The organism is Neotabrizicola sp. VNH66, assembly GCF_049445895.1.
Lineage (GTDB): Bacteria > Pseudomonadota > Alphaproteobacteria > Rhodobacterales > Rhodobacteraceae > Pseudogemmobacter.
Map to the genome: position 1 here is coordinate 329576 of NZ_JBMSDW010000001.1, position 54664 is coordinate 384239.

Here is a 54664-nt window from a genome sequence, read left to right on the forward strand (position 1 = left end):
ATCGCCGCCGAACTGGTGCACTGGTCGCTTTATGTGGCGCTGGTGGCCGTGCCGCTGTCGGGCTGGATCCATCATGCCGCGGTCGAGGGCTTTGCCCCCATCCTGTGGCCGTTCGGACAGGATCTGCCCTTTGTCCCGAAATCCGAGGCGGTGGCCGGGATTGCCGGTGCCGCGCATTGGCTTTTCACCAAGCTCCTGCTGGTCTCTGTCGCGCTGCATGTGGCGGGGGCGCTGAAGCATGTGATCTTCGACCGCGATGATACGCTGGCCCGGATGACCCACGGCCGGGTGACGGCGGAACCGGCAGCGGCGGCCCATCCCCGGGTGCCCGCGCTGGCCGCGGTGCTGGTCTGGCTGGCGGCCACAGGCCTTGCCTATGCCGTGGCGCGGCCCGATCCGGCAGAAACCGCTGCGGCGCCCGCCGCCGCCGCCGTCGGAAACTGGCAGGTCGAAAGCGGCAGCCTTGGCTTCTCGGTTCGTCAGATGGGCGCCGCCGTTTCGGGCAGCTTTCCGAACTGGACCGCGGAGATCACCTTCGACGAGGCGCCTGTCGACGGGAAAAACGGCAGCGTGACGGTGACCATCGACACCACCACGATGACGCTGGGCTCGGTCACGGCACAGGCGAAGGAGGCCGAGTTCTTCGATGTCGCCGCGCATCCGACCGCCGTCTTCCGCGCCGACATCCTGCCCGAGGGCACCGGCTATGTCGCGCAGGGCACGCTGTCGCTGCGCGGCACGGAAAAGCCGGTCAGCCTGCCCTTCACCCTGATCCTTGAAGGCGACACCGCAAGGATGACCGGGGAGACCACGCTGGACCGCCGCGATTTCGGCATGGGCGCCAGCTACGGCGACGAAAGCTCGGTCGGGTTCCCGGTCACCGTCACGGTGGAACTGACGGCAAAGCGGGCGCCCTGAGCGCCCTCACCACAGGTGCATAAGAAAAGGGCCGCCGGTCATCCCGGCGGCCCTTTCTGTTCCGGCTGTGCAGGGTCAGCCCGCGACGCCTGCCTCAACGTTGATCGTCAACGGAACCTCGTCGCTGATATAGGGGGTGAAGGCGCCCAGACCGAATTCCGAACGCACCAGCGTGGTCGTCGCGGTGAAGCCCAGCCAGGCCTTCTTTTCCATCGGATGCTCACCCGCCTGATTCAGCACCGTGTCCAGCACCACCGATTTCGTCACGCCGTTCAGCGTCAGGTCGCCGGTGATCTTGGCGGTGTTCTCGCCGGTCACTTCAATGCCGGTCGAGGTGAAGGTGACCGTCTGGTCCTTCGCAGGGTCAAAGAAGTCCGGCGACATGAAATGCTGATAGCGCGCTTCCCAGCCGGTCAGCATGGTGGCAACCGGGAAGGACACGGTGACCGAGGAGGCCGCGGGCGCCTCGGCATCAAAGACGATCTGGCCGTCAAAGCCCGAGAACATGCCGTAGGTGGTGGAATATCCCAGATGGTTCACCTGAAACAGGATCTGGCTGTGGCCCTGATCCAGCACATAGTTGACCGGCTCGGCCAGGGCGGGGGCGGCAACCAGCGCGGCGGCAAAGGCGGCAGACGAAAGACGGATCATCAGGGGTCCTACTCCGGTTTATGATGCAAACGCAGCAAGACTGCCTGATCCGCACCTTGTGCGGCAATCCGCATTTTGCGAACAATTTCCGTGCGCTGCCGAACATCACGCCTGCGCCAGCCGGGCGTGAACCCGGCCCGAATACGCTGCAATGCAGCATAATCACCCGCCCGCCGCCGCGTCAGGACCCGTGCTTGCATCCGTGGCCCGAACCTGTATAAGGCCGCATCCTTTCCGAAGAACCATGAACCGGCGATGCCTCTCGTGGACGGGCCCGGAAAGGCCGTATGGCCCGTTCTTTGAAGCCGCCCCGAAGTCGAAGGACGACACATGCCGCTTTACGAGCATGTCTTCATCGCGCGCCAGGACCTGTCCAACGCGCAGGCCGAAGGTCTAATCGAACATTTCTCCACCGTCCTCGCGGACAACGGCGGCAAGGTCGTTGAACACGAGTACTGGGGCGTCAAGACGATGGCCTACAAGATCAACAAGAACCGCAAGGGCCATTACGCCTTCCTGCGTTCCGATTCCTCGGCCTCGGCCGTGCAGGAAATGGAACGTCTGATGCGCCTGCATGACGACGTGATGCGTGTGCTGACCATCAAGGTCGACAAGCACAACGAAGGCCCGTCGGTGCAAATGCAGAAGCGTGACGAGCGCGAGCGTGGCGACCGTGAAGAGCGTGGCGACCGCGGTGACCGCGGCTTCGAACGCCGCGAGCGTCGTTGATCCAGAGCCTCAGGAAAGGTCAATAAACCATGGCGAACAAACCGTTTTTCCGCCGCCGCAAGGTTTGCCCCTTCTCGGGCGACAATGCTCCGGCGATCGACTACAAGGACACCCGTCTGCTGCAGCGCTACATCTCTGAGCGCGGCAAGATCGTCCCCAGCCGCATCACCGCCGTCTCGGCCAAGAAGCAACGCGAACTGGCCCAGGCCATCAAGCGCGCCCGCTTCCTCGCCCTGCTTCCCTATGCCGTGAAGTAAGGAGCCAGACCCATGCAAGTCATCCTGCTGCAACGCGTGGCCAAGCTTGGCCAGATGGGCGAAGTCGTCAACGTCAAGGACGGCTACGCGCGCAACTTCCTCCTGCCGCAAGGCAAGGCGCTGCGTGCGAACGAAGCCAACATCAAATCCTTCGAGGCCAAGAAGGCTCAGCTTGAAGCTGACAACCTTGAGACCAAGAAGGAAGCCGAAGCCGTGGCCGCCAAGCTGGACGGCCAGACCTTCATCGTGATTCGCTCGGCCTCGGATGCCGGCGCGCTTTACGGTTCGGTCTCGGCCCGGGACGCCGCCGATGCGGCCACCGACGGCGGTTTCACCGTCAAGCGCGATCAGGTCGTGCTGGACAAGCCGATCAAGGATCTGGGCATCCACACCGTGACCGTGGTCCTGCACCCGGAAGTCGCGGCCAAGGTGAACCTGAACGTCGCCCGTTCGGTCGAAGAGGCCGAACTGCAGGCTTCGGGCAAGTCGATCCAGGAACTGGCCGCCGAGGCGGAAGCCCAGGCCGAGTTCGAGATCGCCGAACTCTTCGACGAAGTCGGCGCCGCCGCTTCGGACGAATAATCCCGCCCTTACGGACGGACCGGAACCGCGCCCTTCGGGGCGCGGTTTTTCTTTGCGCACGGCCCCACGGAAGCGGCAGGCCATGTCGGGGCGGGAACAGAATGCCCCCGCGCGCCGCGCCAGCCTGCCGCCATGCGCGCGACCCCCACCCTTGTCGGCATCCTGACCCTGACTGCGGGCATTGCGGTCTTTTCGGTGCAGGACGTGATCCTGAAACAGCTGGCAGACAGCTATCCCCTGTCGCAGGCCATGACCATCCGCAGCCTTGTGGCCCTGCCCCTGATGCTTTGGATCGTGCGCTGGCAGGACGGCGGGCTGCACACCCTCTGGACACCGGGCTGGCGGCGGATGCTGGGGCGCGGCGTTCTGAATGTGCTGGCCTATACCTCCTATTATCTGGGGCTGGCCGTGCTGCCGATGGCCACGACGGTGGCGCTGTATTTCGCGGCACCTCTGTTCATCAGCCTGCTTGCGCCGCTTCTGCTGGGCGAACCCGCGCCGCGGGCCGCGCGCCTCGCAGGGCTCATCGGATTTGCCGGGGTCTTGCTGATCGTCCAGCCCTGGGCGGGGGAAGACGCGGCTCTGGGCATGGCCGCCCTGCTGCCGATCCTGGGCGCCTTCGGCTATGCCCTGTCGATGATCGCCGCCCGCCCGCTGGGCCGGACCGAGACGGCCGCCGCCATGGCCTGCTGGGGGAATATCGGCTTCGTGGCGGCCGCGCTGGCGATGTCCGCGGTCTTTGGCGGCGGAAGCTGGGCCGAGGGAAGTCCGCAGGTCCTGCAATTTCTGGTGCGACCCTGGATCTGGCCCACGCCTGCCGCACTTTTGGGCATGGCGGCCTGCGGCGTCATCGCGGCTGTCGGGCTGACCTTGCTGACACAGGCCTATCGCGTGGCCCCGGGTCCGCTGGTGGCCCCGTTCGAATACAGCTTCATGTTCTGGGCGGTCCTGTTCGGCTGGATGTTCTGGGACGAGCTGCCCGATTTTTGGGCATGGTCCGGCATAGCCCTGATCGTTTTTGCCGGCCTTCTGGTGCTGCGCGCGGCGCCAAAGGCGCCCTGAAGGCATTTTGGCGCCACAAAAGGCGGCAGCGGGCGGCAGAAAACCGCTCACGCATATTTCAACGGTTTGCAACAAAGGGTGATCCGGTCCAGAACCCCCGGGACCGAACACGATCCGAGCCTCAAGAATGAGCTTTCACGCATGACCCGCGGCACCAAGACCCTGATCCGCCTGCCGCTTCTCTGTGCCGCTCTCCTCCTCACCGCCGCCTGTGCCGGCCCGGGGGTTACCTCAAAATCCTCCTCGGACCACGGTGCCGCAGCCACGGGCATCGACCCCAATCGCAAGGCCGCCGCCATCACCGAAGTGAAGGCAAAGCGGTCGCGGGGCGAACGGGTCTGGTGCGTGCCCTTCGCCCGTGATGCCTCCGGCGTCGAAATCCGCGGCAATGCCGGCACCTGGTGGAACTCGGCTGCCGGGATATACGCGCGGGGCGACGATCCGGTTCCCGGCTCGGTGATGGCTTTCGCCTCGACCCGCAAGAATCCGATGGGCCATGTCGCCGTCGTCGCCGAAGTGATCTCGGACCGTGAAATCCGGATCGACCATGCCAACTGGGAACGCAACAAGCTGTCCCTGGGCATGAAGGTGGTCGATGTGTCCGAAAAGGGCGACTGGTCCTCGGTCCGGCTGGAAAGCAGCCCGGGCAATCTGGGCCGCAGCTATCCGATCAACGGTTTCATCTATCCGCAGGCCAGCGCCTCCTGAGGCAACGGCCCGCGCTGCCACAAGGCCGCCCCTCGGGCGGCCTTTGTCATTCGCTGCGGCCGTCCGTCTCCCGGTTGCCGGTATAGTGACGCATCAAGGGAAACTCCGGCAGCCAGCTTTCCCGGCGGACCGTCCACAGTTCATAGCTGGGAACGAACTGATCCGGCGCATCCAGCGCGCCAAGGTTGACCTCGACCTCATCCCCGCTTTCCCCATAGACCGGAGAGCCGCAGACCGGGCAGAAATGCCGCCCGCGAAAATTGCCCGTCGTTCCATCAATCGTAACGGCCCCCGCCGGAAAGATGGCAGAGCCGTGAAACAGCGCGCCGTGATGCTTGCGGCAATCCATGCAGTGGCACAGCCCCACCCGATAGGGCGCCCCCCGCGCCACAAGCCGCACCGCCCCGCACAAGCAGCCTGCTGTCGTCACCTGTTCCGCATCAGCCATGACGCTCTCCCTTCGCGTCCAGCCTCGCACGCGCGCGCATAAAGAAAAAGGCCGCCCGAAGGCGGCCTTTCCGTTCTGTCCCGTGAATGGCGATCAGAGTTCGTCCAGCGCCTCGACGGCCTTCTGCAGGTCGTCCTTGCCGACTTCCTTTTCGGTGACCTTGGCCTGACCGACGATGTGGTCCACGACCTTGTCTTCGAAGATCGGCGCGCGCAGCTGCTGCTGCATTTGCGGGTTCTTCTGCACGAATTCGAAATAGGCGCGTTCCTGACCCGGATACTGACGCGCGGCCGAGATGACGGCCTGGGTCATTTCCGCATCCGACACGGTCACTTCGGCCTTGCGGCCGATTTCGGCCAGCAAGAGGCCCAGACGGACCCGGCGCTCGGCCAGCGACTTGTGCTCGTCCGTGGCTTCGATGTGGCCATGGTTGTGGCCATGGTCATCGGGGTTTTCTTCGTGCCACAGCTGGTGGGCGATCTGGCTGGCTTCCGCCTCGACCAGCTTCGACGGCAGCTCGAACTTCACCATCGCATCCAGCTGGTCCAGCAGCGCGCGCTTCAGCACGGCCCGGGCAGCGCCGGTATATTCGGCTTCCAGACGGCCCGCGACCTGGGTCTTCAGCGCGGTCAGATCCTCGGCACCGAACTTCTTCGCCAGCTCGTCGTCGATCTCGGCGGCCTTCGGCTCCTTCACCGCTTTCACGGTGCAGGCGAAGACGGCATCCTTGCCGGCCAGATGGGCAGCGCCATAGGACTCGGGGAACTGAACCTTGACCTCAACCTCGTCACCGACCTTGGCGCCGATCAGCTGATCTTCAAAGCCCGGGATGAAGGAACCGGAGCCCAGCACCAGCGGGTAATCCTCGGCGGTGCCGCCTTCGAACAGCTCGCCGTCGACCGAACCCTTGAAGTCGATGGTGATCTGGTCACCCGACTTGGCCTTCGAGCCCTTCTTGCGGTCGTCGAAGGATTTGGCGTTCTCGGCCAGATTCTTCAGCGCCTCGTCCACGGCGGCATCGTCGGCCTTCACCACCAGCTTGTCCAGCGTGACAGCGCCCGCGTCGATCTCCGGAATCTCCGGCAGGGCTTCATAGGCCATCTCGACCACGACATCCTGACCTTCGGCCCAGGTTTCGCCGCCGACCATCTTCACTTCGGGCTGCAGCGCCGGACGGTCGCCGGTCGCCTCGAAATGGCTTTTCATGGCGCCGTCGATGGCATCCTGCATGGCATCGCCCATCAGGCGCTGGCCGAACTGCTTCTTGAGGATCGCCAGCGGCACCTTGCCCTTGCGGAAGCCCTTGATTTCGATGTCGGGCTGCGCCTCGACCAGCTTTTCCTGGACTTTCGCTTCCAGCTCGGCCGCGGTCACCGTGATGGTGTAGCCGCGCTTCAGGCCGTCTTTCAGCGTCTCGGTGACCTGCATCTCTGTCCTTCCCAATCCTCAAATGGTGCGGGTGAAGGGACTTGAACCCCCACGCCGTAAGGCGCCGGAACCTAAATCCGGTGCGTCTGCCAATTCCGCCACACCCGCAACTGTGCGTCTCCTGCACCACAACAGGAATCCTCCCCTTGCCGCATGGGCGAAGGCAGGTCCCCGGAACGGTGCCGGAATTGGGCGCCCTTCTAACAAAGGCGCATCAGGGATGCGAGAGGAAAAGTGGACGGTGATTGTTCCCGCTTTGACCCGTAATCCTGAACGATTTGGGCCGTTGGCCCGGAAAAGAGCTCGGGATGGGCACAATCCTGCCACAATTCGCCGAAAAGACTGTGGGACAGCAATGTGCACATGAAAGGGACCTGCCATGGGCGACCTGCGCGTATCGATCACGACGCTTGAGTCCGGCGCCAGCGCGGTCCTTCCGCTGACCGGGCCGCTGACCGGACTGGTCGCAGGCACCCCGATCCTGACCCTGGAGGGAGAGCTGCCGGTGCAGTTCCTGTCCCCCGGCGACCGGATCGTCACCCGCTCCGGCGCCCGCGTTCTGCGCGGGATCGAGGTCACCGTATTGCAGGAGGCCACGATGATCCGCGTCTCGGCCTCGGCCCTCGGCCCCGACCGGCCCGAGGATGACATGTTCGTCGCCCCTGCGCAGCCGCTTCTGGTGCGCGACTGGCGCGCACAGGCCATGTTCGGCCAGAATTCCGCCATGGTCGAGGCACAGCGCCTGACCGACGGCGAATATATCCGCCGCGAGACCGTCGCCGAAATCCGTCTGTTCACCCTGCGCTTCGACCGCGAGGAAGTGGTCTATGCCGGCGGGCTGGAACTGGCCTGTCCTCCGGCGACTGTCACCGCCTGAAACTGACATTACCGCGCCGCCCCCACGGCGTGAGGGCCGCCCACCCGATCCCGGGGGCGGCCCTTCTGCTTTGGCTGACCTTTCCCGGAAATCTTCGGGATGCCCTTTGAGGCGGTCTTTTCCGCTGCGTGAACAGGGGAGAGGGCCCTGCCCCGGGTTTCGCCCCCATCCGCCGCCAGCTACATGCCCATGGCCCGGAACACCTTCGGCAGTTCCTCGGGCAGATCCTCGGCAATCAGCCCCGGTCCGAAGGATCGCGCGCATTCCACATGCAGCCACGCCGCCGTGCAGGCCGCGTGGAACGGCGCAAAGCCCCGCGCCAGCAGCCCGGTAATAAACCCCGCCAGCACATCGCCGCTGCCCGCGGTGGCCAGCCACGGCGCTGCCCGCTCATAGGCGGCCGAATTGATCGCGCAGCGCCCGTCCGGCCCGGCGATCACCGTATCGGGCCCCTTGAAAAGCACCACGCAGCCCGCCCGCGCCGCCGCCTCCCGCGTGGCATCGACCTTGGAATAGGCAGGCCCCCTGGTGGCCGGCGCCGCCAGCTTTTCGGCAATATCCGGGAACAGCCGCGCGAATTCCCCCGCATGCGGGGTCAGCACGCAGCCCTGATGCAGCGCCCCCATCAGCGCAGGGGTGCGCGACAGCAGCGTCAGCGCATCGGCATCCAGCACCACATTCCGCCGCGCCACAGCAGCCCCCCGCCCCTCTCCCCTCCCCACGAGGGGGAGGGGAAGCTCCTCTACGGATTCTACAGCGACGGGCAGCTGACCATGAGTGGCCTCCTCCCCCGCGTCGGTCGGGGGATGAAGGCGCGCAGCAGAGGCCCCGGGCGCCTCATCCGAAAGCCCATCCGGCGCCGCCCGAATGTCCGTCAACGGCCGATCCCCGCGCCTCCCCTCCCCCGCGTGGAGAGGGGCCGGGGATGGGGGCAGCACGCCAAGCGCCGCCGCCAGCAGCCCCGCCTCCCGCACGCCGGTGCCCATGCCCGGCCCCAGACATAGCGCGTTGATCCGCCGGTCCTCCAGCACCGCGGCCAGCGCCGCCCCGTCCGCCACCGCGCGCAGCATCACCGCATCCAGCCGCGCGGCGTTCTCCGGGATGGCGCCCGGAGGACAGCCTACAGTCACCACACCCGCCCCGATCCTCAGGCTTCCCCGCGCTGCCAACCGCGCCGCCCCGCCCCGACCGGAGGGGCCGGAGAGGACGAGCGCGTGGCCGTGGGTGTATTTGTGTGGGGAAGGCAGGTTCTCCCCAAAGATACGTGACTTATCGTGAACCCGTCGCGCCGTCGCGCGCGTTGTCAGCGACAAGATGCGCGGGTCTCCCGGATCACCGGCATTTCGCTGGCGACGTGGGACAAACCGCTCAAGTCCTATATCCACTGTTACCAATCGCGCATCAGAACGTGAGAGCCTGTCCAGCCAATGACCCTGTCGAGGCCTTTGAAATGTCACCACCAGTTGCGGCGACGGCGCATCAAAGGCCTCGGGATCTTCCGCCGCAAGATAGCGTCCGCTGTCGGCGCAGTAGCCCGAGGGCAGGTCGATGGAAACATCCGCCCCCCTTGCCATCGTGCGAACGAACTCCCACGCCTCGCCGGTCAAAGGTCGCTTCAAGCCAGTGCCAAACACCGCATCTATGATTAGTCCCGGCTCTTTCCAGAAATCTGCCTTGCGCAGCTGATAGGGCGAGACCTCCCCCATCCCCACCCACCGCTGATAATTCACCCGCGCATCCGGCGGCATCTTCTCCGGGTCGCCATACAGAAACACCTCCACCGCCCAACCCAATTCCTTCAACAGACGCGCGACCACGAAGCCGTCGCCGCCGTTGTTCCCCGGCCCGCACAGGACGACCGCGCGCCTGCCCCGTTCCTCTTGATCCAAATACTCCGGGGGTGGGTCCGTCGGTTCGCCATCGGTCCGAGAACCGATGGACCCGGGCGCAGTAGACGGGGGCAGAGCCCCCTCTTCGCCCGCAGCCGCAAGTTCCGGCCATTCCTCGAAGATCGCCTCGACCACGCCCCGCCCGGCGCGTTCCATCAGTTCCAGCCCGGTCACCCGCCCGCTGGCGATGGCCGCCGCCTCCACCGCCCGCATCTGCGCCGCCGTCAGCAGTTCCATTTCAATTCCGCCCAATTCATTCGCACATAGCCCAATTATTGGGCGCAATCGCGTATTTTTCTGGCAGAATACAGTGATTTCCGCCAACCTGCCCCGCATCTCGCAGCATGGCACATTGTTCCCGACCCGGGGAAGTGGTCGATGGGAACTCGATGGAAACGGGGGAGTCGGCCCATGAAAAAGATCGAGGCGATCATCAAGCCCTTCAAGCTGGATGAGGTGAAGGAAGCCCTGCAAGAGGCGGGGATTCAGGGCCTCTCGGTCACGGAAGTGAAGGGGTTCGGTCGCCAGAAGGGCCATACCGAACTCTACCGCGGCGCCGAATATGTCGTTGATTTCCTGCCCAAGGTGAAGATCGAGGTCGTCCTGTCGGATGACATGGTCGATACCGCCGTCGAGGCCATCATTTCCGCCGCGCGCACCGACAAGATCGGCGACGGCAAGATTTTCGTCTCCCCTGTCGAACAGGCGATCCGCATCCGCACCGGCGAGTCCGGCGACGACGCGATCTGAGCTTATCCGGGGTCCCCGGCCCGGGAGAAGCCGGCACCCCTTCCACTCCACCCTCAACGAAAGGCAGTCAGATGAGCGCCGTTGCCAAGGCTCTGAAACTGATCAAGGACGAGGAGGTCGAATATGTCGACGTCCGCTTCACCGACCCGAAAGGCAAGCTCCAGCACGTGACGCTGGTGGTGGACCTTGTCGATGAAGACTTCTTCGAAGAAGGCTTCATGTTCGACGGCTCCTCCATCGCCGGCTGGAAGTCGATCGACCAGTCCGACATGAAGCTGATCCCCGACGCCACCTCGGTCTATATCGACCCGTTCTATGCCGAAAAGACGCTCTGCGTGCATTGCGACGTGGTCGAGCCGGACACCGGCGAAGCCTATGACCGCTGCCCGCGCCAGATCGCCAAGAAGGCCGAAGCCTATCTGAAGTCGAGCGGGATCGGCGACACCGCCTATTTCGGCCCCGAAGCCGAATTCTTCATCTTCGACGACGTGCGCTATTCGGTCACCCCGGCCAAGGTCTCCTACCAGATCGACGCCGATGCGGCCGCATGGAACACCGACACCGAATATGAGGGCGGCAACCTCGCCCATCGCGCCGGCCACAAGGGCGGCTACTTCCCGGTGAACCCGATCGACGAAGCGCAGGACCTGCGCGGCGAGATGCTGAGCACCATGAAGCGCATGGGCATCAAGGTCGACAAGCACCACCACGAAGTGGCGACCTGCCAGCACGAGCTGGGCATGATCTTCGGTGGTCTGGTCGAACAGGCCGACAACATCCAGAAGTACAAATACGTCATCCACAACGTGGCCCATGCCTATGGCAAGACGGTCACCTTCATGCCGAAGCCCATGAAGGGCGACAACGGCTCGGGGATGCACGTCAACATGTCGATCTGGAAGGGCGGCAAGCCGCTGTTCGCAGGCGACAAATACGCTGACCTGTCGCAAGAGGCCCTGTGGTTCATCGGCGGCATCCTGAAGCATGCCAAGGCGCTGAACGCGCTGACCAACCCGTCGACCAACAGCTACAAGCGCCTGATCCCGGGCTTTGAAGCACCGGTCCTGCGCGCGTATTCCGCCCGCAACCGCTCGGGCTGCGTCCGTATTCCGTGGACCGAATCGCCCAAGGCCAAGCGCGTGGAAGCCCGCTTCCCTGACCCCTCGGCCAACCCCTATCTGGCCTTCGCGGCCCTGATGATGGCGGGTCTGGACGGCATCAAGAACAAGATCGACCCGGGCCCGGCTTCGGACAAGGACCTGTATGATCTGCCGCCCGAAGAACTGGCGGAAATCCCGACCGTCTGCGGCTCCCTGCGCGAAGCGCTGGAAGAGCTGGAGAAGGACATGGACTTCCTGCTGGCGGGCGACGTGTTCACCAAGCCGCAGCTGGATGCCTATATCGGTCTGAAGTGGGAAGAAGTGTACGCTTACGAGCATACGCCCCACCCGATCGAATATGCGATGTACTACTCGGTCTGATCCTGCGGGACAGACGGAAAGGGCGGCCCGAAAGGGCCGCCCTTTTGCATATCGGCACCCCATGCACGCGCGCCGCAGCCGTTTCTCAAGGCGCGGCTTGCGCCGCATTCCTTTTGCCTCGTCGTCGCGCGGACGCGCTCCTCCTCAGGGGCGCTCCGCGCTGGGATATTTGGACAAAGTGGAACGGGCTTTTCCACTTTGTCCAAATATCCGAACGAACCGAGCCGGTTGGCCGAAGGCCAGAGGCGAGACAAGAGGAATGCGGCGGCAGCCGCGCCTTGAGAAGCGGCGGCGCGGCGGGATAGGATGGGCGCCATGCAAGAGCCTGTGTTCCAGTCCCGCCTGCCGTTCCTGCCCTGGATGGATCCGCGCACCGCGCGCCTGCCCGGCATCCTGCCGGTCGAGGCCGAGGACTGGCTGCGGGTGGACGATGCCTTTGCCGGGCAGATGGCATTGCGCGACCGGCTGATCGCCGGATCTGCCGCACAGGTGCATGCGCTTTTGCCACAAGGCCAAGCGGCGGCGGAAGAATTGCTGGCGCGGGTCCTGTCGGAACTGGCGCGGGTGCCGGACTATGCGGTCGGCGCGGGCATGGTCCGGCGGCCCGACGGGGTGAAGGTGGCGCTGGACCCCGGCCGGCCGCTTCTGACGCTGGGGCGGCTGGTGCAGGAGGATCTGTGCCTCTTGCAGGAGGACGGGACGGAGCATGTGCTTACCGGGGCGATCCTGTGTTTTCCGGCCTCCTGGACTTTGGCGCAGAAGATCGGGCGGCCGCTTCTGGCGATCCACGCCCCGGTGCCCGCCTATGATGCGGGGCTGGCCCGACGGGTGCAGCGCCTGTTCGATGCGATCCGTCCGGAGCAGCCGCTGTGGCGGATGAATTATCTGACCTATGACGACCCGACCCTGCACCAGCCCAGACGTGAGGGGGAACGGCGGCCGCGGCCAGAGGGCCATGTCTTTGTCCGGTGTGAGCGTCAGGTGCTGCTGCGCCTGCCGCAAACCCGGGCGGTGGTGTTCTCGATCCACACCTATGTGGTGAAATCCGACACGCTGACCGCGGATGAACTGTCCCGTCTGCGCGAGGCCGTGGCGTGACACGGTGCCTGATCGTCACCGCCCATCCCTTGCGCGAAAGCCTGTGCCACCATCTGGCGGAGGGGGTCGAGGCGGTGGCCCGGGCCCGTGGCTGGACCGTCACCCGGCGTGATCTGGCGCAGGGTTTCGATCCGCGACTGACCGCGGAAGAGCGGGCGGGCTATTACAGCGGCTTTGCCGGCGGTGCGGGCGACGAAATGGCGGAGCTTGCCGCGGCCGAGGTGCTGGTTCTGGTCTTCCCGACCTGGTGGTTCGGCTTTCCCGCCGTGCTGAAGGGCTGGTTCGACCGGGTCTGGGCGCCGGGCCTGGCCTATGACCATTCCCCCGGTTTCGGGCCGATGATCCCGCGGCTGTCCGGCCTGCGGCATGTGGTGGCCGTGACCACGATGGGGGCGCCCGGTTGGATCGACCGGCTGGTGATGCGGCGGCCGCTGCGCCGCGCGCTGCGGTGGGGCATCGTGAAACCCTGCGCGCCTGCCGCGCGGTTGGACTGGCTGGCGCTGTATCGAGCCGAAAGTTTGTCGCCTGACCGGCTGACCGCGTTCCAGACGCGGATCCAACGCGCCATTGCGCGTATCGGCTGATCAGACCTCGCGCAGGTCGCGGCCGTCCAGATGCGCCAGCGTGGCACGCACGGCTCCCCAGGGCAGGGCCATGAGAAGAAGCCCGTGGCCGAGAAGCCAGCCCGCGCCGGTCAGCAGGCGGCGGGGTGCGGGCGGCGCCGGGTCTGGCGCGGTCGGAGGCCGGACAGCCGAGAGGTCGGGTGCCGGAACAGCCGGGCCTTCCTGCGCCTCTTCGGCGATCAGGGCGCGCAGCGCCGCAAGATCTGGCTCTGCCGGTGCCTGCGGGCGGCGGGGCGTGACCCTGCGAGGAGGTGCGGCAGCGGCGGATTGCACGGGGCGCAGGGGCAGCGGCGGGGGCCCAGCGACCTCGGGCGGTGGCAGAATGGTCCGGGCGGCGCAGTCCAGCAGAGCTGCGCCCCAGAGGACCGCGGTCCCCACCTTTCGATGCGGCGGCAGATAGCGCCCTGTGCGCCCCAGACGCGCCGGAGGCACCCGCCAGCGGCCGGCCGTCACCTGAGCGCCAAAGCCCGCGGCGGAGCTTGCACAGCGGGCCGTGACGCCCGCCATAGACTGCCGGGCAAGACGGAGCGCCGCACGCAGGAAGGTGCGCGGTTCGGGCAGCGGATGTTGGCGGCCTTCGGCCCAGAGCGCGGGCCGCGGAGATTTGGGGCGTCGGGTCATGGCGGTCACGGCGGCGGAAATATCTGCGCAACCTGACCAGCAAATGGGGCCGCGACGTGACGGGAGGGCGGCCGGGGACGGTCATTTCCGCCGCCTCGACGCAAAATCGGGCGGGGATCAATCCGGCGGCCCGGCCCAAGGGCCGCGGCCGGGGTCAGGAGCTGTGCAAAGCGGCGCGGGCCGCGGCCATGAGCGGCCCCCGCATCGCAACGCCCGAGGTCAGCCGCAGGCTCTCCAGCCCGATCAGCGCGGCATAGAACGCCTCGGCCCGCTGCCGGGCCAGCGCGAGGGTCTGCCCTGCCCCGGCCAGAAGCGCGGTCAGATCCTCAAGCCGCCGCACATCGACCCGCCGCACCGCCATGCAGGCCGCGGGATCGACACGCGCCCAGTCCCGCATCGCGGGTTCCAGCGCCGGCCCCTCTCCGGTCGCCTCCGCCTCGGTCAGGAGCGAAGCGCGTTCCGCCAGCGCCAGCAGGCGGTCTTCGGCAGAGGCATCGCGCTGTGCGGCGGTGCGGGCGAAGCTCTGCCCCGCAACCTCGGCCCAGCTGTGTTGCATCAGCAGATGAAACGCGCGCAGATCATTGAAGTGAGAGTAAAATCCGCCCGGTTCCACCCCCAGATCGGCGGCAAGGGGTTCGACCCGCACGAAGGCCGGGCCACGCAGGGACAACAGGCGGAAACCGCCCGCGATCCAGTCGGCGCGGACGGGGGTCATCAGTCTGATCGGCACGTTCATGGCATTCTCCCACGGCAGGGCTGACATTCGCCCATCTGTGCCGCGACGGGTTAACCGCCGGATAACGACCGGGTTCCCGGCAAGGGATTTTTTGTGTTTCCCGCGCAGCCCGCCCGTTCCGCTTGCACCCTTCGCCCCTTCGCCCTATGGACCCGCCAACCCCCGCTGCCAGAGGTTTCCCCGATGATCCCGCGCTATTCCCGCCCCGAGATGGTTTCGATCTGGTCGCCCGAGACCAAGTTCCGCATCTGGTACGAGATCGAGGCCCATGCCTGCGACGCGCAGGCCGAACTGGGCGTAATCCCCAAGGCCAATGCCGAGGCGGTCTGGCGCGCGAAGGATGTGGAATTCGACGTGGCCCGGATTGATGAGATCGAGGCCGTGACGAAGCATGACGTCATCGCCTTCCTGACCCATCTGGCCGAACATATCGGGGCCGAGGATGCGCGCTTTGTCCATCAGGGCATGACCTCGTCCGACGTCTTGGACACCACGCTGAACATCCAGCTGGTCCGGGCGGCGGATATCCTGCTGAAGGATATGGACCGGGTGCTGGCCGCGCTGAAGACCCGCGCCTATGAGCACAAGGACACCGTCCGCATCGGCCGCAGCCACGGCATCCATGCTGAGCCGACCACGATGGGCCTGACCTTCGCCCGCTTCTATGCCGAGATGGACCGGGGCCGGAAGCGTCTGGAAGCCGCGCGTGAGGAGATCCGCACCGGCGCCATATCGGGCGCGGTCGGCACCTTCGCCAACATCGACCCGCGGGTTGAGGAATATGTCTGCGAAAAGCTGGGACTGATCCCCGAGCCCGTCTCGACCCAGGTCATCCCGCGCGACCGGCATGCGATGTTCTTTGCCACTTTGGGCGTCATCGCCAGCAGCATCGAGAATATCGCCATCGAAATCCGCCACATGCAGCGGACCGAGGTGCTGGAGGCCGAAGAATTCTTCTCGCCCGGCCAGAAGGGCAGCAGCGCCATGCCGCACAAGCGCAACCCCGTGCTGACCGAAAACCTGACCGGCCTTGCCCGGCTGGTGCGGATGGCCGTGGTGCCTGCGCTGGAAAACGTGGCGCTGTGGCATGAGCGCGACATCAGCCATTCCAGCGTGGAACGCGCCATCGGCCCCGATGCCACCGTGACGCTGGATTTCGCGCTGAACCGGCTGGCCGGCGTGGTCGAAAAGCTGGTGATCTACCCCGAAAACATGCTGCGCAACATGAACAAGTTCAAAGGGCTGGTCATGTCGCAGCGCGTTCTTCTGGCGCTGACGCAGGCGGGCGTCTCGCGCGAAGACAGCTATCGTCTGGTCCAGCGCAACGCCATGAAGGTCTGGGAACAGGGTGCCGATTTCAAGACCGAACTGCTGGCCGATCCGGAGGTGACCGCCGCTTTGTCGCCCGCCGAGATCGAGGAGAAGTTCGATCTGGGCTATCACACCAAGCACGTCGACACGATCTTCCGCCGCGTCTTCGGCGCCTGATCCGCGTGGCCTGTTCCCGCGGGAACAGCGCGCGGCATCGCCTCTCGGCAAAGTGATCCCCGCAGGCCGCCGGTCTGCGGGGTTTTTCGTGCCCCGCCGGTGATCCTGCATGAAATGCAACCGTATTCCTGCTATCATCCCCGGATCGGAGGTCCGCCATGCGCATTGTCCCTCGTCTGCTCCCCGCCCTTTTCGCCGCTGTCCTGCCCTTTGCCGCCTTTGCGGTCGGCAGTGACGACACCCAGCCGCCCGCCCCGACCGAGACCACCACGAAATGTGACAAAGGTCTGATCTGGGACGAAAAGACCAAGGCCTGCGTCGCGCCGCAAGAATCGCGTCTGGACGATGACACACGCTTTGGCGCCGTGCGCGAACTGGCGTATGCTGGCCGCTATGATGAGGCGATGACCGTGCTGTCCGCCATGACAGAGGGCGACAGCGACCGCGTCCTGACCTACCGCGGCTTCATCCTGCGCAAGTCCGGCCATGTCGAGGATGGCATCGCCGCCTATGAGGCCGCGCTGGCCAAGAACCCCGGCAATATCCTGACCCACAGCTATTATGGGCAGCTTCTGGTCGAGATGAACGAACTGGACGCCGCCCGCGCCCATCTGGCCGCGATCCGCAATCATGGCGGCACCGGCACCTGGGCCGAACTCGCCCTGGCCCGCGCCATCGACACGGGGCTGACCTACACTTTCTGACCTCTCAGACCGGAAAGGATGCCGATGAAGACTCGTCTGTGGTTCGCCGCGCTGGCGGCGCTGGCCCTGCCCTCGCTGGTGCTGGCCGAGGAATGCCCGTCGAAAACCACCTGTGCCGAGGGGATGGTCTGGGATCTGACCAAGGCGCAGTGCGTGCTGAAGCCGACCAGTTAGGCATTGGCATCCAGGCTTTGGCGGGCTGACGGAAAGGCGGCGTTAACCTGCACCTGTCAGGGTCCGGGGCATGAGGTCTCCAGTAAGAGGAGGATGATTTGCCCCCGGACGCCCTGCCTCTTGCCCGGGTCACGCCCGCCCGGCGTGCCACGGTTGCTGCAGCACCGCCACCTGTCGCCGCCCCGCAGCCTGCACCGCGCAAGCTGAACCCGCGGCAGAAGGCGGCGGTGATCGTGCGCTTTCTGATGGCCGAAGGTGCCCGCCTGCCGCTGTCGGACCTGCCCGAACAGGTTCAGGCGGCGCTGGCCGAACAGATGGCGGCGCTGCGGCTGATCGACCGGGCCACGCTGGATCATGTTGTCGGCGAATTCGTATCCGAACTGGAATCGGTCGGTCTGGCCTTTCCCGGCGGCATCGAAGGCGCCCTGTCGATCATGGACGGCCATATCTCGCAATCCGCGGCCAGCCGTCTGCGCCGCAAGGCGGGCGTTTCCGCCAAGGGCGATCCGTGGGACCGGCTGACCGCCCTGCCGCCGGACCGCCTGCTGCCGGTGATTGATGCCGAATCGGTCGAGGTGGCCGCCGTCATCCTGTCGAAACTGCCCGTCGCCCGCGCGGCGGACCTGCTGGGCCTGATGCCCGGGGAACGCGCGCGGCGGATTGCCTTTGCCGTCTCGCAGACCGGCAATATCGACCCCGAAACCGTGCGCCGCATCGGCGCCGCCATCCTGTGCCAGATCGACAACCAACCCGCCCGCGCCTTTGACCGCGGGCCGGAGGAGCGGGTGGGCGCGATCCTGAACGTCTCGCCGGCCACCACCCGGGACGAAGTTCTGCGCGGGCTGGAGGCTGAGGATGCGGGCTTTGCCGAAAAGGTGCGCAAGGCGATTTTCACCTTCGCCCATATCGCGCAGCGCCTGCTGCCGCGCGACGTGCCCAAAGTGGTGCGGCTGGTGGATCAGCCGGTTCTGGTGACCGCGCTGGCCCATGCCCGGAGCCAGCCCGCGCTGGATGCCTCGGCCGAATTCCTTCTGGCCAATATGTCGCAACGCCTGTCACAGGCCCTGCGCGAAGATGTGGCCGAGCGCGGCCGGGTGCGCGAAAAGGATGGCGAGGCGGCGCTGAACGCGGTGATCGGCGCCATCCGCGGGTTGGAAGCCGCCGGCGAAATCGCATTGATCCAGCCCGAGGAGGACGGCTGACCGCAGCCTCGGGATGATGGTTGCGTCCCTGCCCCGAAGGCCTGCCTGAAGGGGCGGCCTGACGGCGCCAAAGGCGGCCGGACCGGCAGCCCCCTTGCAGGCTGCGCCGGGGAGGCGTAGCGAAGGATGCATGATCCACGTCCAGAACACCGCCCGCGGCATCGGCCTGATGATCGCCGCCATCCTGATCTTCACCGTGATGGATGCCACCGCAAAACACCTTGTCGGCCGCTATCATCCCGCGCAGGTGGTCTGGGTCCGCTTTCTGGGCCAGTTTCTGCTGGCGCTGGCCATCATCAACATCCGTGCCCCCGCGCTGATCCGCACCACCTCACCCGGGCTGCATGTGGTGCGCGGGCTGTTTCAGATCGGGGCGATCGGCATGTTCTTCCTGTCGTTGCAGCATATCGGACTGGCCGAGGCGACGGCGATCTCGGACATCAGCCCGGTTCTGATCACGCTCGGGGCCGCGCTGTTTCTGGGCGAAAAGCTTGGCCCCCGCAGGCTGGTCGGGATTCTGGTCGCGCTGGTGGGGGCATTGATCATCATCCGTCCCGGCGCCGGCACCTTCAGCGCATGGGCCGTGCTGCCGTTTCTGGGCGCCTGCTGCTATACCGGCAATGCGCTTCTGACCCGCAAGCTTGGCCGGAATGAACCGGTCTGGACCGCCATGATCTGGGGCGGAATGGTCGGCACCGTGGTGACGGCGCTGGCGCTGCCTGCGGTCTGGACGCCCGTCGCGCTGGCCGATCTGCCGTTCTTCCTGCTGATCGGGGTCCTTGGCACGGCGGCGCAGCTGTGCCTGATCCGCAGCTTTTCCATGGCCGAAGCCTCGGCCGTCGCCCCCTTCACCTATCTGGGCATCGTCTTTGCCACGATCTGGGGCATTGTCCTTTACGACGAATGGCCGGATCTCTGGACGATCCTGGGCGCCCTTGTCGTCGTGGGGGCGGGACTTTATGTCTGGCACCGCGAGACGCAGGCCCGCCGGGCCTGACCCGAAGGCAGGGCATATGACCCAAGAGACGCACAAAAGCCGCCGGCACTGGCTGCAGAACCTGATGTTCCGCACGATCATCGGCGGACTTCTGTGGCTGCCCTATCGTTGGCGGGTGCCGCTGGCGGGCTGGGTCGTGTCGCGGGTGGTGGCCCCCTTGGCAGGCTATTCCCGGCGCATCCGTGACAATCTGGCCCTGATCCTGCCCGACCTGCCCAGAGATGAGGTGCGCCGCATCATCCGCGCGGTGCCCGACAATGTGGGCCGCACCCTGATCGAGATCTATTCCGGCCCCGATTTCGTAGAGCGCGCCGCCCGCCTGCCCCTGCAGGGCGAGGGCGTGGCCGCGCTGGAGGCGGCGAAGGCCGCGAAACGCCCGGTGATTCTGGTCACGGCGCATTTCGGCAATTACGATGCGACGCGGGCCGCGCTGATCGCGCGGGGCTATCCGGTCGGCGCGCTGTATATGGAAATGTCGAACCGCGCCTTCAACGACCATTACGTGCAGGCGATCAGCCGGATCGGCACGCCCCTGTTCCCGCGCGGGCGCAAGGGGCTGGCCGATATGGTGCGCTTTCTGCGCGGCGGCGGCATGCTGGGCATGCTGGTCGATCAGCACATGAAAAGCGGCGAACTCTTGGGCTTCTTCGGGCATGAGGCGCTGACCGCGCTGTCGGCGGCGGAGCTGGCGCTGAAATACGATGCGTTGCTGGTGCCCACCTATGCCGTGCGCCAGCCCGATGGCCTGTCCTTCGAGGTGATCGTGGAGGCGCCGGTCCCGCCCGGCTCTGCCACCGAGATGACACAGGCGCTGAACGACAGTCTTGAGGCGCTGGTGCGCCGCCATCTGGATCAGTGGTTCTGGATTCACCGCCGCTGGAAGGGCGGCGGCAAGCGGATCACTGATTAATCGGCGCGCGCCGCGGCCAGTATGGCCGAGGGTCCGGGGTTCTGCACGATGACCACCGCGGGTTCATCGCCCGGCGCGGCGGCGGTGATGTCCAGCCGATCATGCCCGGACCATTCGCCAAGGATATCCCAGCTGGTCACCACATTGCGGTAGGTGATTTCCTTGCCCGCATTCTCGCCCCGTTCGATGGCGACGGTCTGCTCCGGCAGATAGCGCACCAGCTGCACGCGCACCGGCTCGGTCAGGGGCGGGTCGGCATCGGCCACGATGGTCAGCGTATCGCCCTTGCGGGTGACGGTCAGCGTGACCTGCTGCGCCTCGCTGAAATGCTCGGCCAGACGGCTGGCAGTCTCTTCGGGGGCAAAGCCTTCGATCCGGTCCTTGCCGTCGATGATGAACTGCGGGGTATAGATGGTGCGGCTGCCTATTGCGCGGGCATAGGCCTTCTGCCGGTCGGTGAAGCGGGGATTGGCGAAGCTGTCCTCCCAGCCGATGTAATCCCAGTAATCGACATGCAGAGAGAGCGGAATCACCCGCGGATCGGTGGTCAGCTTGGCGAAATATTCGTCGGCAGGCGGACAGGACACGCAGCCCTGCGAGGTGTAAAGCTCTACCACCACAACATTTTCAGCCTGGGCCGCGCTGGCGCATGCCATCGCTAGGCCGCAGGCGGCGCTGACCATTTGTCGCATCGTCGATTACCCAGGTCCCCTGATCCGGTGCATCGCTTATAGAAAGCCCGGGGTGGCGCGGCCAATCAAGGTTTTGCGAGTGCCTGCAATCCGCCTTATCCTGTGGCATGCGTGCCGGACTTTGCCCGGGAATCCTGAAAACCCGCCGAGAAAGGGGCTGGATTTTCGGCATACAATTGCATACAAACCCAGCGACTCCCGGGGTCCACCTTCCCGTCCCCCGGCCGCAGCCACCGATGCCACGTCCTGAGCCCAAGGAGCCGAGACATGACCGTCACCGTCGGACATGACAGCCAAAAAACCCGCAAGACCCTGACCGCCGGCGGACAAACCGTCAGCTATTACTCGATCCCCGCCGCCGAGGCCGCGGGCCTGGGCGAATTCTCGCGCCTGCCCGCCTCGCTGAAGGTGGTCCTGGAGAATATGCTGCGGTTCGAGGACGGCAAGACCGTCTCGGTCGATGACATCAAGGCCTTTTCGGACTGGGGCAAGATGGGCGGCAAGAACCCCATCGAAATCGCCTATCGTCCGGCCCGCGTGCTGATGCAGGACTTCACCGGCGTGCCCGCCGTGGTGGACCTTGCCGCAATGCGCGACGGCATTCTGGGTCTGGGCGGCGATGCCCAGAAGATCAACCCGCTGAACCCGGTCGACCTTGTGATCGACCACTCGGTCATGATCGACGAATTCGGCAACCCGCGCGCCTTCCAGATGAACGTCGATCTGGAATACGAACGGAACATGGAACGCTATGTCTTCCTGAAATGGGGCCAGAAGGCGTTCAACAACTTCCGCGTGGTGCCGCCCGGCACCGGCATCTGCCACCAGGTGAACCTGGAATATCTGGCACAGACGGTCTGGACCGACACCGACCAGAACGGTGATCTGGTCGCCTACCCCGACACGCTGGTTGGCACCGACAGCCACACCACCATGGTCAACGGTCTGGCCGTTCTGGGCTGGGGCGTCGGCGGGATCGAGGCTGAGGCGGCGATGCTGGGCCAGCCGGTTTCCATGCTGATCCCCGAAGTCGTGGGCTTCAAGCTGACCGGCCGCATGGTCGAAGGCACCACCGCGACCGACCTTGTGCTGAAGGTCGTGGCGATGCTGCGCAAGCATGGCGTGGTGAACAAGTTCGTCGAATTCTACGGCGAGGGGCTGGATCACCTGCCGCTGGCCGACCGTGCCACCATCGCCAACATGGCCCCGGAATATGGTGCGACCTGCGGCTTCTTCCCGATCGACAACGAGACCCTGCGCTATCTGCGCAACACCGGCCGCGAAGAATCCCGCATCGCGCTGGTCGAGGCCTATGCCAAGGAAAACGGCTTCTGGCGCGGCCCGGACTATTCGCCGATCTACACCTCCACGCTGGAACTGGACATGGGCACCATCGTGCCCGCGATCTCGGGTCCGAAGCGCCCGCAGGACTATCTGCCGCTGACCGATGCCGCCCGCAAATTCTATGAGGTCGTGGCCGGCTACCGTGGCGTGGACATGTCCAAGGACGCGGCCGAGATGGTCGAAGAAGGTGGCGGCGTGGTTGCGGCCCCGGTCGATTGCCGCAAGACCGTGCCGGTCGAAGGCAAGGATTACACGATCACCGACGGCTCTGTCGTGATCGCGGCGATCACCTCCTGCACCAATACCTCGAACCCCTATGTGATGATCGGGGCCGGTCTGGTGGCGCGCAAGGCGCGCGCGCTTGGCCTGAACCGCAAGCCCTGGGTCAAGACCTCGCTCGCCCCCGGGTCGCAGGTCGTGGGCGCCTATCTGGAGGCCGCGGGCCTGCAGGAAGACCTGGACGCCATCGGCTTCAACCTTGTGGGTTACGGCTGCACCACCTGCATCGGCAACTCGGGGCCGCTCGGCGATCCGGCGATCTCGAAGGCGATCAACGAAAACGATCTGGTGGCCACCGCTGTCCTGTCGGGCAACCGCAACTTCGAAGGCCGGATCTCGCCGGACGTGCGGGCGAACTTCCTCGCCTCGCCGCCGCTGGTCGTGGCCTATGCCATCGCAGGCAGCCTGAACATCAACCTGACCAAGGACCCGATCGGCCAAACGCCGGACGGCAAGGATGTGTTCCTGAAGGACATCTGGCCGACTTCGAAGGAAGTCGCGGATCTGGTCGAAGCGACCGTGACCCGCGAAGCCTTCCAGTCGAAATATGCCGATGTGTTCAAGGGCGACGAAAAGTGGCAGGCGGTCGAGGTCACCGACAGCGAGACCTATGACTGGCCGCCCAGCTCGACCTATATCCAGAACCCGCCCTATTTCCAGGGCATGGGCAAGGATGCGGGCGTGATCAAGGACATCGAGGGCGCCCGCGTTCTGGCAATCCTGGGCGACATGATCACCACCGACCACATCAGCCCCGCCGGTTCCTTCAAGGCCACCACCCCGGCCGGCAAATACCTGACTGAACGTCAGGTGCCGGTGCGCGACTTCAACTCCTACGGCTCGCGCCGCGGGAACCATGAGGTCATGATGCGAGGCACCTTCGCCAATATCCGCATCAAGAACGAGATGCTGGACGGCGTCGAAGGCGGCTACACCAAGGGGCCGGACGGCGAACAGACCTCGATCTTCGACGCCTCGATGGCCTATCAGGATCAGGGCACCCCGCTGGTGATCTTTGGCGGCGTGGAATATGGCGCCGGCTCCTCGCGCGACTGGGCCGCGAAGGGCACCGCCCTTCTGGGCGTGAAAGCCGTGATCGCCGAGTCGTTCGAGCGGATCCACCGCTCCAACCTCGTCGGCATGGGCGTCATCCCGTTCGAGTTCCTGCCGGGCGAAAACCGCAAGTCGCTGGGTCTGAAGGGCGACGAGGTGGTCTCCATCGCCGGGCTGGCGGGCGATCTGAAGCCCCTGTCGCTGGTGCCCTGCACCATCACCTATGCCGACGGCACGGTGAAGACGATCCAGATCAAGTGCCGCATCGATACCGCCATCGAGATCGAATATGTCGAGAACGGCGGCGTGCTGCACTATGTGCTGCGGAATCTGGCCAAGGCCTGATCCCCTGCCCCAGAATGCGAAAGGCCCCGGAGCAATCCGGGGCCTTTTGCTTTGCAGGCGACCGGGCATGAAAAAGCCCCGGCGGCAAACCGGGGCCGTTTCAGTCTGTCCGACCGGCTTACTTCAGCGCCGCCTCAAGCGCGGGCACGAAGCGTGTCTCATAGTCCGTGCCCACCAGCGGCCCGGTGAAGCGGAAGAGCACGGTGCCGTCGCCATCGACGATAAAGGTCTCTGGCGGGGCGGTGACGCCCCATTCCACCCGGTCACGGCCATTCGGATCGGTGGCCAGCGCGAAGAACGGATTGCCCTCCTCGGCCAGATAGCCCGTGGCATCCGCCTCCTTGTCCATGATGTTGACCCCCGCCACGCGGATGCCATCGGCAGCCATCTGCTTCAGGACCGGATGTTCGGCCCGGCAGGGCGGGCACCAGCTGGCCCAGAAATTGACCACCGTCACCTCGCCCTTGCGCAGGTCGGCATCGGTCAGCTGGGCCATGCCGGGCAGCGTGGTCGCCGGCAGCGCAGGCGCCGCCTTGCCGATGAAGACCGAGGGCAGCTCTCCCGGATTGGTCCGCTGCATCCCCAGCCAGAACATTGCCGCCAGCCCGGCGAAGATCACCGGCGGCAGCGCCATCATCCAGCGGTTAGCCATCGCTGCGCTCCATTCTTGCTTCAACCTCGGCCAGCGCACGGCGAATGCGCCCGCGCCGCCACCATGTGACCGCGACCAGCACCGCGATCAGCGCCGCCGTCGCGGCATAGGAACCGAGGACAGCCCCGGCATATTTCCCCAGATCGGGCATCATGCCATCCTTTCCCGCGTTAAAAGCGCAGCCAGCCGCCGCGCGCGGATCTCCGTCCGGGTGCGGACCAGCACCATGGTCACGAAAAGCAGCACAAAACCCGCAATGCAGACCACCAGCGGCAGGTAATAGGCGGCGTCCAGCGGGTCTTTTTCGCCCACCTTCAGGATGGTGGAATCCTGATGCAGCCCCTGATTCCAGAACTTGACCGCATAGCGGCTGAGCACGGCGAAGACCGACCCCACAAGGCACAGAACCGAAGTCAGATCGGCCGCGGTATCGGGATTCTCGACCGCAGACCACAGCGCCATATAGCCCAGATAGAACAGGCCCAGGATCAGGAAAGAGGTCAGCCGCGGGTCCCAGGCCCACCAGGTGCCCCACATCGGCTGTCCCCACAGCGCGCCCGTCACCAGCGCGATGGCGGTGAAGGTCAGACCGACCGGCGCCGCCGCCTTTGCGGCCAGCGCGCTGACATGGTGGCGGCGGATGATCCAGATCAGGCTGGCCACCAGCATCATCGCCCAGGCGTTGATCGCCATCATGGCGGCAGGGACATGGATGAAGATGATCTTCACCGTCGATCCCTGCTTGTAATCGTCGGGGGTGAAGAAAAAGCCCCAGATCAGCCCCACCCCAAGGCAAAGGACCGTGGCCGCCAGCACCCAGGGCAGCACGGCGCCGCTGGTCTGCATGAATTTCTTCGGATTGGCATATTCCCAGATCGACATGGTTCTTCGCTGTTCCGGTGGGCGTGAAGGCCCGTTCCTATCATAATGCGGCTAGCGCAGGTTGATGCGGATTGCCGCAGCCGCCGCAAAGGGCAGAAGCGCCGCCGCCCCTGCCGTGATCGCCGCCATCAGCGCCAGCGGCGTGGCCAGCGCCTGCCCTTCCATGCCCCGCCGCACAACCTCGGCCCCGAAGATCAGCGTGGGCACATAAAGCGGCAGCACCAGCAGCGACAACAAAAGCCCCCCGCGTTTCACCCCCACCACCAGCGCCGCGCCAAAGGCGCCGATCACCGACAGCGCGGGCGTCCCCGCCAGAAGCGAGACGACCAGCCACAGATAGCCCGGTTGCGGCAGGTTGAGAAGCACGCCCAGCACAGGTGACACGAGCGTGAGCGGCAGCCCCGTCACCATCCAATGCGCCAAGGCCTTGACCGCAACCGCCCCCTCCAGCGGCAGGGGCGCCGTGGCCAGAAGATCCAGCGAGCCGTCCTCGAAATCCAGCGCAAACAGGCGGTCCAGCGACAGAAGGCAGGCCAGAAGCGCGCCGACCCACAGGATGCCGGGGGCGATCTTCGCCAGCGTGCCGCCCTCCGGCCCCACACCAAGGGGAACCAGCACGGCGATCAGCAGAAAGAAAGCAAGGCCAAGGCCAAAGCCGCCACCCGCCCGGAAGGCCAGCCGCAGATCGCGGATCAGAAGCGCGGTCATGACAGCGCCCCGGCAAAGGGATCGTCCAGACCCGGCAACGCGGGTTGGCCGCGGCTGACGAAGGGGGCAAGCTCCAGCAACGAAGCCTCGGGCAGCCCAAGGTCGATATGGGTGGCGATCACCGCCAGCCCGCCCGCCGCCAGATGCGCCCGCACCACCCCCGCGAACAAGGCGACCGAGGCCGCGTCCAGCGAAACCGTGGGTTCGTCCAGCAGCCAGACCGGTCGCCCGGTGACCAGAAGCCGCGCAAGGCCAAGGCGGCGCTTCTGCCCGGCCGACAGATCCGCCGCGCGGCGGGTCCGCAGCGCGGTCAGGTTCATCGCGGCCAGCGCCGCCTCTACCGCATCACGGCCCAGCCCGTGGATCGCAGCCCAGAAACCAAGGTTCTCCTCCGCCGTCAGCACCGCCTTCAGCCCGTCGGAATGGCTGGCATAGGCCAGACTTTCGGGCGGGGCCGAAATCTCGCCCGCCAGCTGCGGCTGCAATCCGGCCAGGGTGCGCAGCAAAGTGGTCTTGCCCACGCCATTAGGCCCGCGCAAAACCAGCGCCTGCCCGGGCGCCAGCGCAAAGCCAAGGCCGCGCAGCACCACCAGCCCGCCCCGGGCCACGGCAAGATCTGTCACCTTCAGTTCCATGCCCTGCCTTTAGCGCGCATCACGCCGCGAAGGTTTGATCTGGCTCAGCCCGCGTCCACCGGGATCAGGGCCGCGGCGATCCGCCGCCCCTCGGACAGAAGCACATTGTAGGTCCGGCAGGCCGAGGGCGAGGTCATCGGCTCGATCCCGATCCCCGCCTCCTCCAGCGCCTCGCGCAGGGCGCGCGGCGGATAGGCCAGCGCGGCCCCCATGCCCAGCAGGAGCACGTCGATCTGCCCGGCCAGCGCCAGCGGCGCGGCGCTGTCCTCCAGCCCGCCCCAAGGCCCGGCATCCCATGGCGTGATCAGGCAGGGCCCGCGCAACACATGGCCGTCCAGACGAAAAAAGCCCGGCCCATAGCCCTCGATGGGCCGGGCCGAGCCATATGAAACCTCGGTCAGGCGCATCAGGCGTCGATATTGGCGTATTCGTCGGGCGTGGCCTTTTTCTTCGGCTTGTCGCCGCGGTCCACACCCAGGAACAGCACGATGTTCTTTGCCATATACAGCGTCGAATAGGTGCCGAGGAGAACGCCAAGGATCATCGCAAAGACGAAGCCGCGGATCACATCGCCGCCGAAAACGATCAGTGCGATCAGAGAGATCAGCGTGGTCGTCGCCGTCATCACCGTGCGCGACAGCGTTTCGTTCGCGGTCAGGTTCATCATCTCGCGCAGCGGCATCGCCTTGTATTTGGCAAGGTTTTCCCGCAGCCGGTCGAAGATCACCACCGTGTCGTTGACCGAATAGCCCAAGATCGTCAGCAGGGCCGCCACGATGGAAAGGTCGAACTTCAGCCCGAACAGCGACCAGATGCCAAGGGTCACGATCACGTCATGCAGCATGGCCGCCACAGTGCCCAGTGCCATCTGCCATTCGAACCGCATCCAGATGTAGATCAGGATGCCGACCGAACCCGCGACGACGGCCAGAACCGCCTTCCAGATCAGCTCGCCCGAGACTTTGGGGCCGACCGATTCGACCTGTGCGAACACGATCTGCGGGTCCACCTGTTTCAGCGCCGCCTCGACTGCGGTGATGACCTCGGGGACCACCGCCTCTTCGCCCTCACGCGCGCCTATGCGGACCTGCGCCACGTGCTGGTCGTCGCGGAACGACGGGTCGTTCACCTCGGTGATGGTGACTTCACCGATGTCCAGCGGCTGCAGCGCATCGCGGTAGGCGCCGACATCCACCGGATTGACCGATTCCGTGCGGATCGTCGTGCCGCCCAGAAAGTCGACGCCGAAGTTCAGCCCCTTCACCCCCACGATCACGACCGAGGCCACGATCAGGAAGATCGACAGCCCGAAGGTCAGCCATTGCACGCGGAAAAAGTCGATGTTGGTCTTTTCGGGGACCAGTTTCAGACGGAATGCCATAGCTGTTTCCCCCTCAGACCACGATCGTCTTGGGACGTTTGCGGTTCAGATAGACCTCGATCACCAGCCGCGTCACATAGATCGCGGTGAACATCGAGGTGATGATCCCCAGCGTGAAGGTCACGGCAAAGCCGCGCACCGGGCCAGAGCCGATCCAGTACATGATGAAGCCGGTCAGAAGCGCGGTGATATTCGCATCCATAATGGCCGAGAAGGCCCGCGCGAACCCGGCTTCGCAGGCGCGGGCGGGCGACAGGCCTGCACGCAGTTCCTCGCGTATCCGCTCAAAGATCAGCACGTTGGCATCGACTGCCATCCCCATGGTCAGCACGATCCCCGCGATGCCGGGCAGCGTCAGCGTGGCGCCGATGGCCGACAGCACGGCGATCATCAGGACGATGTTCAGCACCAGCGCGATATTCGCGAACCAGCCGAACATGCCATAGCTGAGCACCATATAGGCGATCACCGCGATGGCGCCGATGACGGCCGCCGTCTGTCCCGCGCGGATCGAGTCGGCGCCGAGTTCGGGGCCGATGGTCCGCTCCTCAAGGAATTCCATCTTCGCAGGCAGCGCGCCCGCCCGCAGCAGGACGGCCAGCTGCGTCGATTCCTCGACCGTGAAGCTGCCGGTAATGATGCCCGATCCGCCGGGGATGTGGCTCTGGATCTGCGGGGCCGAGATGACCTGATTGTCCAGCACGATGGCGAAGAGCTTGCCGATGTTGTTCGCCGTGTAATCGCCGAACTTGCGCGCGCCCGCACCGTCAAACCGGAAGCTGACCGCCGGTCGGCCGTTTTGATCGAACGAGGGCTGGCTGTCCACCAATTCCTCGCCCGTCACGACCGGGGTTTCCTCGACGATGTAATAAAGGCCCTTCTGGTCCATCGACGGCAGCAGAAGGTTGCGCGCACCGGCGCTGGCCCCCGCATCCGTGGTGGTGCTGACGACCGGGTGGAACGACAGCTTGGCCGTGGTCCCGATCAGCGATTTCAGTTCCGCGGCCGAGCCGATGCCGGGCACCTGGATCAGGATGCGGTCCGCGCCCTGCCGCAGGATCGTGGGTTCGCGGGTGCCCGCCTGGTCCACCCGGTTGCGGATGATCTCAAGGCTTTGCTGCACGGTGCGGCTGTCCGAGGCCGCCTTTTCCGCATCGGTCAGCGTCACGACGACATCCGCCCCGTCCGAGGTCACGGAAATATCGGTCGAACCGGCGCCGGTCAGCGACATGACCGGGGTGGCCAGTGCCCGCAGCGCGGTGACGGCGGCCGACACACCATCCGGATTGGCAAGGGTGATGCGCAGCGTATCGGGGGGCGACGGCGCACGGCGCACGGTGCCCACCTGATCGCGCAGGCCGCGCAGGACATCGCGCGCCTCGGGCCAAAGCGCGTCCATCCGCGCCTTGTAGACGTCTGTCACCTCGACCCGGGCCAGAAGATGCGCCCCGCCCCGCAGGTCAAGGCCCAGCGGCATCAGGCCCGAGGGCAGCCACGACGGCCAGAGGCCGGTATCGGCCTCCTGCTCGGGCGTGGCCACACCATCGGCCCTTGCGATGGCGTCCACCGCGTCGTTGCGGGTTTCCACCCTGCTGTAGAATGCATTCGGCAGGGCCCAAAGGCAGCCCCAGAGAATGACCAGCAGGATGAGGATACGCTTCCAGGTCGCGGTCGGCGTCATGTCACAGCCTTGATTTGGGGCGCGGTCAGGCCGCGGCCGCCTCGGTCTTGTTCAGAACCTGGGTGATGGTGTGCTTCACGACCTTCACCTTCACGCCCTCGGCGATTTCCACCTCGACCATGCCATCTTCCTGCACCTTCGACACCTTGCCGACGATGCCGCCCTGCGTGACGATCTGGTCACCGCGGCGCAGCGCCTCAACCATGGCGCGATGGTCCTTCATCTTCTTCTGCTGCGGGCGGATCATCAGGAAATACATGATCGCGAAGATCAGGATCAGCGGCAGGAACGAGGTCAGGGCCGAAGCGGCGCCGCCGCCGGCGGCCTGGGCAAAGGCGGGGGTTGCAAACATGAACGGGTCCTCTTGTTGGTCGGGTCTGGGTCGGAAACCGGGCCGCACCCGGCCGGGCCGCCCTGCGCTGGTCAAACGTGTTGGCGCTATCTAGGGGCTTTTCGCAGCTTTTGCCAGAGGAAGCCGCAAGCCTCAGGCCATGCCGCGGAGGCCGGGGATCCGGCGCAGCACCCATGTCCCGGCGACAGAGCCGATCACGCCGAACAGAAACCCCGTGTGGGGGGCCATGTCAGAGCCGACAAGCTTGTAGCCGACCAGCTCGAAGAAGGGATGCATCAGGTAAAGCCCGAAGGCATAGCCCGCCGCGGCGGTCATCCAGGCCCCGCCCCCGCGCAGGCGCCAGACCGCCTCGAAAATCGCCGCCGACAGCAAAAGCTGCCAGCTGGCCTGATCGAAATGCAGCGCCGTCATCACCGCAGACCCGGCAGCGGCCCACAGAAGCACGGTCCGCGTGGCCTCCATCCGGTGCGCCACCGCCGCAAGCGCGCCCCAGAGGTAGATCGGCAGCGAAAACGCCCATTGCGGAAAGGGCTGCGGCAAACCGTCGCCCTCGGGCACCAGCCAGCCCGCAATGCCCTCATTCGCATGGACCAGCCCCAGCAGGACCCACAGCACCGCCACCCCCGCCGCCGCAGCCGTCAGCCGCGCCCGCGTGGTGACATGCCGCGCGATCAGCGGCACCGCCGCCAGCGCCAGCGCGGCAAAGGGCAGGAACCACAGATGGACCGAGGGGCCGACGAGCAGGCTGAACGGCTCGCGCAGAAGGGCGAAGGGCTCGTCCGAGACGACTTCATAGACGGCGCGGTAGAACAGGCACCAGAAGAGCCACGGCTTCAGCAGCCGCATCGCGCGCGACGACCAGAACCCCTGCCCGGCGCCGCGCAGATAGGAGCCCACGCTGAAGTAAGAGGTCAGGATCAGGAACACCCCAAGCGCGGGATAGCCCACCACCCACCAGCCCATGGCATGATCGGCCACGATCCCAAGGGCCGCGACAAAGCGCAGGAGGTCGATCCCGCGGCGGTAGTCCTTCTTTGCCGGTGTCGCGGCCATCTGCTCTCCGTTTTGCCGGTGATAGCCTGCCGCGCTGCATCTGCGAAGCCCCCGGTTTGCAAACGCTCCGTTGCCGGGGCGGCATCTGTGGCCGCGCGGACTTCCCCCCGCGCGCCCCTTCTGGCATAGGAACAGCGTCACGAACGCGAGGCAAAATCATGCACGACATCCGCTCTATCCGCGAAAACCCGGCCGCTTTCGATGCGGCACTGGCACGCCGGGGCCTGTCGGCTGCCTCGCCCGCGCTGCTGGCGCTGGACGAAGGCCGCCGCGCCCGCATCCTGGCGGCCGAGACCGCCACAGCCGAGCAGAACCGCGCCTCCAAAGAGGTGGGCGCCGCCAAGGCGCGCGGCGATGAGGCCGAGTTCGAGAAGCTGCGCGCCCTTGTGGCCGAGAAAAAGGCCGAAATCGCCCGGCTGAACGCCGAGGCGGGCGAAGAGGATGCCAAGCTGCGCGATGCGCTGATGCGGATTCCGAACCTGCCGCTGGACGAGGTGCCGGAAGGCGCCGACGAAGACGACAACGTCGAAATCCATCGCTGGGGCACCCCCCGCGCCTTTGACTTCAAGCCGGTCGAGCATTTCGAGATTCAGGGCGTGAAGCCCGGCATGGATTTCGAAACGGCGGCCAAGCTGTCGGGCGCGCGCTTCGTCGTGCTGCGGGGCGCGGTGATCCGTGTCCACCGCGCCTTGGCGCAGTTCATGCTGGACACTCATATTGAAGAGCATGGCCTGACCGAGACCTGGACCCCGGTTCTGGTCAAGGATGAGGCGATGTATGGCACCGGCAACCTGCCGAAATTCGCCGAGGACAGCTATCAGACCACCAATGGCTGGTGGCTGATCCCCACCTCTGAAGTCACGCTGACCAACACCGTCGCGGGCGAGATTCTGGACGAGGCGGCCCTGCCGATCCGGATGACCGCACACACCCAATGCTTCCGGTCGGAGGCCGGGTCCGCGGGCAAGGACACCTCGGGCATGCTGCGGCAGCACCAGTTCGAAAAGGTCGAGATGGTGACGATCTGCACCCCCGGCACCCATCTGGACGAGCAGGAGCGCATGGTGAAATGCGCCGAGGCCATTCTGGAAAAGCTGGGCCTGCCCTACCGCCGCATCGTCCTGTGCACCGGCGACATGGGGTTCGGCGCGCAGCGCACCTATGACCTTGAGGTCTGGCTGCCCGGGCAGGACCGTTACCGCGAGATTTCCAGCGTCTCGACCTGCGGCCAGTTTCAGGCGCGGCGGATGAATGCGCGCTTCCGTCCTGCGGGCGGCAAGCCCGAATTCGTGGCCACGCTGAACGGATCGGGCCTTGCCGTGGGCCGTTGCCTGATCGCCGTTCTGGAAAACGGCCAGCAGGCCGATGGTTCGGTCGATCTTCCCGCGGTTCTGCATCCCTATCTGGGCGGCAAGACCCGGATCGACGCTTCGGGCGCGCTGGCCTGAGACTGGTTGCCCCGCCGTCAGGAGGGCCTCGCGCCCTCCCGCAGCGGGTGGACACAGCCGGGGCAGGTCAGGCTGAAGGTTCCGGTTCTAAAGATCCCAGTCGATCTTCGGCCGGTTCGGCTGTGCGGGCGCCTCGGGCGCGGGGGAAAGCCAGCCCCCGCGGATCGGCAGGCGCCGCTCGGCCCCCCAATCGCCGGTGACGGTCAGCACATTCCCCTCCAGCTGCACCGCAGCCACCGCCTGACCCGAGGGCCAGCGGATCGCGCCCGTCACATGGCGCACCTCGGCCATGCCCTGCGGGTCCAGCGTCAGCAGCGGCGGCTGACCGGCGGCAGAGAGCGGATCGGGCACCTCATGCGCCGAGAGGCCCAGAAGCGGCAGCGCCGCCCCCTCTTCTATGCCAAGACAGCCTGTGTGGCGCCCGTTCCATGGCGCATAATCCCGCCCGCCATTGGAATGCCACAGCATCGTCATCGGCAGCTGTTTCGGATCGCGCAGCGACAGGAACAGGTCGCCCTGATCGGGCCGCACCACTGCGGTCCAGCCCAGCCGGGCCGAGGGTTCTTCGACCGCGACCACGAAATCCTCATGCGCGGGACCCCAGGGATAGCGATGCAGGTTCACCGTGCCGCCGTCGGCACCCGGAAACTCGGCCCCGTCCTCGGCGCGACGCGGATAGGCCAAAGCCGACCGCCCGCGCGCAGGGTCGCTTTCCGGCGCCGTCGCGGGCGTCTCGAACCAGCGTTTGCGCGAGAAGGAGAGCTTGCCCCCGCCCGGCAGCGCCACCATCGCGTGATTGGCCACCGGCAGGGCGCCGGTGCCGCCGATGAACAGGTGGCGCTGATAAAGGAACGGGTGCCCGTCCTCGACCGACAGCTCCTTCACCACCGTGGCGCCCAGCACCGGCCGGTCCAGCACCGCCCGCACCAGCGCGGGGCCGGACAGGGCCACCGGCCAGTCGCCATTGGCCGTGGGGCCGTGCAGCCCGTCCATGTCCTGACCGAAGGGCGCACTGAAGAAATCACCGCGCAAGCCGCGCTGATGGCGCGGCGCCGTGGCGGGCACCTCGTCCGGTGCCCAAGGTGCGCGGTGCAGCGGCGCGACCTCGGCACCTTCATCCGTGACCGTCAACGACGAGACGAAACCGCAGGCCGGATCGAACTGGGCCCGGATTCCTGTGGCGGCGATTGTGACGGTTTCAGGCATCGGCCCCTCCTGCATCTTTTCGCGCCACGCTGTCATGACCGCCCGCGGGCGGCAAGCCCCGCAGGCCCGGCCCCCTTGACCCTGCGGCGTCCCGGGTTATCCCGGACGAACACAAAGCGGGGGATGACATGGCACGGGGCATTGCGGTGATGGGCGCGGGCGCAGTCGGCTGCTATTACGGCGCCCTTCTGGCCGAGGCGGGCGAGGCGGTCACCCTGATCGGCCGCACTGCACTGGTGCAGGCGGTGGCCGAGCGCGGGCTGATCTTCGAGGATACCGCCGGACAGCGCCGGGTCGACCTTGCCGCCAGCGAGACGCCCGCCGCGGTTGCGGGCGCCGATCTGGTACTGGTCGCGGTGAAATCCGGCGACAGCGAAGCGGCGGCCCGCGCGATCCTGCCGCATCTGGCGCCCGATGCCATCGTGCTCAGCCTCCAGAACGGCGTGTCCAATGCGGAAACCCTGTCGCAGGTTCTGGGCCGCCCGGTGGTGCCCGTCGTGGTCTATGTCGCCACCGACATGGGCGGCCCGGGCCATGTCCGCCACCATGGCCGGGGCGAACTGGTGCTGGCCGAGGCGCCCGGCGCCGAAGCGGCCGCCGCCCGCCTGCGCCGCGCCGGGATCGACGCCACCGTCTCGCCCGAGGCGGCCACGGCGATGTGGACCAAATTCACCATCAACTGCACGCTGAACGCCATCTCCGCCCTGACCCAACAGCCTTATGGCCGCATTCTGGCCGAACCCGGCGCGGCCGAGGTCATGCGCAGTGCGATGGCGGAATGCCTGACCGTGGCCCGCGCCAGCGGCATCGCCTTGCCGGAAACCCTCTGGCCCGAGGTCGAGCGGATCTGCGCCACCATGCCCGGCCAGTTCTCCTCGACCGCGCAGGACCTGCGCCGCGGCAAGCGGACAGAGATCGGCCACCTGAACGGCGAAATCGTCCGCCGTGCCACAAAGCTCGGGCTGGAGGTCCCGGTGAGCCGCACGCTGACCGTTCTGGTGCGGCTGGCCGAGGACCACGCCGCCACAGCCTGAGTCTTGCCCGCAACACCCCCGGGCCCCAGATGCGGTAGCGGCCATTTCTCCTTTGCCGAGATGCGGCCCCCCCGCCTATAGTCAGCCCATATAACCGGGGAAACACCCGGATCTTGAGGCAGGCCAACAACAACAAGCAAGGAGGGCGCGTATGCGCTGCCCATTCTGCGGGAACATCGACACCCAGGTCAAAGACTCGCGCCCGGCCGAGGATCACGTCTCGATCCGACGCCGGCGCTTCTGTCCGGCCTGCGGCGGGCGGTTCACCACCTATGAGCGCGTGCAGCTGCGCGACCTCATCGTCATCAAGACCAGTGGCAAGCGCGAGGATTTCGACCGCGACAAGCTGGAACGTTCGATCCGCATCGCCATGCAGAAACGCCCGATCGACCCCGAGCGCATCGACCAGATGATTTCCGGCATCGTGCGGCGGCTGGAAAGCTTGGGCGAAACCGACATCCCCTCGCGCACCATCGGCGAGATCGTCATGGAATCCCTCGCCCGGATCGACACGGTGGCCTATGTGCGCTTTGCCAGCGTCTACAAGAACTTCCAGGCCGCCGACGACTTCGACCGCTTCGTGAGCGAACTGCGCCCGGCCACGGAGAAGACCGAAGAGTGAGCCGCGAGGCCGATGAGATCCACATGGCCCATGCCCTGCGCCTTGCCGCGCGGGGCCTTGGCACGACATGGCCGAACCCCTCGGTCGGCTGCGTGCTGGTGCGGGATGGCCGGATCCTCGGCCGCGGCTGGACGCAACCCGGCGGGCGGCCCCATGCCGAAAGGGTGGCGCTGGCCGCCGCAGGCGATGCCACCGGCGCCACCGCCTATGTTACGCTGGAACCCTGCGCCCATCACGGCAAGACCTCGCCCTGTGCCGAGGCTTTGGTGGCGGCAGGCGTGGCCCGGGTGGTCACCGCGCTGACCGACCCCGACCCTCGCGTCGCAGGGCGTGGCCATGCCATCCTGCGCACCGCAGGCATTGCGGTAACCGAGGGCATCCTTGCTGATGAGGCCCGGCGCGTGACCGCCGGTTTCCTGAAACGGGTGACGCAGGGCCTGCCCCTCGTCACGCTGAAACTCGCCACGACACTCGATGGCCGCATCGCCACCGCCACGGGCGAAAGCCGCTGGATCACCGGCCCCGACGCCCGCCGCATGGTCCATGCAATGCGGATGATGCATGATGCCGTCATGGTCGGCTCCGGCACCGCAGCGGCCGACGACCCGGACCTGACCGTCCGCGACATGGGCAGCCCGCATCAGCCGGTCCGCATCGTGCTGGACAGCCGCCTTGCCCACAGCCCCGACAGCCGCCTCGGCCGCAGCGCCAAGGATCACCCGGTCTGGCTGGTCCACGGCCCCGACGCCCCCGGCCCCGCCCGCACCGCATGGGAAGCCACCGGCGCCAGGCTGATCGAAGCGCCGCCCGCCGCCGATGGTCGCACCGACCCGGAGGCCGCGCTCCGCGCATTGGCCGGCCGCGGCCTGACCCGGATCTTCTGCGAAGGCGGCGCGGGCCTTGCCGCCCGGCTGATCCGCCAAGGCCTCGCCGATGACCTCGCAGTCTTCCACGCCGGCACCCTCATCGGCGCCGAGGGCACCGCCGCGCTTGGCCCGCTCGGTCTCGCCGCACTCGCGGACGCCCCCCGCTTCACCCTGCGCGAAACGCGGCAGATCGGCGCCGACACGCTGTCGCTCTGGTCCGCCTGACCCTCAGCCGATTCCAGTTTGCCCAAATATCCCGGGGGAGTCGCGGAACGCGACGGGGGCAGCGCCCCCATGCACCCCGAGGGCGCGCGCGATCCGCGCGCCCGAGACATCGCTTGCGGCCCCTCTTCGGGGCCGCTCTGCAAGGCCCCCTTACCAGTGGCCGGTATTGCCCATCGAGGCCCAGGGTTCCGCCGGGGCCTGCGCGCTGCCCTTCTGCAACAGCTCGATCGAGACATTGTCGGGCGAGCGGACAAAGGCCATCCGGCCATCCCGCGGCGGGCGGTTGATCAGCACCCCATTGGCCTGCAGATGGGCGCAGGTGGCATAGATATCATCCACTTCATAGGCCAGATGGCCGAAATGGCGGCTGTCCGAGGGCAGGCCCTCGTCACCATCCCAATTGTAGGTCAGTTCCACCGGACAATCCGGCTGGCCGGGGGGTGCCAGAAACACCAGCGTGAACCGCCCGCCCTCATTCTCGATGCGGCGGGTCTCTTCCAGCCCCAGAAGCCGATAGAAAGCCATGGATTTTTCCAGGTCCAGCACCCGGACCATGGTGTGCAGATAGCGGATCGTCATGACGAATTCTCCCTTGCGCACCCGGGTCAGCCGGGCACGGATGGCCGGAGGTTAGCGCAAACGCCGCCGTCGCGGCAACCCGGGCCCCTGCCGCTGCGGCCTGAGCGGGCGTGAACCGGCCATGACATGGTCCCGGAAATCCGCCCAAATTGGCGCGATCAGAACCGGCCCGTTCAGAACCGGCCCGTTCAGAACCGGCTGGCGATGCCGAAGGAAATGCCCAGCTCCTCGGTATCGCGCACGACGACCTCGGATTTCGTCCGCGCCGCCGTCACCGTCACCGTGGGATTGAACCCCATCACCGCCAGCGAGGGCAGTTCCGCCGTGACCGACAGGCTCATCCAGTCGTCCGGGGCAAAGCCCGGCGTCTTCCAGTAGTCGCGCCGCTCGGCCTCCAGATCCACCATCAGGCCCAGATGCTCGCTGCGGATCGGCGCCCGCCAGCCCAGAGCCAGCGACGGGCCGCGCCAGGCCACGCCCGCAGCATCGCTGGCCACTTCGACTGCGCCCAGCCGGGCGGTCAGCGCCCCCAGCCCCTCGGCCCGGTGCGACACCGAAAAACCCAGCCGCTGCGTCAGGCTGTCGGCCACCGGCCGTCCCGTCACATCGACATCTTCGGCCGACCATTGTCCGGCGATGATCCAGTCTTCCGACAGCGCGCGGCGCAGTTCCGCCGAGACCGCCATCCGGTCGGCACTGTGATCCCCGCCCGTCCAGCGCCGCCCCGCCGCAGCATCCAGCGCCAGCGCCATCCGCCCGTTGTCCGAGGCCCAGAGATGCGACAGACCCAGCGTCACCTCGTCCTGCCGGTAATCGCTGCCCCGGGCGGCGGGGTTGATCGCCGCGGCGCGGTCGCCCAGCGACACCTCTTTATGCGCCCATTGCAGGCGGCCTTGGGTCCGGGGCGAAAAGGCCCATGCCGCCTGCACCGCCCCGCCCCGCCCCAGACAAAGCCCGGCAGCGCCTCGTCGATCGGGATAGGAATGCCGTAGAACCAGAACGTGTCATGCAGGCTGCCGCCGTTCACGTTTTCAGACGGACCGGCGAAGGCCTGTGCCGAAAAGCTCAGCCGGGTCTGCGCCGAGACCGTGCCATAGGCCTGCGCCAGCACCGCCTCATGCGCTTTGGTGGTGGCGTAAAGATCGGCCCGCCGCAGCCACAGCTTCGAGGCCCATGTCCGCCCCGATCCGGCCAGAGCCTCGGCCGTCAGCCAGGCCCCCTCGAACCGGGCCGCGTCCCCTTCGGCCAGACGGAAGCCGGCCTTTGCCACAGGCACCGCCTGATCCGGCTGGCCCGACCGTGTCAGCCCCGCCGCCAGCAGCATATGCGCCGCCGCATCCTGCGGGGCCACGGCAAGGATCTGCCGCGCGATGGACACCGCCAAATCGGCCCGACCCACGACCAGCGCCCGCTGCGCCATGGCCCGTGCACCGCCAAGGTCGGTCACGACCTCGACCTCCTGACCGGAAGCTGTTTGACCAGTCGGCCCGGCCTTTGCACTGTCCCCGAACGGCCCGCCCCCCGACAAGCCCAGCACCGCCCCCGCCAGCAGCAGCGGGAGCAGCCGCGTCAGGGACATGCGGGACCCCCGCCCGCGGTGCAGCTGGGCAGAACGATCATGCCGTGCTCATAAAGATTGGCCGCCCCCGACACCGGATTGAACACCATAACCGCGGCCACCGCATCGGCATCGCCGTTGAAGGCGCCGCCATAGGTGCCCGCCGAGGTCCAGCCCGAAGGGTCCGCCCGCCGGACCGAATCCGTGAAGGTGCCGTCGGCATTGATCGCCGTGGCCCAGAGCGCGATATCGGCCAGCGAGCCGCCGGTTTCCAGAACGGTCCGCTGGTCCACCCCGCCCGAGACGCGCATTTCGGTGAAATCCGCCGTGATCAGCGCGCGGCCCGTGGTGCGCCAGGATTGCGTGGGGTTCAGCGTGCCGCCCGGCCCGCCGCCCGTGGGCGTGCCGGTGTTCAGAAGCCCCGCATAGGTGCCGGAATAGTCATAGCGCGCCCCGACCCCGCCGCCCGAAGGCCGGGTAAAGACATCCGCCCGCCAGACCTGCGCGCCGCCGTGATAATTGGCAAACTGCCCGGCATCCACCGCGGAAATCGCGGCGACCCCGTCCACCTTGCGCACCAGCGCCACGACCATCCGGTTCGAGGTGGTGGTCTGGTAGCTGTAGGCCTCATAATCACCCACATCCAGCGCGGCATTGCGTCCGTAATTGCCCGACAGGTCCGTCGCGTCCTGAGCGGTCATCTGCACCGCAATGGTCGCCGCATTGGAGGACCAGCCCTGCAGTGCCGCCGCCTCGACATTCATGCTGACAGCGGCCGGGACCAGCGGATTGGTCGTGCCGCCACCACCTCCGCCGCCGCCTCCGCCGTCCCCGATGGGGTTTCCGCCACAGCCCGCCAATGCAAGCGAAGACATCAGCAGAAGAAGAAACCGCTTCGACATGGACCGGACCTCAAGAAAATTTTACGTCAGCTTTGCCCGGAAAGCCCTTGAAAGTCAAAGACGATCTGACTTCTCCACAGGAATGGTCCTGACGTGTCACCCTTGCATCACGCTTGATCTGGCGGTTTCGCACCGCCCGTCCCCCAGATATAGTCCGGCTCCGACTCATCCCCATCGAAAGGCCCGCCCATGTCCCTGACCGCCGAACAGCTGGCCGAGATCGAATCCGCACGCGCCACCCCGCGGCCCACCCTGCGGGCCGTGGCCGAGGGGATGGAGGCCCATCTCTACAAGGCGCATCCGGTGCTGGACCACGGCTTTGTCCGGGTGATCGACTATATGGGCGACGACAGCGCCATCGTGCAGGCGGCCCGGGTGTCCTATGGCGCAGGCACCAAGCATGTCTCGAATGACGAAGGGCTGATCCGCTATCTGATGCGGCACTGGCATTCGACCCCGTTCGAAATGTGCGAGGTCAAGCTGCATGTGAAGCTGCCGGTCTTCGTGGCGCGTCAGTGGATCCGTCACCGCACCGCCAATGTGAACGAATACAGCGCCCGTTACTCCATTCTGGACCGCGAGTTCTACATCCCCGCGCCCGAACATCTGGCGGCGCAAAGCTCCGTCAACAATCAGGGCCGCGGCGCCGTTCTGGAAGGGGCCGAGGCCGCCCGCGTGCTGGACCTGCTGAAGCGCGACGCGGGCCAGATGTATGACCATTACGAAGAGATGCTGTCTCAGGACGGCCAGCAGGGGCTGGCCCGCGAACTCGCGCGGATGAACCTGCCCATGAACATCTATACCCAGTGGTACTGGAAGACCGACCTGCACAACCTCTTCCACTTCCTGCGGCTGCGCGCCGATGCCCATGCGCAATATGAAATCCGCGTCTATGCAGAGGCGATCGCCCAGACGGTGAAGGACTGGGTCCCCCTCGCCTTCGCCGCTTTCGAGGATTACCGCATGGGCGGCGTGAACCTGTCGGGCAAGGCCGTCGCCGTGCTGAAACGCCGTCTGGCGGGCGAGACGGTCACGCAGGAAGACAGCGGCATGTCCAAGGGCGAATGGCGCGAGTTTGAGGCGATATGGGCCTGACAGGCCCTGCAGCCGCCGCCAGACGCTTCAGGGAATTTGCCCCGCCCGGAAGAGAGCGGGCACCAATGGCCTGACCTGACCGGAGATGTCCATGCCGAACCCCACCCCCGCCCGCATCGGTGACGTGTCCTTCTGGTATGCCGATATCGGCCTGCCCGCGCGCCGCCCTGCGCTGGAGGGAGACACAACGGTCGATGTCTGTATCATTGGCGCGGGCTATACCGGGCTTTGGGCGGCGTGGTATCTGAAACAGGCGGAGCCGTCGCTGAACATCCTGATCGTCGAGAAGGAGTTTGCGGGATTCGGCGCATCGGGGCGGAACGGGGGGTGGCTGTCGGGCGGGTTCTCCTGGAGCCATGCGCGTTATGCCGCGACCTCCGGCGCGGAGGCGGTGCGCGCCATGGTCCGGGCGATGAACGGCACCGTGGATGAGATCATCTCGGTCGCCGAGGCGCAGGGGATCGACGCCGATATCCGCCGCTGTGATGAGCTGATGGTGGCCGTGAACCCCGCGCAGGAGGCGCGGATGGTGGCCGAGACCGAACACCGCCGCCATTGGGGCGAAGAAGCGCGGGTTCACCGGATCAGCGCCGAGGAACTGGCGGGCCGCATCCGCATTCCGGGCGCCCGTGGCGCGCTGGTGGTGACCAATGTCGCCCGCATCCAGCCGGCCAAGCTGGTGCGCGGGCTGGCCGCCGCGGTAGAGCGCGCGGGCGTGCGGATCGCGGAGGGCACGACCGTCACCGCCCTGTCGCCGGGCCGCGTCACCACCGACCGCGGCACGGTAACGGCAAAGGCGGTGCTGCGCTGCACCGAGGGCTTTACCGCCGGTCTGCCCGGGCTGACGCGGGAATGGCTGCCGCTGAACTCGGCCCAGATCGTGACGGAGCCGCTGCCGCAAAGCGTTTGGGACCAGATCGGCTGGGACGGGCATGAAATCCTTGGCGATTTCAACAATGCCTATTGCTATTGCCAGCGCACGCGCGAGGGGCGGATCACCGTGGGCGGGCGCGGCGTGCCCTACCGCTTCGGCTCGGGCCTTGACAGCAACGGCACCCCGGATGCCGAGACGATCCGGCGGCTGGTGGCGATCCTGCACCGGCATTTCCCGGCGGCACGGCAGGCGCGGATCGACCATGCCTGGTGCGGCGTTCTGGGCGTGCCGCGCGACTGGTGCGCGACGGTGGGCTTCGATCCCGCCGCGGGGATGGGATGGGCCGGGGGCTATGTGGGCACCGGTGTGTCCACCTCCAACCTGGCGGGGCGGACGCTGGCGGATCTGACCCTGGGGCGCGAGACGGCGCTGACCGCTTTGCCCTGGGTCAACCGCCGGGTGCGGAAATGGGAGCCGGAGCCTTTGCGCTGGCTGGGGGTCACCGGCATGTATGCGCTGTTGAACGCGGCCGACCGGGCCGAGGCGCGGCCCGGGGTGCAAAATCCTTCGGTGCTGGCGACAATCGGCAATCGGCTGGCGGGCCGCAGCTAGCGCCGCCGGAGCAGCGTGAACACCAGCGGCGCGGCCACGATCACCACCAGAATCCGCACCACATGGTTCAGCGCGACAAAGGCCACATCGGCATGGATCGCCAGCGCGATCAGCCCCATTTCCGTCAGCCCGCCGGGGGCTAGGGCGAGGATCCCCTGCTCCAGCCCGATTCCGAACCAGCGGCTCAGCGCCAGCGCGAAGACCAGCGCCAGCGCCAGGGACAGCACGGTGGAGCCGATGGAGAGCACCGCCGCCCGACCAAGGGCCCCCATGGCCATGCCGCGGAACCGGCAGCCCAGCACGGTGCCCAGAACGATCTGCGCGGCATTGACCAGCAGCCCGGGCGGCGCCGCCTCGCTGATGCCGGTCAGATGCAGGCCGGCCGACAGGGCCAATGGACCCAGAAAAGTGGGGGCGGGAAAGCGCAAAGCATGGCCCATCAGACAGCCCAGCAGCGCCGCGCTCAGCAGCAGGGCCGCCTCGTGCCATTCCATCGCCAGGGAAAGGTTCACTGCACCGCTGCCCACCGAATGGCCCTGCACCACCCGGAACCACAAGGCGATCAGCGCGATGGTGATCACGATGCGCAGGGAATGCGCGAGGATGATCGGCTCCGGCTTTGCGCCCTTGGCCTCGCCAATCTCGATCATCTCGGTCAGGCCGCCGGGCATCCCCGCGAAATAGGCGGTCGGCCAGTCCAGCCGCCCGGCAAAGTGATAGAACGGCACCACCACCAGCCCCACCATCACCAGATAGGCCACCAAGAGCGCCAGCGACCCGGCCCAGAGCGTGACATGGCCCAGCACCTCGGGCGCGAAGCGGGCGCCCAGCATGACCCCGATCACCGCCACCACGGCGGGACGGATGCGGTTCGGCCCCGCCACGGGCGCCCCGCAGACCGCGGCGATCAGCGTGAAGGTCAGGGCGCCCAGCATCCAGGGCAGCGGCAGGCCAAGGGTCCAGAAGGTCAGCCCGCCCGCCGCCCCAAGCGCCAGTCCAAAAGCATGGGGCAGCAGCTGGGACAGGGGGAGGGTCAAGGGCGGCTCCGATCTGGCACGGTATGCGGCGGTATGCCGCGCCTCACCCTTCATCGCGCTCCGGCCACAAAATGTCCACCCGCACCGCGCGAGATCGAAAGCGGGCGGACAGAATTTGCCTGCTGCATTCCGGAAAGTGTTTTCAGCCCATCAGCGGTGGTCGCCAGCGCGGCGACCGGACACCTGCCAACGGCTGCGGCAAAAGTCCGGAGCCCCCCGAACGGCGGTCCGGCCCTCGCCCCCCATCCCCAGTCACAGGCTTGCGCAATCCGCAGCCGCCGCCGCACAGAAGCGCGGCAGCGGCTTTCATCACCGGGGCGGATGAGGCTTGCAGCCCTCCACCCGGGGTTTGACGCAGAAAGCCACCTGCCCCGGCCTGACCGGCGCACACGTCACGCGGGTATCAAACCTCGACCGTGACCTTGCCCAAGGGGTTGGAGCAACAGGCGAGGATCCAGCCCTCGGCAATATCCTCGTCGGAAATGCCGCCGTTATGGACCATATGCACCTCTCCGGCGGTCTTCTTCACCTTGCAGGTGCCGCAGAGACCGAAGGTGCAGCCCGAGGGGATGTTCAGACCCGACCGTTTTGCCACGCCCAGCACGGTATCCGTCTCGGCGCAGGGCACGGTCTTGCCAGAGCGGGAGAAGGCAATCTCGGCCCCGGCCCCGGCATCGGGCACCACATCGTCGATCACCGGCGCATCGGCCTCCGACTTCACCGGCGCGCCAAAGCTTTCCTGATGGTAATGCGCCATGTCGAAACCCAGGGAGACCAGCATCTCGCGCACGGCCTGCATGAAGGGTTCGGGGCCGCAGCAGAACACCTCCCGCTCCAGATAATCCGGCGCCATCAGGCCCAGCATGATCTGGCTCAGGCGACCCTGATAGCCCGGCCAGCTTTGGAACGGGTCCGGCTCCTCGACCGTGAAGCGCAGCTTCAGGCCCGGCACGCGGTCGGCAAAGCCTTCAAGCCGCTTGCGCAGCAGGATTTCCGAGGGGCGCCGGGCGGCATGGACAAAGATGATGTCCGGCATCTCGCCCGAATCCCAGGCCCAGGTTGTCATCGACATCATCGGCGTGATGCCCGACCCGGCCGAGATGAACAGGTGCTTCTTCGCCGGATGCCGGTGCGAGGAGAAGATGCCCGACGGCCCATAGGCCTTGATCTTCATGCCGGGCTTCAGATGGTCCAGCATCCAGCGGGTGCCGATGCTGGTGGCCTGCGCCTTCACCGTCACGCTGATCGACAAGGGGCGTGAGGGGCTGGACGAGATCGTATAGGTCCGCTGCACATTGCCGCCCGGCACGGGAAGGTCCAGCGTCACGAACTGGCCCGGCTGATAGTCGAACCACGCGCCCGAAGGCGCGCGAAAGGTGAAGGTGGCGGTGTCGTCGGTTTCCGGCACCACCATGGCGCATTCCAGCAGTTCGCTGTCCGACCACGGCTCCTTGGTCCAGTTCAGGCGCGACTTTGCCATTTATTCCGCCGCCATCGCCGGACGCGGCGACAGGCGCCGGGTCATGAGGTTGCAATACCAGTCGACGAACTGGATCACGCCTTCCTCCTGAATGCGGGAATAGGGGCCGGGCTCATAGGCGGGCGAGAGAATGCCCTTCTGGTTTTCCTCGACCACCTGACGGTCTTCGTCATTGGTGTTGATCCAGACCTCGGTCAGGTTCGGCAGCTGGTAATCCACGCCCTCGACCGCGTCCTTGTGGACCAGCCAGTTCGTCGTGACCTGCGTTTCCGTGGGGCTGATCGGCAGCACCCGGAAGACGATGGCATGATCGCCCAGAAAGTGGTTCCAGGTGTTCGGGTAGTGATACATCAGAAGGCTGCCCGCATCGTAAAAGGGCATCGTCCCCATGCGCTTTTCGACGGCGTGTTCCGTGCTCATCGTATAGCTTTCGGCGTTGTTCAGCAGCGGAATCCGCGCCAGACGCCACTGGAAGTCGGCGGCATTCACAAAGCGCGACGGCAGGCCCGCGGCCTCGCACCGTTTCCAGTGGTCCAGAATGTCGGGGCTGGCGCTGTCGGGGCCGTCCATCGCGGTCATCCGCGGATTGTCGGAATAGGTGCGGCAGAGCGAGGGGTGAGAGCCGCCGCAATGATAGCACTCGCGGTTGTTCTCCATCACCAGCTTCCAGTTGCCCTTTTCCACGATGGTCGAGGAATAGGCCACCTTGGCATCCGCCAGACCCGAGGGCGCCAGATAGGGCATGGCAGCGCGGGCCAGATCGGCGATCGGGGGCGGCACCTCGGCCAGACAGACATAGATGACGCCGCCCAGATCGACGCAATGCACCTTCTTCAGCCCGTATTTCGAGGCGTCGAAATCCTCGCCCATGTCGCGGGCATAGATCAGCTTGCCCTCAAGGTCATAGGTCCATTGGTGATAGGGGCAGACAAGGTTCTGGGTGGAGCCGTTGTCCTTGGCGCAGAGCCGCTGGCCACGGTGGCGGCAGACGTTATGGAAGGCACGGATGCGGTTGTCCTTGCCGCGGATGATGACCACCGGATAGGCGCCCACCTGCATCGTGGCATAGGCGCCCGGCTTGGCCAGTTCGCAGGCGGGGACGGCGAACAGCCATTCCTTGTACCAGACCTGCTCCAGATCCTGCTGATAGACGCCGGGATCGCAGTAAAGGTCACGCTCCAGCGCGAAATCGGGTTTGCGGCCCCCGATCAGGGCAAGGGTTTCCTGGGCCGAACGCATCGGGTCCTCCTGGGCCCGCGCCGTCCCGCGCGGGGGTGATCTGACATGCAGGGTGCCGGAAACGGCCGCGTCGGAAAAGACCACGCGCCGCCCCACCGCACCCCGCGGCTGGTTTTTCCTGCGAAAGGCTGGTTTCCGGGCTCGCGGCGGGCGGGTTTCCCCCGGATGCGGCGCCTTCCCAGGTCTCCTCCCAGTGGCTCTTGCCGCATCCCCCATCCGTCACCGTTGCGGGGGCAGCGCCGGTCTTGCACCGGCTTCCCAATTCTCCGCTGTCGCCAGCGGCACCTTTTGCCCTGACAGGATAGCTGCACCGCAGCGGCGGAATGCGACAATTCCGACAGGACGACGACGGGAAAAGACTTCTGCGAAAAACGCCTTCAGTCGCGGTTGGCGCGGGCCACCACGGCGACCGCCGCCAGCCCGACCAATGCCACCAGCAGGGCGGCCGGCGCGGCTTCGGACAGACGCTCCAGCGAGGACAGTTCGAACATCCGGGTGGACAGCGTGTTGTAGTTGAACGGCCGCAGCAGCAGCGTCGCGGGAAGTTCCTTGACGCAATCGACAAAGACGATCAGCAGCGCCGTCAGCACAGATCCGCGCATCATCGGCAGATAGACTGCCGTCAGCGTGCCGCCCGCGCCGCGACCCAAGGACCGCGCGGCCATCGGCAGGTTGGGCGACACCCGGTCAAAGGCGGAATCGACCGCCCCCTGCGCCACGCCGAAGAAGCGGACGACATAGGCCACCACCAGCGCCGCTGCCGTCCCGGTGATCATCAGCCCCGGGTCATGCCCGGACAGCGCCAGCACCGCATCGGCCAGCTTGTGGTCCAGCCCGGCCAAGGGCAGCAAAAGCCCGATCGCCAGCACCGCGCCGGGCGTAGCATAGCCCAAAGTCGTCAGGGGCAGCACCGCGCGCACGCCCGCGCGCCCCGAAAGCCGCAGGCCATAGACCAGAAACAGTGCCATCCCCACCGTCAGCGCCGCCGCCGTGCCGCCCGAGATCAGCGTATTCGCCAGCGCCCTGAACAGACCCGGCGCCAGCCAATGCGCGGGCGCCTGCGCGGCCAGATGCAGCATCACCCCCACCGGCAGCAGGAACCCGGCGGCAAAGGGGATCAGGCACAGCAGGAAGGCCGCCGCCCCCTGCCCCGCGCCAAGCTGCATCCGCGTGACCGGACGCTGCGCCCGGCCCATCCGGTGAAACCGCGCATTGCGGCGCGACACCCGCTCCAAAGCGACCAGCAGGAAGATCAGGAACAAAGCCACGCCCGCGATCTGCGCCGCGCCCCCGGCATTGCCGCCATTCAGCCAGGTGGAGAAAATGCCGGTGGTCAGCGTCTGCACCCCGAAATGATAGACCGTGCCGTAATCGGCCACAGTCTCCATCATCACCAGCGCGACACCCGCCGCCACCGCGGGCCGCGCCAAGGGCAGGCCCACCCGGAAGAACAAGGCCCACGGCCCGCGGCCAAGGGCGCGCGCCACCTCCCACGTGCAGCCCGACTGCTCGCGGAAGGCCGCACGGGCCAGGAGATAGACGTAAGGATACAGCGCGGCCGAGAAGACCAGCACCGCCATCCACAAAGACCGGGTCTGCGGGAACCAGTAATCCCGGGCCGAAGTCCAGCCAAAGGCCGCCCGCAGCCCGGCCTGCACCGGCCCGGCATAATCCAGCACATCGACCAGAGCATAGGCCCCCACATAGGCCGGGATCGCCATGGGAAACAGCAGCGCATGGTTCAGCCAGCGCCGCCCGAGAAAATCATACATCGTGACCAGCCAGGCGGCGCCGGTGCCCGCCGCCGCCGTCAGCGCCGCCACCCCCGCCATCAGCATCAGCGTGGTGCCGATGTAGCGCGGCAGCACCGTGGCCGTCAGATGCGGCCAGATGTTCTCGGTCGGGTTGGCCGCAATCCAGAGGACCGCCGCCACCGGCGCCAGCACCAGAAGCGCGATCAGCCCCGCGCCCAGCGTCCAGACATCGGGACGCAGGGCGGGGGCGCGCAGGCGGCGGGCGCGAAGTTGACGGATTTGCTCGGCCATCGTGACCCTTCCGCTACAGGAAAGCGGTTCCCCTGTAAAGAAAACCCCGTATATTCAGCGCAAAGCCGCGCCCGCCCGGGCCGCGCGTGAAGAATGACAAAGCAGGCCCGAATGCGCATCGTCTATCACCTTGGCGCCCATTGCACCGATGAAGAGCGGCTGATCCGCTGCCTGCTGAAGAACCGGGGCGTTCTGGCCGAACAGGGCATCGTGGTGCCCGCGCCCACCCGCTATCGCAAATTGCTGCGCGATACGGCGGTGCAGCTGAAAGGCGCCGCCGCCACGGTGGAAACGCAGGCCCTCGTGCTGGAGCAGATCATGGACGAGGATGTGGCCGACCGGCTGATCCTGTCCTGGGAAAGCTTCTTGTCCTTTCCGCAATGGGCGCTGCGCGGCCAGCTTTACAGCTTTGCCGGGGAACGCATCCGCGCCTTCACCCAGATTTTCCCGCAGATCGAGGCAGAGTTTCATCTGGCGATCCGCAACCCCGCCACATTCCTTCCGGCGCTGTTCGAAAAGCAGAAGGCCAAGAGCCATGAGGAATTCTTCGAGGGCACCGATCCCTTGCAGATCCGCTGGTCCGATGTGGTGCGCCAGATCGTGGCCCAGAACCCCGGGGTGCCCTTGGTCATCTGGGCCGATGAAGACACGCCGCTGATCTGGCCAGAAGTGCTGCAGGCGGTTTCGGGCCATGACGACGGCACCGTTCTGGAAGATACCGACGAACTTCTGTCGCTGATCATGTCGCCCGACGGGCTGGCGCGGATGCGCAATTACATGACCAGCCATCCGCCCGCCTCGGTCCAGCAGCGCCGCCGCATCGTCTCGGCCTTTCTGGAGAAATTCGCGCTGGAGGACCGGGTGGAAATGTCCTTCACCCTGCCCGGCTGGACGCCCGATCTGGTGGCCGAACTGACCGCCCGCTATCAGGACGACATCCGCGTGATCCGCGACATCCCCGGTGTCAGCTTCATCGAGGCCTGAGGCCGCCGGTCAGGCCGGAAAGACGAAGCAGCGGTCCCGCCGGATCATCAGCCACAAGGCCGTGCCGGTCCTGGGCAGGAACACGCCGGGCACCGCCGCCGTCAGCCGCGATCCGTCATGGTCCATGCCGAATTCCACCAGCGATTCATGGCCCATGAAGCGGGCGCGCAGCACGGTGCCGCGGGCGGGCGTGCCGTCCTGCGGCGTGGGGTTCGGGCCGCGGCCCGCGCGGTCGAAGTCGATCTTCAGATGCTGCGGCCGGATGACGATTTCCACCGGCGCCCCGTCCCGGTGCCCGGGCGTCAGGAAGGCGCCAAAGGGCGTCTCGGTCAGCGCCCCCCGGCTGGTGCCGCGGATCACGTTGATATCGCTGAAGAACGCCGCCGCCGCCCGGTCCGCGGGCGCGTTATAGACATTATAGGGCGCGCCGCGCTGCACCACCCGGCCACCGCGCATCAGGGCGATTTCATCGGCCATCCGCATCGCCTCATCCGGCTCATGCGTGACCAGAAGGACGCCCGCACCTTCCTCTTTCAGGATGTCCAAAGTGGTGTCGCGGATGCCGTCGCGCAGCCGGTTGTCCAGACCCGAAAACGGCTCGTCCATCAGCATGACGCCGGGGCGCGGTGCCAGCGCGCGGGCCAATGCCACGCGCTGCTGTTCGCCCCCGGACAGCTGATGCGGATGCTTGGGGCCGAAGCCGGACAGGTTCACCCGCTCCAGCATCTCATCCACGCGGGCGGATTTGGCCGCGCGGTCGCCGGACAGGCCGAAGGCCACGTTTTGCGCCACGGTCAGATGCGGGAACAGGGCAAAGTCCTGAAACATCAGGCCGACGCCACGCGCCTCGGGCGGCAGGTGCAGGCCGGGGCCGGCGACCGGGCGGCCGTCGATCAGAATCTCGCCCTGATCCAGCCGCTCCACCCCGGCAATCATCCGCAAGGTGGTGGATTTGCCGCAACCCGAGGGGCCGAGGAGGCAGGTCACCTGCCCCGGCGCCACCGTCAGCGACACATCATCCACGACCGCCCGGCCGCCAAAGGCGCGCGACAGGTGGCGCAGCTCCAGTCTGGCCGTCTGGTCTCGGGGCGGGCGGGTGTCAGGCATGTCCACCAAGTGAAAACGTCGGGAAAGCCCTAGCAGCCCGACCGTCCGGCTTCAACCCGTCCGCCGCCCGAAGCATCAGATGGTGATGTTCGACGCGCCGCCGTCCAGCAGGATGTTCTGGCCCACCATGAAACCCGCATGCTGCGAACAGAGGAACGCGCAGGCCGCGCCGAATTCCTGCCGCGTGCCATAGCGCCCCACCGGGATCGAGGCCCAGCGGGCGGCGCGGGCGTCCTCTTCGCTGATGTTCTGCGCGCGCGCCGCGCCCTGATCCAGCGCGGTGGCGCGGTCGGTCGCATGCATGCCGGGCAGAAGGTTGTTGATCGTGACACCCTTGGGCGCCACCTGCCGCGCGGTGCCCGCAACGAATCCGGTCAGCCCCGCCCGCGCCGAATTCGACAGGCCCAGCACGCCCACCGGCGCCCGGACCGACACGGAGGTGATATTGACCACCCGGCCCCAGCCCTGCGCCATCATCGCGGGCAAGGTGGCCTGCATCAGCGCGATCGGCGTCAGCATATTGGCATCCAGCGCGCGGATGAAATCCTCCCGGCTCCAGTCCGACCACAGGCCGGGGGGCGGCCCGCCCGCATTCGTCACCAGAATATCCACCGTGCCACCCGCCGCGGCCAGCACATCGGCGCGGCCCTCCTCGGTGGTGATGTCGGCCACCACGGGCGTGACCTTCACACCATGGGTCGCGGCGATTTCGGCCGCGGTCGCCTCCAGCGCCTCACGCCCGCGGGCGCAGATCACCAGATCGACACCCGCCTCGGCCAAAGCCTCGGCACAGCCGCGGCCCAGACCCTTTGACGCGGCACAAACGATGCCCCGCTTGCCCCGAATTCCCAGATCCATATCCACCTCCTGTCCTGTTTACGGGCCAAGACTAGGCCGCGCCGCCGCCCGGCGAAACCCCGTCCGCGGCAGGAGAATGCACAATCCCGCGGCACAGGCGTCAGTGTTTCCCGCAACAATCCAGTTTCACCAAGGGTTTGACCGCGGCCTTGCCTGTTTGCTAGACTGTTTGCGAAAGTGGTGGGGGCCGCTGGCAAAGTTCAGAGATGACCGTTCACAGCATGCCCGATTCCGCCCCCCTTCCGGCCGCAGCCACCACCCCCGGGCACGCCTGTCAGGTCTTCGCCGCCGATGACATCTATGTCTCGCACGGGGTGAATCTGGGGGAAGGGCTGGGCCTGCCGGACGAGGTGCAGTCCGGCGACATCTACGATCTGGAGGAGGGATCCCGTCCCCTGCGGCTGGTGCTGACGCGGCCCGCCGCCGGGAGCGAGGCCATGGTGGCCGAAGGATCGCAGATCGGCGCGCCCGGCCAGCGCGCGAAGATGGAGGCGCGCTATACGTTGATGTCCTCGGACGGCAACAAGGTGGAACTGGTGCTTTTGACCGTGGCGGGCACCGCCTATGCCCTGCCGCTGTCGCCCATGGCGGAACGCGCGGGCTATACTCTGGTCGCCATCGACACCGCGCCGGAGGAGACGCGGCTGTCGGACCTGATCTGTGTCTCTTTCGCGCGGGGCACGCTGATTGCGCTGGCCTCCGGCCGGCAGGTGCCGATTGAAAGCCTGTCGCCGGGCGACCGGGTGCTGACGCGGGACCACGGGCCGCAGGTGCTGCGCTGGCTGGGCCGCGCCACGCTGCGCGGGGTGGGTGCCTTTGCCCCGGTGGTGATCCCGGCGGGCACCTTGGGCAATTCCGGCGATCTGATCGTCAGCCAGCATCACCGGATGTTCCTCTATCAGCGCCAGCGGGCGGCGGGGCTGACCACCTCCGAACTTCTGGTGCAGGCGCGGCATCTGGTGGATGACGAGACGGTCTATATCCGCGAAGGCGGCTTCGTGGACTGGTTCAGTCTGGTGTTTGACCGGCACGAAATCATCTATGCCGAGGGGATTCCGGCCGAAAGCCTGATGGTCAACGATGCCACCGTCAGCCGCCTGCCGCCGGAGATCGCCGCCGAGGTGCAGGCGAACTTTCCCGGGCTGGCACAGGTCCAGCATTTCGGGACCGAGGCCGGGCGGCAGTTTCTGGAAACGATGGGCCCGGCGGCGCTGTTTCAGACGCCCAAAGCTCCGGTCCGGGCGCGGCCCCGGCGGGGCTGACGGCGCGTCCCTGACAAGGCGCCGGGGGGCTTTGCGCCCCCCGGACCCCCGCAGGATATTTATGAACAGAGGAATGGGGCAGGAAGGTCTGAAGGCCGTCAGGCCATCATTTCCTTTGTCGCCGTCAGGTTCACGCCGGGATAGTCGCGCAGCACGCGGTCGATGTCCCATTGCAGGCGGGTCAGGAAGACCAGATCACCGTCGCTGTCATGGGCGACGTGCTGCTTGTTCACCGCCACCAGCTTTTCGATTTCCACCTTGTCGCCGGAGATCCAGCGGGCGGAGGTGAAGTTGGAGCCTTCGAAGCGGACCGGGATCTGATATTCCTGTTCGATCCGGGAGGCGAGCACGTCGAACTGCAGCGCGCCCACCACGCCCACGATGAAGCCCGAGCCGATGGAGGGTTTGAAGACCTTGGCCGCGCCTTCCTCGGCGAACTGGGTCAGCGCCTTTTCCAGATGCTTGGCCTTCATCGGATCGGTCGCGCGGATGTTCTGCAGGAGTTCCGGCGCGAAGGAGGGGATGCCGGTGAAGCGCAGCGTCTCGCCCTCGGTCAGCGCATCGCCGATGCGCAGCTGGCCATGGTTCGGAATGCCCATGATGTCGCCCGCCCAGGCCTCATCCGCCAGTTCGCGGTCGGCGGCGAGGAACAGGACAGGGTTCGTCACCGCCATCGGCTTTTTCGACCGGACGTGAAAGAGCTTCATGCCGCGTTCGAAATGGCCCGAGGCGAGGCGGACGAAGGCCACGCGGTCCCGGTGCTTCGGGTCCATATTGGCCTGCACCTTGAAGACAAAGCCGGTGACCTTGCCCTCTTCCGCGGCGATCTGGCGTTCGGCGGCCTTCTGCGGCTGCGGTTCGGGACCGAAGCTGCCGATCCCGTCCATCAACTCCTTCACCCCGAAAGAGTTGATGGCCGAGCCGAACCAGATCGGCGTCATCGCGCCATGCAGGAAGGCCTGACGGTCAAAAGCCGGGAGGAGTTCGCGCGCCATCGCCACCTCTTCCCGCAGCTTTTCCAGCATGTCGGCGGGAATGTGGTCGGCCAGCCGCGGATCGTCCAGCCCGTCCAGCTTGACCGATTCCGCCACCTTGTTGCGGTCGGCGCGGTCCATCAGCTCCAGCCGGTCATTCAGAAGGTCATAGGCGCCGAGGAAATCGCGGCCCGCTCCGATGGGCCAGCTGGCGGGCGTGACGTCGATCGCCAGGTTTTCCTGAATCTCGTCGATGATCTCGAACGTGTCGCGCGCCTCGCGGTCCATCTTGTTGCAGAAGGTCAGGATCGGCAGGTCGCGCAGACGGCAGACTTCGAACAGCTTGCGGGTCTGGGATTCGACGCCCTTGGCCCCGTCGATCACCATGATCGCCGCATCCACCGCCGTCAGCGTGCGGTAGGTGTCTTCGGAAAAGTCGCTGTGGCCGGGGGTGTCAACCAGATTGAAGCGGAACGCCTTGTATTCAAAGGACATAGCGCTGGCGGAGACCGAGATGCCGCGGTCCTGTTCCAGCTTCAGAAAGTCGGACCGCGTGCGCCGCGCCTCGCCCTTGGCGCGGACCTGTCCGGCCATCTGGATCGCGCCGCCGAACAGCAGGAACTTTTCGGTCAGCGTGGTCTTGCCCGCGTCGGGGTGTGCGATGATCGCAAACGTCCGGCGGCGGGAGATTTCGGGCGGAAGGTGGGGGGCATTGTCCAGCATGGGCGGGCTTTTATCCGGCTTTGCCACGCGCGTCCACGGGTCTGCCCGGGGGGCTGGGCTGGGGCGTGGCTTGACCCCTGCCCGGCCCGCTTTTAGGCTGGATGGAACCGCGGGGGGCGCCAGCGCAGAAGATGACAGCAGAACCCGTCTACCCCGATGCCCCCGACGACCTGATCGCCACATGGAACGTGCGCCGCCGCCCGCTGGCCTTTGCCGAGGGCGAGGTGCTGCCGCCGCTGGATTGCGATCTGGCCGCGCTGGCTGCTGCGCGCATCCCTGCGGATGAGGCGCTGGCCCGACCTGCCTCGGCCCATGCCACGAAACGGCATGAAATCCGCAGCGAACTGGCCGGGCATTCGGAACTGGCGGGGCTGAACGGTCTTCTGATCGCGCATCTGCGCAAACGGCGGTTTCCGCGCCACACGCCGCGGCTGTTCCGCCGGATCTGGACCGAACAGGGCGCGGTGCTGTTGCAAGACCTGCCGCCACGCTGGCTGATCTCCTCGGTCATCACCTTCGGTGACCATGGCCAGACCGAGGAACA

Annotated in this window: 56 protein-coding genes, 1 tRNA gene and 1 riboswitch (2 of these 58 cut by a window edge); of the genes, 27 read left to right on the forward strand and 30 right to left on the reverse strand. The window is 66.6% G+C overall.

The window, feature by feature from the left end; all coding sequences use genetic code 11:
• On the forward strand, nt 1–918 hold the 3' portion of the coding sequence (locus ACO2Q5_RS01670; protein WP_423287807.1) for a cytochrome b/b6 domain-containing protein. The gene continues 273 nt to the left of window position 1, outside the view; the window shows 918 of its 1191 coding nt (coding positions 274–1191); its start codon lies off the left edge, out of view; the stop codon is at nt 916–918.
• Nucleotides 919–993: 75 nt separating this feature from the next.
• On the opposite strand, the gene ACO2Q5_RS01675 is transcribed toward ACO2Q5_RS01670, so the two are convergent.
• Nucleotides 994–1569 carry a YceI family protein gene (locus tag ACO2Q5_RS01675; RefSeq protein WP_423287809.1) on the reverse strand — a complete coding sequence of 192 codons (576 nt, stop codon included), beginning with the start codon at nt 1567–1569 and terminating at the stop codon, nt 994–996.
• A gap of 330 nt (nt 1570–1899) precedes the next feature.
• On the opposite strand from ACO2Q5_RS01675, the gene rpsF reads away from it, so the two are divergent.
• The 5 genes from rpsF (at nt 1900) to ACO2Q5_RS01700 (ending at nt 4907) form a co-directional block, all read left to right on the forward strand.
• Nucleotides 1900–2298, forward strand: a complete 399-nt coding sequence (rpsF, locus tag ACO2Q5_RS01680) for a 30S ribosomal protein S6 (RefSeq protein ID WP_423287810.1) — start codon at nt 1900–1902, stop codon at nt 2296–2298.
• A 29-nt stretch (nt 2299–2327) separates the two neighbouring features.
• Complete coding sequence (gene rpsR, locus ACO2Q5_RS01685; RefSeq protein WP_103256213.1) at nt 2328–2555, forward strand: 30S ribosomal protein S18; 228 nt, start codon at nt 2328–2330, stop codon at nt 2553–2555.
• A 12-nt stretch (nt 2556–2567) separates the two neighbouring features.
• Nucleotides 2568–3137, forward strand: coding sequence for a 50S ribosomal protein L9 (rplI, locus tag ACO2Q5_RS01690; RefSeq protein ID WP_423287812.1), 570 nt, complete (start codon nt 2568–2570; stop codon nt 3135–3137).
• 132 nt (nt 3138–3269) lie between these two features.
• Nucleotides 3270–4199, forward strand: a complete 930-nt coding sequence (locus tag ACO2Q5_RS01695) for a DMT family transporter (RefSeq protein ID WP_423287814.1) — start codon at nt 3270–3272, stop codon at nt 4197–4199.
• Nucleotides 4200–4340: 141 nt separating this feature from the next.
• The gene (locus ACO2Q5_RS01700; RefSeq protein ID WP_423287816.1) at nt 4341–4907 is read left to right on the forward strand and encodes a CHAP domain-containing protein; all 567 of its coding nucleotides are present in this window, start codon (nt 4341–4343) and stop codon (nt 4905–4907) included.
• Nucleotides 4908–4953: 46 nt separating this feature from the next.
• On the opposite strand, the gene ACO2Q5_RS01705 is transcribed toward ACO2Q5_RS01700, so the two are convergent.
• From ACO2Q5_RS01705 to ACO2Q5_RS01715, 3 genes are all read right to left on the reverse strand, one after another.
• Nucleotides 4954–5355 (reverse strand): GFA family protein, encoded by a 402-nt coding sequence (locus tag ACO2Q5_RS01705; RefSeq protein WP_423287818.1) that lies wholly within the window; start codon nt 5353–5355, stop codon nt 4954–4956.
• A gap of 93 nt (nt 5356–5448) precedes the next feature.
• Complete coding sequence (gene tig, locus ACO2Q5_RS01710) at nt 5449–6783, reverse strand: trigger factor (protein WP_423287820.1); 1335 nt, start codon at nt 6781–6783, stop codon at nt 5449–5451.
• A gap of 23 nt (nt 6784–6806) precedes the next feature.
• Nucleotides 6807–6891 (reverse strand) — tRNA-Leu (locus tag ACO2Q5_RS01715).
• A gap of 271 nt (nt 6892–7162) precedes the next feature.
• On the opposite strand from ACO2Q5_RS01715, the gene ACO2Q5_RS01720 reads away from it, so the two are divergent.
• Nucleotides 7163–7660 (forward strand): Hint domain-containing protein, encoded by a 498-nt coding sequence (locus ACO2Q5_RS01720; protein ID WP_423287822.1) that lies wholly within the window; start codon nt 7163–7165, stop codon nt 7658–7660.
• A 179-nt stretch (nt 7661–7839) separates the two neighbouring features.
• Here the strand turns inward: ACO2Q5_RS01720 and ACO2Q5_RS01725 are convergent, their stop codons facing one another.
• Complete coding sequence (locus ACO2Q5_RS01725) at nt 7840–9786, reverse strand: NAD(P)H-hydrate epimerase (RefSeq protein WP_423287824.1); 1947 nt, start codon at nt 9784–9786, stop codon at nt 7840–7842.
• Between the two features lie 174 nt (nt 9787–9960).
• Here ACO2Q5_RS01725 and ACO2Q5_RS01730 point away from each other — a divergent pair, with 174 nt between their 5' ends.
• The 4 genes from ACO2Q5_RS01730 (at nt 9961) to ACO2Q5_RS01745 (ending at nt 13462) form a co-directional block, all read left to right on the forward strand.
• Nucleotides 9961–10299, forward strand: coding sequence for a P-II family nitrogen regulator (locus ACO2Q5_RS01730; RefSeq protein WP_423287826.1), 339 nt, complete (start codon nt 9961–9963; stop codon nt 10297–10299).
• A 71-nt stretch (nt 10300–10370) separates the two neighbouring features.
• Nucleotides 10371–11780, forward strand: a complete 1410-nt coding sequence (glnA, locus tag ACO2Q5_RS01735) for a type I glutamate--ammonia ligase (protein ID WP_423287828.1) — start codon at nt 10371–10373, stop codon at nt 11778–11780.
• Nucleotides 11781–12095: 315 nt separating this feature from the next.
• Entirely contained in the window at nt 12096–12878 is a 783-nt protein-coding gene (locus ACO2Q5_RS01740) for a heme-dependent oxidative N-demethylase family protein (RefSeq protein WP_423287830.1), read from the forward strand.
• Nucleotides 12875–13462: an NAD(P)H-dependent oxidoreductase gene (locus tag ACO2Q5_RS01745; RefSeq protein ID WP_423287832.1), complete on the forward strand. Its 588-nt coding sequence runs from the start codon at nt 12875–12877 to the stop codon at nt 13460–13462. Before ACO2Q5_RS01740 ends, ACO2Q5_RS01745 begins: the two co-directional genes overlap by 4 nt.
• Here ACO2Q5_RS01745 and ACO2Q5_RS01750 read toward each other — a convergent pair whose 3' ends face one another.
• Together ACO2Q5_RS01750 and ACO2Q5_RS01755 are read right to left on the reverse strand one after the other, a co-directional pair.
• Nucleotides 13463–14122: a hypothetical protein gene (locus ACO2Q5_RS01750; RefSeq protein WP_423287834.1), complete on the reverse strand. Its 660-nt coding sequence runs from the start codon at nt 14120–14122 to the stop codon at nt 13463–13465.
• Nucleotides 14123–14276: 154 nt separating this feature from the next.
• Nucleotides 14277–14858, reverse strand: a complete 582-nt coding sequence (locus tag ACO2Q5_RS01755) for a hypothetical protein (RefSeq protein WP_423287836.1) — start codon at nt 14856–14858, stop codon at nt 14277–14279.
• Between the two features lie 183 nt (nt 14859–15041).
• Here ACO2Q5_RS01755 and purB point away from each other — a divergent pair, with 183 nt between their 5' ends.
• The 6 genes from purB (at nt 15042) to ACO2Q5_RS01785 (ending at nt 20333) form a co-directional block, all read left to right on the forward strand.
• Nucleotides 15042–16346 carry an adenylosuccinate lyase gene (gene purB, locus ACO2Q5_RS01760; RefSeq protein ID WP_423287838.1) on the forward strand — a complete coding sequence of 435 codons (1305 nt, stop codon included), beginning with the start codon at nt 15042–15044 and terminating at the stop codon, nt 16344–16346.
• A gap of 158 nt (nt 16347–16504) precedes the next feature.
• A complete protein-coding gene (locus tag ACO2Q5_RS01765; RefSeq protein WP_423287840.1) occupies nt 16505–17050 on the forward strand; it encodes a tetratricopeptide repeat protein in 546 nt (181 codons plus the stop codon).
• A 24-nt stretch (nt 17051–17074) separates the two neighbouring features.
• Entirely contained in the window at nt 17075–17224 is a 150-nt protein-coding gene (locus ACO2Q5_RS01770; protein WP_423287842.1) for a hypothetical protein, read from the forward strand.
• 98 nt (nt 17225–17322) lie between these two features.
• On the forward strand, nt 17323–18426 hold the full coding sequence (locus tag ACO2Q5_RS01775; RefSeq protein ID WP_423287844.1) for a flagellar motor switch protein FliG: 1104 nt from the start codon (nt 17323–17325) through the stop codon (nt 18424–18426).
• 130 nt (nt 18427–18556) lie between these two features.
• Nucleotides 18557–19423, forward strand: a complete 867-nt coding sequence (locus tag ACO2Q5_RS01780) for a DMT family transporter (RefSeq protein WP_423287846.1) — start codon at nt 18557–18559, stop codon at nt 19421–19423.
• 16 nt (nt 19424–19439) lie between these two features.
• Nucleotides 19440–20333, forward strand: coding sequence for a lysophospholipid acyltransferase family protein (locus tag ACO2Q5_RS01785; RefSeq protein WP_423287848.1), 894 nt, complete (start codon nt 19440–19442; stop codon nt 20331–20333).
• Here the strand turns inward: ACO2Q5_RS01785 and ACO2Q5_RS01790 are convergent.
• Nucleotides 20330–21025 carry a DUF1223 domain-containing protein gene (locus tag ACO2Q5_RS01790; RefSeq protein ID WP_423287850.1) on the reverse strand — a complete coding sequence of 232 codons (696 nt, stop codon included), beginning with the start codon at nt 21023–21025 and terminating at the stop codon, nt 20330–20332. The genes ACO2Q5_RS01785 and ACO2Q5_RS01790 overlap by 4 nt on opposite strands.
• A 267-nt stretch (nt 21026–21292) precedes the next feature.
• On the opposite strand from ACO2Q5_RS01790, the gene acnA reads away from it, so the two are divergent.
• The gene (gene acnA, locus ACO2Q5_RS01795; RefSeq protein WP_423287852.1) at nt 21293–24046 is read left to right on the forward strand and encodes an aconitate hydratase AcnA; all 2754 of its coding nucleotides are present in this window, start codon (nt 21293–21295) and stop codon (nt 24044–24046) included.
• A gap of 118 nt (nt 24047–24164) precedes the next feature.
• Here acnA and ACO2Q5_RS01800 read toward each other — a convergent pair whose 3' ends face one another.
• The 10 genes from ACO2Q5_RS01800 to ACO2Q5_RS01845 form a co-directional block, all read right to left on the reverse strand.
• Nucleotides 24165–24698 carry a DsbE family thiol:disulfide interchange protein gene (locus tag ACO2Q5_RS01800; protein ID WP_423287854.1) on the reverse strand — a complete coding sequence of 178 codons (534 nt, stop codon included), beginning with the start codon at nt 24696–24698 and terminating at the stop codon, nt 24165–24167.
• Entirely contained in the window at nt 24691–24849 is a 159-nt protein-coding gene (gene ccmD, locus ACO2Q5_RS01805) for a heme exporter protein CcmD (protein WP_423287856.1), read from the reverse strand. The genes ACO2Q5_RS01800 and ccmD overlap by 8 nt, the downstream gene beginning before the upstream one ends.
• Nucleotides 24849–25580 (reverse strand): heme ABC transporter permease, encoded by a 732-nt coding sequence (locus ACO2Q5_RS01810; RefSeq protein ID WP_423287858.1) that lies wholly within the window; start codon nt 25578–25580, stop codon nt 24849–24851. The genes ccmD and ACO2Q5_RS01810 overlap by 1 nt, the downstream gene beginning before the upstream one ends.
• Before the next feature lie 51 nt (nt 25581–25631).
• Nucleotides 25632–26288: a heme exporter protein CcmB gene (ccmB, locus tag ACO2Q5_RS01815; RefSeq protein ID WP_423287860.1), complete on the reverse strand. Its 657-nt coding sequence runs from the start codon at nt 26286–26288 to the stop codon at nt 25632–25634.
• Nucleotides 26285–26923, reverse strand: a complete 639-nt coding sequence (gene ccmA, locus ACO2Q5_RS01820; protein WP_423287862.1) for a heme ABC exporter ATP-binding protein CcmA — start codon at nt 26921–26923, stop codon at nt 26285–26287. The genes ccmB and ccmA overlap by 4 nt, the downstream gene beginning before the upstream one ends.
• A 44-nt stretch (nt 26924–26967) precedes the next feature.
• Entirely contained in the window at nt 26968–27330 is a 363-nt protein-coding gene (locus tag ACO2Q5_RS01825; RefSeq protein WP_423287864.1) for an Mth938-like domain-containing protein, read from the reverse strand.
• On the reverse strand, nt 27330–28304 hold the full coding sequence (gene secF / locus ACO2Q5_RS01830; RefSeq protein ID WP_423287866.1) for a protein translocase subunit SecF: 975 nt from the start codon (nt 28302–28304) through the stop codon (nt 27330–27332). Before secF ends, ACO2Q5_RS01825 begins: the two co-directional genes overlap by 1 nt.
• 13 nt (nt 28305–28317) lie before the next feature.
• Nucleotides 28318–29985 (reverse strand): protein translocase subunit SecD, encoded by a 1668-nt coding sequence (gene secD / locus ACO2Q5_RS01835; RefSeq protein ID WP_423287868.1) that lies wholly within the window; start codon nt 29983–29985, stop codon nt 28318–28320.
• A 25-nt stretch (nt 29986–30010) separates the two neighbouring features.
• Nucleotides 30011–30337, reverse strand: coding sequence for a preprotein translocase subunit YajC (yajC, locus tag ACO2Q5_RS01840; RefSeq protein ID WP_423287870.1), 327 nt, complete (start codon nt 30335–30337; stop codon nt 30011–30013).
• Between the two features lie 132 nt (nt 30338–30469).
• Entirely contained in the window at nt 30470–31390 is a 921-nt protein-coding gene (locus ACO2Q5_RS01845) for an acyltransferase family protein (protein WP_423287871.1), read from the reverse strand.
• A 158-nt stretch (nt 31391–31548) separates the two neighbouring features.
• On the opposite strand from ACO2Q5_RS01845, the gene serS reads away from it, so the two are divergent.
• Nucleotides 31549–32838, forward strand: coding sequence for a serine--tRNA ligase (serS, locus tag ACO2Q5_RS01850; protein ID WP_423287872.1), 1290 nt, complete (start codon nt 31549–31551; stop codon nt 32836–32838).
• Between the two features lie 87 nt (nt 32839–32925).
• Here serS and ACO2Q5_RS01855 read toward each other — a convergent pair whose 3' ends face one another.
• Nucleotides 32926–34044 carry a hypothetical protein gene (locus tag ACO2Q5_RS01855; protein WP_423287873.1) on the reverse strand — a complete coding sequence of 373 codons (1119 nt, stop codon included), beginning with the start codon at nt 34042–34044 and terminating at the stop codon, nt 32926–32928.
• A gap of 128 nt (nt 34045–34172) precedes the next feature.
• Here ACO2Q5_RS01855 and ACO2Q5_RS01860 point away from each other — a divergent pair, with 128 nt between their 5' ends.
• The 3 genes from ACO2Q5_RS01860 (at nt 34173) to ribD (ending at nt 36791) form a co-directional block, all read left to right on the forward strand.
• A complete protein-coding gene (locus tag ACO2Q5_RS01860) occupies nt 34173–35078 on the forward strand; it encodes a ketopantoate reductase family protein (protein WP_423287874.1) in 906 nt (301 codons plus the stop codon).
• Between the two features lie 151 nt (nt 35079–35229).
• Nucleotides 35230–35700: a transcriptional regulator NrdR gene (gene nrdR / locus ACO2Q5_RS01865; protein ID WP_423287875.1), complete on the forward strand. Its 471-nt coding sequence runs from the start codon at nt 35230–35232 to the stop codon at nt 35698–35700.
• Nucleotides 35697–36791, forward strand: a complete 1095-nt coding sequence (gene ribD / locus ACO2Q5_RS01870; RefSeq protein ID WP_423287876.1) for a bifunctional diaminohydroxyphosphoribosylaminopyrimidine deaminase/5-amino-6-(5-phosphoribosylamino)uracil reductase RibD — start codon at nt 35697–35699, stop codon at nt 36789–36791. Before nrdR ends, ribD begins: the two co-directional genes overlap by 4 nt.
• A gap of 150 nt (nt 36792–36941) precedes the next feature.
• Here the strand turns inward: ribD and ACO2Q5_RS01875 are convergent, their stop codons facing one another.
• From ACO2Q5_RS01875 to ACO2Q5_RS01890, 4 genes are all read right to left on the reverse strand, one after another.
• A complete protein-coding gene (locus ACO2Q5_RS01875; RefSeq protein WP_423287877.1) occupies nt 36942–37370 on the reverse strand; it encodes a VOC family protein in 429 nt (142 codons plus the stop codon).
• Nucleotides 37371–37558: 188 nt separating this feature from the next.
• Nucleotides 37559–38236, reverse strand: coding sequence for a hypothetical protein (locus ACO2Q5_RS01880; protein ID WP_423287878.1), 678 nt, complete (start codon nt 38234–38236; stop codon nt 37559–37561).
• Entirely contained in the window at nt 38164–38949 is a 786-nt protein-coding gene (locus ACO2Q5_RS01885) for a hypothetical protein (protein WP_423287879.1), read from the reverse strand. Before ACO2Q5_RS01885 ends, ACO2Q5_RS01880 begins: the two co-directional genes overlap by 73 nt.
• Nucleotides 38940–39830, reverse strand: coding sequence for a hypothetical protein (locus ACO2Q5_RS01890; RefSeq protein ID WP_423287880.1), 891 nt, complete (start codon nt 39828–39830; stop codon nt 38940–38942). The genes ACO2Q5_RS01885 and ACO2Q5_RS01890 overlap by 10 nt, the downstream gene beginning before the upstream one ends.
• A 189-nt stretch (nt 39831–40019) precedes the next feature.
• On the opposite strand from ACO2Q5_RS01890, the gene thyX reads away from it, so the two are divergent.
• Both thyX and ACO2Q5_RS01900 read left to right on the forward strand, forming a co-directional pair.
• Nucleotides 40020–40925: an FAD-dependent thymidylate synthase gene (gene thyX, locus ACO2Q5_RS01895; RefSeq protein WP_423287881.1), complete on the forward strand. Its 906-nt coding sequence runs from the start codon at nt 40020–40022 to the stop codon at nt 40923–40925.
• A gap of 91 nt (nt 40926–41016) precedes the next feature.
• Nucleotides 41017–42411, forward strand: coding sequence for an NAD(P)/FAD-dependent oxidoreductase (locus ACO2Q5_RS01900; RefSeq protein ID WP_423287882.1), 1395 nt, complete (start codon nt 41017–41019; stop codon nt 42409–42411).
• On the opposite strand, the gene ACO2Q5_RS01905 is transcribed toward ACO2Q5_RS01900, so the two are convergent.
• From ACO2Q5_RS01905 to ACO2Q5_RS01920, 4 genes are all read right to left on the reverse strand, one after another.
• On the reverse strand, nt 42408–43448 hold the full coding sequence (locus tag ACO2Q5_RS01905) for an AbrB family transcriptional regulator (protein WP_423287883.1): 1041 nt from the start codon (nt 43446–43448) through the stop codon (nt 42408–42410). The two genes, ACO2Q5_RS01900 and ACO2Q5_RS01905, sit on opposite strands and share 4 nt — an antisense overlap.
• Before the next feature lie 403 nt (nt 43449–43851).
• Nucleotides 43852–44928, reverse strand: a complete 1077-nt coding sequence (locus ACO2Q5_RS01910) for a 2Fe-2S iron-sulfur cluster-binding protein (RefSeq protein ID WP_423287884.1) — start codon at nt 44926–44928, stop codon at nt 43852–43854.
• Nucleotides 44929–46167: an aromatic ring-hydroxylating oxygenase subunit alpha gene (locus tag ACO2Q5_RS01915; protein WP_423287885.1), complete on the reverse strand. Its 1239-nt coding sequence runs from the start codon at nt 46165–46167 to the stop codon at nt 44929–44931.
• A 109-nt stretch (nt 46168–46276) separates the two neighbouring features.
• A riboswitch (cobalamin riboswitch) is annotated at nt 46277–46471 on the reverse strand.
• Nucleotides 46472–46544: 73 nt separating this feature from the next.
• On the reverse strand, nt 46545–48212 hold the full coding sequence (locus ACO2Q5_RS01920; protein ID WP_423287886.1) for an ABC transporter permease: 1668 nt from the start codon (nt 48210–48212) through the stop codon (nt 46545–46547).
• Nucleotides 48213–48323: 111 nt separating this feature from the next.
• On the opposite strand from ACO2Q5_RS01920, the gene ACO2Q5_RS01925 reads away from it, so the two are divergent.
• On the forward strand, nt 48324–49196 hold the full coding sequence (locus tag ACO2Q5_RS01925; protein ID WP_423287887.1) for a hypothetical protein: 873 nt from the start codon (nt 48324–48326) through the stop codon (nt 49194–49196).
• 9 nt (nt 49197–49205) lie between these two features.
• Here the strand turns inward: ACO2Q5_RS01925 and ACO2Q5_RS01930 are convergent, their stop codons facing one another.
• A complete protein-coding gene (locus ACO2Q5_RS01930; RefSeq protein ID WP_423287888.1) occupies nt 49206–50303 on the reverse strand; it encodes an ABC transporter ATP-binding protein in 1098 nt (365 codons plus the stop codon).
• 75 nt (nt 50304–50378) lie between these two features.
• Complete coding sequence (locus ACO2Q5_RS01935; RefSeq protein WP_423287889.1) at nt 50379–51161, reverse strand: SDR family oxidoreductase; 783 nt, start codon at nt 51159–51161, stop codon at nt 50379–50381.
• 206 nt (nt 51162–51367) lie between these two features.
• Between ACO2Q5_RS01935 and ACO2Q5_RS01940 the strand changes: the two genes are divergently transcribed.
• On the forward strand, nt 51368–52423 hold the full coding sequence (locus ACO2Q5_RS01940; RefSeq protein WP_423287890.1) for a Hint domain-containing protein: 1056 nt from the start codon (nt 51368–51370) through the stop codon (nt 52421–52423).
• A gap of 98 nt (nt 52424–52521) precedes the next feature.
• Here ACO2Q5_RS01940 and ACO2Q5_RS01945 read toward each other — a convergent pair whose 3' ends face one another.
• Nucleotides 52522–54120 (reverse strand): peptide chain release factor 3, encoded by a 1599-nt coding sequence (locus tag ACO2Q5_RS01945; RefSeq protein WP_423287891.1) that lies wholly within the window; start codon nt 54118–54120, stop codon nt 52522–52524.
• A 131-nt stretch (nt 54121–54251) separates the two neighbouring features.
• Between ACO2Q5_RS01945 and ACO2Q5_RS01950 the strand changes: the two genes are divergently transcribed.
• On the forward strand, nt 54252–54664 hold the 5' portion of the coding sequence (locus ACO2Q5_RS01950; RefSeq protein WP_423287892.1) for a hypothetical protein. 373 nt of this gene lie beyond the right edge of the window; only the first 413 of its 786 coding nucleotides appear in the window; it begins with the start codon at nt 54252–54254; its stop codon lies beyond the right edge, outside the window.

Excerpts from the sequence above, each read along its gene's own strand:
- ACO2Q5_RS01675 (WP_423287809.1), bottom strand. The coding sequence starts at position 1,569 with ATGATCCGTCTTTCGTCTGCCGCCTTTGCCGCCGCGCTGGTTGCCGCC.
- rpsF (WP_423287810.1), top strand. The coding sequence starts at position 1,900 with ATGCCGCTTTACGAGCATGTCTTCATCGCGCGCCAGGACCTGTCCAAC.
- rpsR (WP_103256213.1), top strand. The coding sequence starts at position 2,328 with ATGGCGAACAAACCGTTTTTCCGCCGCCGCAAGGTTTGCCCCTTCTCG.
- rplI (WP_423287812.1), top strand. The coding sequence starts at position 2,568 with ATGCAAGTCATCCTGCTGCAACGCGTGGCCAAGCTTGGCCAGATGGGC.
- ACO2Q5_RS01695 (WP_423287814.1), top strand. The coding sequence starts at position 3,270 with ATGCGCGCGACCCCCACCCTTGTCGGCATCCTGACCCTGACTGCGGGC.
- ACO2Q5_RS01700 (WP_423287816.1), top strand. The coding sequence starts at position 4,341 with ATGACCCGCGGCACCAAGACCCTGATCCGCCTGCCGCTTCTCTGTGCC.
- ACO2Q5_RS01705 (WP_423287818.1), bottom strand. The coding sequence starts at position 5,355 with ATGGCTGATGCGGAACAGGTGACGACAGCAGGCTGCTTGTGCGGGGCG.
- tig (WP_423287820.1), bottom strand. The coding sequence starts at position 6,783 with ATGCAGGTCACCGAGACGCTGAAAGACGGCCTGAAGCGCGGCTACACC.
- ACO2Q5_RS01720 (WP_423287822.1), top strand. The coding sequence starts at position 7,163 with ATGGGCGACCTGCGCGTATCGATCACGACGCTTGAGTCCGGCGCCAGC.
- ACO2Q5_RS01725 (WP_423287824.1), bottom strand. The coding sequence starts at position 9,786 with ATGGAACTGCTGACGGCGGCGCAGATGCGGGCGGTGGAGGCGGCGGCC.
- ACO2Q5_RS01730 (WP_423287826.1), top strand. The coding sequence starts at position 9,961 with ATGAAAAAGATCGAGGCGATCATCAAGCCCTTCAAGCTGGATGAGGTG.
- glnA (WP_423287828.1), top strand. The coding sequence starts at position 10,371 with ATGAGCGCCGTTGCCAAGGCTCTGAAACTGATCAAGGACGAGGAGGTC.
- ACO2Q5_RS01740 (WP_423287830.1), top strand. The coding sequence starts at position 12,096 with ATGCAAGAGCCTGTGTTCCAGTCCCGCCTGCCGTTCCTGCCCTGGATG.
- ACO2Q5_RS01750 (WP_423287834.1), bottom strand. The coding sequence starts at position 14,122 with ATGACCCGACGCCCCAAATCTCCGCGGCCCGCGCTCTGGGCCGAAGGC.
- ACO2Q5_RS01755 (WP_423287836.1), bottom strand. The coding sequence starts at position 14,858 with ATGAACGTGCCGATCAGACTGATGACCCCCGTCCGCGCCGACTGGATC.
- purB (WP_423287838.1), top strand. The coding sequence starts at position 15,042 with ATGATCCCGCGCTATTCCCGCCCCGAGATGGTTTCGATCTGGTCGCCC.
- ACO2Q5_RS01765 (WP_423287840.1), top strand. The coding sequence starts at position 16,505 with ATGCGCATTGTCCCTCGTCTGCTCCCCGCCCTTTTCGCCGCTGTCCTG.
- ACO2Q5_RS01770 (WP_423287842.1), top strand. The coding sequence starts at position 17,075 with ATGAAGACTCGTCTGTGGTTCGCCGCGCTGGCGGCGCTGGCCCTGCCC.
- ACO2Q5_RS01780 (WP_423287846.1), top strand. The coding sequence starts at position 18,557 with ATGATCCACGTCCAGAACACCGCCCGCGGCATCGGCCTGATGATCGCC.
- ACO2Q5_RS01785 (WP_423287848.1), top strand. The coding sequence starts at position 19,440 with ATGACCCAAGAGACGCACAAAAGCCGCCGGCACTGGCTGCAGAACCTG.
- ACO2Q5_RS01790 (WP_423287850.1), bottom strand. The coding sequence starts at position 21,025 with ATGCGACAAATGGTCAGCGCCGCCTGCGGCCTAGCGATGGCATGCGCC.
- acnA (WP_423287852.1), top strand. The coding sequence starts at position 21,293 with ATGACCGTCACCGTCGGACATGACAGCCAAAAAACCCGCAAGACCCTG.
- ACO2Q5_RS01800 (WP_423287854.1), bottom strand. The coding sequence starts at position 24,698 with ATGGCTAACCGCTGGATGATGGCGCTGCCGCCGGTGATCTTCGCCGGG.
- ccmD (WP_423287856.1), bottom strand. The coding sequence starts at position 24,849 with ATGCCCGATCTGGGGAAATATGCCGGGGCTGTCCTCGGTTCCTATGCC.
- ACO2Q5_RS01810 (WP_423287858.1), bottom strand. The coding sequence starts at position 25,580 with ATGTCGATCTGGGAATATGCCAATCCGAAGAAATTCATGCAGACCAGC.
- ccmB (WP_423287860.1), bottom strand. The coding sequence starts at position 26,288 with ATGACCGCGCTTCTGATCCGCGATCTGCGGCTGGCCTTCCGGGCGGGT.
- ccmA (WP_423287862.1), bottom strand. The coding sequence starts at position 26,923 with ATGGAACTGAAGGTGACAGATCTTGCCGTGGCCCGGGGCGGGCTGGTG.
- ACO2Q5_RS01825 (WP_423287864.1), bottom strand. The coding sequence starts at position 27,330 with ATGCGCCTGACCGAGGTTTCATATGGCTCGGCCCGGCCCATCGAGGGC.
- secF (WP_423287866.1), bottom strand. The coding sequence starts at position 28,304 with ATGGCATTCCGTCTGAAACTGGTCCCCGAAAAGACCAACATCGACTTT.
- secD (WP_423287868.1), bottom strand. The coding sequence starts at position 29,985 with ATGACGCCGACCGCGACCTGGAAGCGTATCCTCATCCTGCTGGTCATT.
- yajC (WP_423287870.1), bottom strand. The coding sequence starts at position 30,337 with ATGTTTGCAACCCCCGCCTTTGCCCAGGCCGCCGGCGGCGGCGCCGCT.
- ACO2Q5_RS01845 (WP_423287871.1), bottom strand. The coding sequence starts at position 31,390 with ATGGCCGCGACACCGGCAAAGAAGGACTACCGCCGCGGGATCGACCTC.
- serS (WP_423287872.1), top strand. The coding sequence starts at position 31,549 with ATGCACGACATCCGCTCTATCCGCGAAAACCCGGCCGCTTTCGATGCG.
- ACO2Q5_RS01855 (WP_423287873.1), bottom strand. The coding sequence starts at position 34,044 with ATGCCTGAAACCGTCACAATCGCCGCCACAGGAATCCGGGCCCAGTTC.
- ACO2Q5_RS01860 (WP_423287874.1), top strand. The coding sequence starts at position 34,173 with ATGGCACGGGGCATTGCGGTGATGGGCGCGGGCGCAGTCGGCTGCTAT.
- nrdR (WP_423287875.1), top strand. The coding sequence starts at position 35,230 with ATGCGCTGCCCATTCTGCGGGAACATCGACACCCAGGTCAAAGACTCG.
- ACO2Q5_RS01875 (WP_423287877.1), bottom strand. The coding sequence starts at position 37,370 with ATGACGATCCGCTATCTGCACACCATGGTCCGGGTGCTGGACCTGGAA.
- ACO2Q5_RS01885 (WP_423287879.1), bottom strand. The coding sequence starts at position 38,949 with ATGTCCCTGACGCGGCTGCTCCCGCTGCTGCTGGCGGGGGCGGTGCTG.
- ACO2Q5_RS01890 (WP_423287880.1), bottom strand. The coding sequence starts at position 39,830 with ATGTCGAAGCGGTTTCTTCTTCTGCTGATGTCTTCGCTTGCATTGGCG.
- thyX (WP_423287881.1), top strand. The coding sequence starts at position 40,020 with ATGTCCCTGACCGCCGAACAGCTGGCCGAGATCGAATCCGCACGCGCC.
- ACO2Q5_RS01900 (WP_423287882.1), top strand. The coding sequence starts at position 41,017 with ATGCCGAACCCCACCCCCGCCCGCATCGGTGACGTGTCCTTCTGGTAT.
- ACO2Q5_RS01910 (WP_423287884.1), bottom strand. The coding sequence starts at position 44,928 with ATGGCAAAGTCGCGCCTGAACTGGACCAAGGAGCCGTGGTCGGACAGC.
- ACO2Q5_RS01915 (WP_423287885.1), bottom strand. The coding sequence starts at position 46,167 with ATGCGTTCGGCCCAGGAAACCCTTGCCCTGATCGGGGGCCGCAAACCC.
- ACO2Q5_RS01920 (WP_423287886.1), bottom strand. The coding sequence starts at position 48,212 with ATGGCCGAGCAAATCCGTCAACTTCGCGCCCGCCGCCTGCGCGCCCCC.
- ACO2Q5_RS01925 (WP_423287887.1), top strand. The coding sequence starts at position 48,324 with ATGCGCATCGTCTATCACCTTGGCGCCCATTGCACCGATGAAGAGCGG.
- ACO2Q5_RS01930 (WP_423287888.1), bottom strand. The coding sequence starts at position 50,303 with ATGCCTGACACCCGCCCGCCCCGAGACCAGACGGCCAGACTGGAGCTG.
- ACO2Q5_RS01935 (WP_423287889.1), bottom strand. The coding sequence starts at position 51,161 with ATGGATCTGGGAATTCGGGGCAAGCGGGGCATCGTTTGTGCCGCGTCA.
- ACO2Q5_RS01940 (WP_423287890.1), top strand. The coding sequence starts at position 51,368 with ATGACCGTTCACAGCATGCCCGATTCCGCCCCCCTTCCGGCCGCAGCC.
- ACO2Q5_RS01945 (WP_423287891.1), bottom strand. The coding sequence starts at position 54,120 with ATGCTGGACAATGCCCCCCACCTTCCGCCCGAAATCTCCCGCCGCCGG.